This window comes from Streptomyces sp. NBC_00094, from assembly GCF_026343125.1.
Taxonomy (GTDB): domain Bacteria; phylum Actinomycetota; class Actinomycetes; order Streptomycetales; family Streptomycetaceae; genus Streptomyces.
The window spans coordinates 7,842,608-7,899,269 of the sequence record NZ_JAPEMB010000001.1; the positions used below are offsets into that span (position 1 = coordinate 7,842,608).

At 71.2% G+C, this 56,662-nt stretch carries 49 protein-coding genes, 3 pseudogenes and 1 riboswitch; of the genes and pseudogenes, 24 read left to right on the forward strand and 28 right to left on the reverse strand.

All coding sequences use genetic code 11. The features are described from left to right. Positions 1 to 211: 211 nt before the first annotated feature. Both yicI and OG580_RS34555 read right to left on the reverse strand, forming a co-directional pair. Positions 212 to 2,494, reverse strand: coding sequence for an alpha-xylosidase (yicI, locus tag OG580_RS34550; protein ID WP_267047595.1), 2,283 nt, complete (start codon positions 2,492 to 2,494; stop codon positions 212 to 214). Beyond that, positions 2,491 to 3,330: pseudogene (locus OG580_RS34555) on the reverse strand (family 1 glycosylhydrolase); the annotation flags it as partial. The gene yicI and the pseudogene OG580_RS34555, both read right to left, overlap by 4 nt. 320 nt (positions 3,331 to 3,650) lie before the next feature. On the opposite strand from OG580_RS34555, the pseudogene OG580_RS34560 reads away from it, so the two are divergent. Both OG580_RS34560 and OG580_RS34565 read left to right on the forward strand, forming a co-directional pair. Next, positions 3,651 to 3,823 (forward strand): annotated as a pseudogene (locus OG580_RS34560) (beta-galactosidase); the annotation flags it as partial. A 358-nt stretch (positions 3,824 to 4,181) separates the two neighbouring features. Further along, a complete protein-coding gene (locus OG580_RS34565) occupies positions 4,182 to 7,151 on the forward strand; it encodes a BTAD domain-containing putative transcriptional regulator (RefSeq protein WP_267047596.1) in 2,970 nt (989 codons plus the stop codon). On the opposite strand, the gene OG580_RS34570 is transcribed toward OG580_RS34565, so the two are convergent. From OG580_RS34570 to OG580_RS34615, 10 genes are all read right to left on the reverse strand, one after another. After that, positions 7,084 to 8,283, reverse strand: coding sequence for an MFS transporter (locus OG580_RS34570; protein ID WP_267047597.1), 1,200 nt, complete (start codon positions 8,281 to 8,283; stop codon positions 7,084 to 7,086). The genes OG580_RS34565 and OG580_RS34570 overlap by 68 nt on opposite strands. Positions 8,284 to 8,297: 14 nt before the next feature. Then, positions 8,298 to 9,134, reverse strand: coding sequence for a class I SAM-dependent methyltransferase (locus OG580_RS34575; RefSeq protein ID WP_267047598.1), 837 nt, complete (start codon positions 9,132 to 9,134; stop codon positions 8,298 to 8,300). Then, complete coding sequence (locus OG580_RS34580) at positions 9,131 to 10,180, reverse strand: hypothetical protein (protein WP_267047599.1); 1,050 nt, start codon at positions 10,178 to 10,180, stop codon at positions 9,131 to 9,133. Before OG580_RS34580 ends, OG580_RS34575 begins: the two co-directional genes overlap by 4 nt. Then, complete coding sequence (locus OG580_RS34585; RefSeq protein WP_267047600.1) at positions 10,177 to 10,482, reverse strand: hypothetical protein; 306 nt, start codon at positions 10,480 to 10,482, stop codon at positions 10,177 to 10,179. Before OG580_RS34585 ends, OG580_RS34580 begins: the two co-directional genes overlap by 4 nt. After that, complete coding sequence (locus OG580_RS34590; protein ID WP_267047601.1) at positions 10,479 to 11,495, reverse strand: hypothetical protein; 1,017 nt, start codon at positions 11,493 to 11,495, stop codon at positions 10,479 to 10,481. The genes OG580_RS34585 and OG580_RS34590 overlap by 4 nt, the downstream gene beginning before the upstream one ends. Then, positions 11,480 to 12,163 carry a hypothetical protein gene (locus OG580_RS34595; RefSeq protein ID WP_267047602.1) on the reverse strand — a complete coding sequence of 228 codons (684 nt, stop codon included), beginning with the start codon at positions 12,161 to 12,163 and terminating at the stop codon, positions 11,480 to 11,482. Before OG580_RS34595 ends, OG580_RS34590 begins: the two co-directional genes overlap by 16 nt. Before the next feature lie 186 nt (positions 12,164 to 12,349). After that, positions 12,350 to 12,490, reverse strand: coding sequence for a hypothetical protein (locus OG580_RS34600; RefSeq protein WP_267047603.1), 141 nt, complete (start codon positions 12,488 to 12,490; stop codon positions 12,350 to 12,352). A gap of 1,595 nt (positions 12,491 to 14,085) precedes the next feature. Beyond that, a complete protein-coding gene (locus tag OG580_RS34605; RefSeq protein WP_267047604.1) occupies positions 14,086 to 14,733 on the reverse strand; it encodes a DUF4097 family beta strand repeat-containing protein in 648 nt (215 codons plus the stop codon). Between the two features lie 290 nt (positions 14,734 to 15,023). After that, positions 15,024 to 16,361: an ABC transporter permease gene (locus OG580_RS34610; RefSeq protein ID WP_267047605.1), complete on the reverse strand. Its 1,338-nt coding sequence runs from the start codon at positions 16,359 to 16,361 to the stop codon at positions 15,024 to 15,026. Further along, positions 16,361 to 17,086, reverse strand: a complete 726-nt coding sequence (locus OG580_RS34615) for an ABC transporter ATP-binding protein (RefSeq protein ID WP_267047606.1) — start codon at positions 17,084 to 17,086, stop codon at positions 16,361 to 16,363. Before OG580_RS34615 ends, OG580_RS34610 begins: the two co-directional genes overlap by 1 nt. A gap of 162 nt (positions 17,087 to 17,248) precedes the next feature. On the opposite strand from OG580_RS34615, the gene OG580_RS34620 reads away from it, so the two are divergent. Continuing rightward, positions 17,249 to 18,427 carry a sensor histidine kinase gene (locus OG580_RS34620; protein WP_267047607.1) on the forward strand — a complete coding sequence of 393 codons (1,179 nt, stop codon included), beginning with the start codon at positions 17,249 to 17,251 and terminating at the stop codon, positions 18,425 to 18,427. Between the two features lie 36 nt (positions 18,428 to 18,463). After that, on the forward strand, positions 18,464 to 19,129 hold the full coding sequence (locus OG580_RS34625; RefSeq protein WP_267047608.1) for a response regulator transcription factor: 666 nt from the start codon (positions 18,464 to 18,466) through the stop codon (positions 19,127 to 19,129). Positions 19,130 to 19,500: 371 nt separating this feature from the next. Here OG580_RS34625 and OG580_RS34630 read toward each other — a convergent pair whose 3' ends face one another. Further along, positions 19,501 to 21,024, reverse strand: coding sequence for an aldehyde dehydrogenase family protein (locus tag OG580_RS34630; protein ID WP_267047609.1), 1,524 nt, complete (start codon positions 21,022 to 21,024; stop codon positions 19,501 to 19,503). Positions 21,025 to 21,067: 43 nt separating this feature from the next. Further along, positions 21,068 to 22,267: pseudogene (locus OG580_RS34635) on the reverse strand (GAF domain-containing protein); the annotation flags it as partial. Positions 22,268 to 22,589: 322 nt separating this feature from the next. Then, a riboswitch (ZMP/ZTP riboswitch) is annotated at positions 22,590 to 22,698 on the forward strand. Between the two features lie 28 nt (positions 22,699 to 22,726). Here OG580_RS34635 and OG580_RS34640 point away from each other — a divergent pair. Further along, positions 22,727 to 23,581, forward strand: coding sequence for a bifunctional 5,10-methylenetetrahydrofolate dehydrogenase/5,10-methenyltetrahydrofolate cyclohydrolase (locus tag OG580_RS34640; RefSeq protein WP_267047610.1), 855 nt, complete (start codon positions 22,727 to 22,729; stop codon positions 23,579 to 23,581). A 244-nt stretch (positions 23,582 to 23,825) separates the two neighbouring features. Then, positions 23,826 to 24,698, forward strand: a complete 873-nt coding sequence (locus tag OG580_RS34645) for a hypothetical protein (protein WP_267047611.1) — start codon at positions 23,826 to 23,828, stop codon at positions 24,696 to 24,698. Here the strand turns inward: OG580_RS34645 and OG580_RS34650 are convergent. Further along, entirely contained in the window at positions 24,679 to 26,100 is a 1,422-nt protein-coding gene (locus OG580_RS34650) for an SWF or SNF family helicase (RefSeq protein ID WP_267047612.1), read from the reverse strand. The two genes, OG580_RS34645 and OG580_RS34650, sit on opposite strands and share 20 nt — an antisense overlap. Continuing rightward, on the reverse strand, positions 26,097 to 29,060 hold the full coding sequence (locus OG580_RS34655) for a DEAD/DEAH box helicase (protein ID WP_267048226.1): 2,964 nt from the start codon (positions 29,058 to 29,060) through the stop codon (positions 26,097 to 26,099). The genes OG580_RS34650 and OG580_RS34655 overlap by 4 nt, the downstream gene beginning before the upstream one ends. A 327-nt stretch (positions 29,061 to 29,387) precedes the next feature. Here OG580_RS34655 and OG580_RS34660 point away from each other — a divergent pair, with 327 nt between their 5' ends. After that, positions 29,388 to 30,485 carry an acyl-CoA desaturase gene (locus OG580_RS34660; RefSeq protein WP_267047613.1) on the forward strand — a complete coding sequence of 366 codons (1,098 nt, stop codon included), beginning with the start codon at positions 29,388 to 29,390 and terminating at the stop codon, positions 30,483 to 30,485. Positions 30,486 to 30,594: 109 nt separating this feature from the next. Continuing rightward, positions 30,595 to 31,140 (forward strand): MOSC domain-containing protein, encoded by a 546-nt coding sequence (locus OG580_RS34665; RefSeq protein ID WP_267047614.1) that lies wholly within the window; start codon positions 30,595 to 30,597, stop codon positions 31,138 to 31,140. A 23-nt stretch (positions 31,141 to 31,163) separates the two neighbouring features. On the opposite strand, the gene OG580_RS34670 is transcribed toward OG580_RS34665, so the two are convergent. The 4 genes from OG580_RS34670 to OG580_RS34685 all read right to left on the reverse strand — a co-directional run bounded on the left by OG580_RS34670 (position 31,164) and on the right by OG580_RS34685 (position 35,674). Further along, positions 31,164 to 32,141, reverse strand: coding sequence for a hypothetical protein (locus OG580_RS34670; RefSeq protein WP_267047615.1), 978 nt, complete (start codon positions 32,139 to 32,141; stop codon positions 31,164 to 31,166). A gap of 82 nt (positions 32,142 to 32,223) precedes the next feature. Then, positions 32,224 to 32,532, reverse strand: coding sequence for a hypothetical protein (locus OG580_RS34675; RefSeq protein WP_267047616.1), 309 nt, complete (start codon positions 32,530 to 32,532; stop codon positions 32,224 to 32,226). A 139-nt stretch (positions 32,533 to 32,671) separates the two neighbouring features. Continuing rightward, complete coding sequence (locus tag OG580_RS34680; protein WP_267047617.1) at positions 32,672 to 34,852, reverse strand: reprolysin-like metallopeptidase; 2,181 nt, start codon at positions 34,850 to 34,852, stop codon at positions 32,672 to 32,674. A 222-nt stretch (positions 34,853 to 35,074) separates the two neighbouring features. Continuing rightward, complete coding sequence (locus OG580_RS34685) at positions 35,075 to 35,674, reverse strand: class I SAM-dependent methyltransferase (RefSeq protein WP_267047618.1); 600 nt, start codon at positions 35,672 to 35,674, stop codon at positions 35,075 to 35,077. Positions 35,675 to 35,825: 151 nt separating this feature from the next. Between OG580_RS34685 and OG580_RS34690 the strand changes: the two genes are divergently transcribed. The 5 genes from OG580_RS34690 (at position 35,826) to OG580_RS34710 (ending at position 41,446) form a co-directional block, all read left to right on the forward strand. Beyond that, positions 35,826 to 36,653 carry an MHYT domain-containing protein gene (locus OG580_RS34690; RefSeq protein WP_267047619.1) on the forward strand — a complete coding sequence of 276 codons (828 nt, stop codon included), beginning with the start codon at positions 35,826 to 35,828 and terminating at the stop codon, positions 36,651 to 36,653. Between the two features lie 133 nt (positions 36,654 to 36,786). Continuing rightward, entirely contained in the window at positions 36,787 to 39,975 is a 3,189-nt protein-coding gene (locus OG580_RS34695; protein WP_267047620.1) for a nitrate- and nitrite sensing domain-containing protein, read from the forward strand. Then, positions 39,972 to 40,406, forward strand: coding sequence for a roadblock/LC7 domain-containing protein (locus OG580_RS34700; RefSeq protein ID WP_267047621.1), 435 nt, complete (start codon positions 39,972 to 39,974; stop codon positions 40,404 to 40,406). Before OG580_RS34695 ends, OG580_RS34700 begins: the two co-directional genes overlap by 4 nt. Positions 40,407 to 40,419: 13 nt before the next feature. Beyond that, positions 40,420 to 40,836 (forward strand): DUF742 domain-containing protein, encoded by a 417-nt coding sequence (locus OG580_RS34705; RefSeq protein ID WP_267047622.1) that lies wholly within the window; start codon positions 40,420 to 40,422, stop codon positions 40,834 to 40,836. After that, positions 40,817 to 41,446 (forward strand): ATP/GTP-binding protein, encoded by a 630-nt coding sequence (locus OG580_RS34710; protein WP_267047623.1) that lies wholly within the window; start codon positions 40,817 to 40,819, stop codon positions 41,444 to 41,446. The genes OG580_RS34705 and OG580_RS34710 overlap by 20 nt, the downstream gene beginning before the upstream one ends. A gap of 14 nt (positions 41,447 to 41,460) precedes the next feature. Here OG580_RS34710 and OG580_RS34715 read toward each other — a convergent pair whose 3' ends face one another. Beyond that, complete coding sequence (locus tag OG580_RS34715) at positions 41,461 to 41,895, reverse strand: PPOX class F420-dependent oxidoreductase (RefSeq protein ID WP_267048227.1); 435 nt, start codon at positions 41,893 to 41,895, stop codon at positions 41,461 to 41,463. Positions 41,896 to 42,043: 148 nt separating this feature from the next. On the opposite strand from OG580_RS34715, the gene OG580_RS34720 reads away from it, so the two are divergent. From OG580_RS34720 to OG580_RS34750, 7 genes are all read left to right on the forward strand, one after another. Then, on the forward strand, positions 42,044 to 42,457 hold the full coding sequence (locus OG580_RS34720; RefSeq protein ID WP_267047624.1) for a roadblock/LC7 domain-containing protein: 414 nt from the start codon (positions 42,044 to 42,046) through the stop codon (positions 42,455 to 42,457). Between the two features lie 120 nt (positions 42,458 to 42,577). After that, a complete protein-coding gene (locus tag OG580_RS34725; protein WP_267047625.1) occupies positions 42,578 to 43,618 on the forward strand; it encodes a DUF6397 family protein in 1,041 nt (346 codons plus the stop codon). A 92-nt stretch (positions 43,619 to 43,710) separates the two neighbouring features. Then, a complete protein-coding gene (locus tag OG580_RS34730) occupies positions 43,711 to 45,258 on the forward strand; it encodes an ATP-dependent DNA ligase (RefSeq protein ID WP_267047626.1) in 1,548 nt (515 codons plus the stop codon). A gap of 115 nt (positions 45,259 to 45,373) precedes the next feature. Then, a complete protein-coding gene (locus OG580_RS34735; protein ID WP_267048228.1) occupies positions 45,374 to 45,751 on the forward strand; it encodes a hypothetical protein in 378 nt (125 codons plus the stop codon). A gap of 182 nt (positions 45,752 to 45,933) precedes the next feature. Next, positions 45,934 to 46,719: a polysaccharide deacetylase family protein gene (locus OG580_RS34740; RefSeq protein WP_267047627.1), complete on the forward strand. Its 786-nt coding sequence runs from the start codon at positions 45,934 to 45,936 to the stop codon at positions 46,717 to 46,719. A 383-nt stretch (positions 46,720 to 47,102) separates the two neighbouring features. Continuing rightward, on the forward strand, positions 47,103 to 47,816 hold the full coding sequence (locus OG580_RS34745) for a hypothetical protein (protein WP_267047628.1): 714 nt from the start codon (positions 47,103 to 47,105) through the stop codon (positions 47,814 to 47,816). Next, on the forward strand, positions 47,813 to 48,184 hold the full coding sequence (locus OG580_RS34750) for a peptidase inhibitor family I36 protein (protein WP_267047629.1): 372 nt from the start codon (positions 47,813 to 47,815) through the stop codon (positions 48,182 to 48,184). The genes OG580_RS34745 and OG580_RS34750 overlap by 4 nt, the downstream gene beginning before the upstream one ends. A 15-nt stretch (positions 48,185 to 48,199) precedes the next feature. On the opposite strand, the gene OG580_RS34755 is transcribed toward OG580_RS34750, so the two are convergent. The 4 genes from OG580_RS34755 to OG580_RS34770 all read right to left on the reverse strand — a co-directional run bounded on the left by OG580_RS34755 (position 48,200) and on the right by OG580_RS34770 (position 51,298). Next, positions 48,200 to 48,919, reverse strand: a complete 720-nt coding sequence (locus OG580_RS34755; protein WP_267047630.1) for a rod shape-determining protein — start codon at positions 48,917 to 48,919, stop codon at positions 48,200 to 48,202. 169 nt (positions 48,920 to 49,088) lie between these two features. Beyond that, entirely contained in the window at positions 49,089 to 50,279 is a 1,191-nt protein-coding gene (locus tag OG580_RS34760) for a globin domain-containing protein (RefSeq protein ID WP_267047631.1), read from the reverse strand. A gap of 70 nt (positions 50,280 to 50,349) precedes the next feature. Next, positions 50,350 to 50,811, reverse strand: a complete 462-nt coding sequence (locus OG580_RS34765) for an Rrf2 family transcriptional regulator (RefSeq protein ID WP_267047632.1) — start codon at positions 50,809 to 50,811, stop codon at positions 50,350 to 50,352. Positions 50,812 to 50,899: 88 nt separating this feature from the next. After that, a complete protein-coding gene (locus tag OG580_RS34770; protein ID WP_267047633.1) occupies positions 50,900 to 51,298 on the reverse strand; it encodes an SHOCT domain-containing protein in 399 nt (132 codons plus the stop codon). A 156-nt stretch (positions 51,299 to 51,454) separates the two neighbouring features. Between OG580_RS34770 and OG580_RS34775 the strand changes: the two genes are divergently transcribed. Both OG580_RS34775 and OG580_RS34780 read left to right on the forward strand, forming a co-directional pair. Then, a complete protein-coding gene (locus OG580_RS34775; protein ID WP_267047634.1) occupies positions 51,455 to 51,895 on the forward strand; it encodes a DUF6325 family protein in 441 nt (146 codons plus the stop codon). Between the two features lie 3 nt (positions 51,896 to 51,898). Beyond that, positions 51,899 to 52,246, forward strand: a complete 348-nt coding sequence (locus OG580_RS34780) for an SHOCT domain-containing protein (protein ID WP_267047635.1) — start codon at positions 51,899 to 51,901, stop codon at positions 52,244 to 52,246. Between the two features lie 79 nt (positions 52,247 to 52,325). On the opposite strand, the gene OG580_RS34785 is transcribed toward OG580_RS34780, so the two are convergent. From OG580_RS34785 to OG580_RS34795, 3 genes are all read right to left on the reverse strand, one after another. Continuing rightward, positions 52,326 to 53,177, reverse strand: coding sequence for an MBL fold metallo-hydrolase (locus tag OG580_RS34785; RefSeq protein WP_267047636.1), 852 nt, complete (start codon positions 53,175 to 53,177; stop codon positions 52,326 to 52,328). A gap of 108 nt (positions 53,178 to 53,285) precedes the next feature. Beyond that, positions 53,286 to 53,735 (reverse strand): peroxiredoxin, encoded by a 450-nt coding sequence (locus tag OG580_RS34790; RefSeq protein ID WP_267047637.1) that lies wholly within the window; start codon positions 53,733 to 53,735, stop codon positions 53,286 to 53,288. Positions 53,736 to 53,840: 105 nt separating this feature from the next. Next, complete coding sequence (locus tag OG580_RS34795) at positions 53,841 to 54,425, reverse strand: PadR family transcriptional regulator (RefSeq protein WP_267047638.1); 585 nt, start codon at positions 54,423 to 54,425, stop codon at positions 53,841 to 53,843. A gap of 157 nt (positions 54,426 to 54,582) precedes the next feature. Between OG580_RS34795 and OG580_RS34800 the strand changes: the two genes are divergently transcribed. Next, positions 54,583 to 55,068, forward strand: coding sequence for an SRPBCC family protein (locus OG580_RS34800; protein WP_267047639.1), 486 nt, complete (start codon positions 54,583 to 54,585; stop codon positions 55,066 to 55,068). 147 nt (positions 55,069 to 55,215) lie between these two features. After that, entirely contained in the window at positions 55,216 to 56,574 is a 1,359-nt protein-coding gene (locus OG580_RS34805; RefSeq protein ID WP_267047640.1) for an Ig-like domain-containing protein, read from the forward strand. The last annotated feature ends 88 nt before the right edge of the window (positions 56,575 to 56,662 follow it).

A 56,662-nucleotide genomic window follows, 5' to 3' on the forward strand; every position in this document is an offset into this window, starting at 1 on the left:
GTGGACATGCTTTTCCGGTCGCTTGCTTGATGGGGCGGGTCGCTCAGCGCTTTTGCGAGCCGTGACCGGCGAGCGCTCGCGGTGAAAGCCGTCCGCCGGCCGGTGGCCGAGAGCCCGGACGGCGCGGCCGGGTAGCCGAAACGACCGTCCTCGGGTCGGCCGGGAACCGCGCCGAGGGCGGGGCCGCGGGGCCCCGCCCTGACTGTCGGGTTCAGGCGGGGTACGGCAGGTCGGCCTCCGAGGTGCCGGCCGGCCGGGCGTGCACGGTTGCGTGAGGGCTGCCGATCCGCAGCTGCCAGGCGTACGGGCTGTCGGTGGTCACCCGGAGGCGGTCGCCCGTGCGGTGCAGGTGGAAGTGGGCGATCTCGCCAGGGCCGTCGGTGCGCGGGATCACGACGGTGCGCTCCGCGCCGTCCGCGAAGGCGTGGACCCGCAGTTCGACGCCGTCCGCCCAGGCCGAGACCGGGTGCTGGTCGTCGGCGGCCAGCGCGATGACCGAGTCCGGGCGGGCCAGCAGCGGCAGGGTGTGGAAGTCGTACTGCTCACGGGCCCAGCGCGGACCGGTGACCTGGGCGCCCGTCAGCACATTGGTCCATGTGCCTTCCGGCACGTAGTACTCGACTGTGCCGTCGTCGGTGAAGACCGGGGCGACGAGCAGGTCGTCGCCGAGCATGTACTGCCGGTCGACCGTGGCGGCGGCCGGGTCGTCGGGGAACTCGAGCACCATGGCGCGCATCACGGGGACGCCGGTGGCGTGCGCCTGCTGGGCGGCGCGCTGGAGGTAGGGGGCGAGGCGGTGCTTGAGCAGGGTGAACTCTCGGGTGACCTCGACGGCCTCCTCGCCGTAGTCCCAGGGCACGCGGTACGACTTGCTGCCGTGCAGGCGGCTGTGCGAGGAGAGCAGCCCGAACTGCACCCAGCGCTTGAAGACGGTGGGAGTGGGGGTGCCCTCGAAACCGCCGATGTCGTGGCTCCAGAAGCCGAAGCCGGACAGGCCGAGGGAGAGGCCGCCGCGCAGCGACTCGGCCATGGCGTTGAAGTGGGACTCGCAGTCGCCGCCCCAGTGGACCGGGTACTGCTGGCCTCCGGCGGTGGCGGAGCGGGCGAAGAGCAGCGCCTCGCCCTCGCCGCGCTCGGCGCGCAGGAGGTCGAAGACGGCCTGGTTGTAGAGGTGGGTGTAGTAGTTGTGCATCCGTTCCGGGTCGGAGCCGTCGTGCCAGACGACGTCGGTGGGGATGCGCTCGCCGAAGTCGGTCTTGAAGCAGTCCACGCCCTGGTCGAGCAGTGTCCTCAGTTTGCCGGTGTACCAGTCGCGGGCGGCGGGGTTCGTGAAGTCCACCAGGGCCATGCCGGGCTGCCAGAGGTCCCACTGCCAGACGCTGCCGTCCGGGCGCCGCACCAGGTAGCCGTTTCGCATGCCCTCCTCGAACAGCGCCGACTTCTGCGCGATGTACGGGTTGATCCAGGCGGAGACCCGCAGCCCCCGCTCCTTGAGGCGGGCCAGCATGCCGGCCGGATCGGGGAAGGTGTCGGAGTCCCAGACGAAGTCGCTCCACTGGTAGCCGCGCATCCAGAAGCAGTCGAAGTGGAAGACGCTCAGCGGGATGCCGCGTTCGGCCATGCCGTCGACGAAGCGGTTGACGGTGGCTTCGTCGTAGTCGGTGGTGAAGGAGGTGGTCAGCCACAGGCCGAGCGCCCAGGCCGGGGGCAGGGCGGGGCGGCCCGTGAGGGCGGTGTAGCGCTCGAGGATCTCTTTCGGGGTCGGGCCGTGGACGACGAAGAACTCCAGGGACTGGTCCTCGACGCTGAACTGGACCTGGCCGACCGACTCGGAGCCGACCTCGTAACTGACCTTCCCGGGGTGGTTGACGAAGACGCCGTAGCCGCGGTTCGTCAGGTGGAAGGGGACGTTCTTGTACGCCTGCTCGCTGCTGGTGCCGCCGTCCGCCTGCCAGATGTCCACGACCTGGCCGTTCCGGGTGAACGGCGTGAACCGTTCGCCAAGACCGTAGACGAACTCGCCGACTCCCAGGGAGAGTTGTCCGAGCATGAAGTGCCGGCCGTCGGCGTCGGTGGCGAAGCCGGTCCCGCGCTCGCCCACGGAGGTCAGCACCCGACCCTCGGCGGTGAACTCCAGGCGCCACGGCTCGGCGGTGTCCACCCGCAGTGAGAGCTCACCCGCACTGAGCTCGACCACCGTGCCGTCCCGGTGCACCTTCCCGGCATCCGGTTCCCCGCCGGGCAGCGCGAACTCCGGCCCCCGGTGCACCGAACCGGCGTGGTGGGTGGCACGTACCCCGATCACGCCCTCGGCAGGTGACCAGCACTCGATCGTCAGCAGCGGACTGTTGAGCATGCCGCCGCGACTGCGCACATGCTTCACCGGCGCGTAGAGGGTCATCCGGTGCTCGTCGGCCCGGACGTCGGCGACCTCGGTGGCGTAGCGGGCGGTGACGCCCGGACGCATCAGCCAGTAGCCGTCGGTGAACTTCATGGGGTGGATTCCTCCGTCCGCGCGTGGTGCGCGGTGATCAGGCCCCGGTACCAGTCGTAGCTGTCCTTGGGCGTTCGGGTCAGGCTGGTGTAGTCGACGTGGACAAGGCCGAAGCGCCGGCCATAGCCGCGCGCCCACTCGAAGTCGTCGAGCAGGGACCACGCGTAGTAGCCGCGTACGTCCATCCCGGCCGTGAGGGCGTCGGCGGTCAGGTGGTCGGCCAGGTAGGCGATCCGGTCCGAGTCGTGGACCCTGCCGTCGGGGGCGACGGTGTCGTCCTCGGCGGAGCCGTTCTCGGTGATCCAGACCGGTGGGAGCCGCGGGTAGCGGGCGTGGAGGTCCAGGAGGAGCTCCGTGAGCGCGGCCGGGACGACGGGCCATCCCATGGTGGTGTGCCTGGTCCCGTACGGGTCCGGCTCGGCGACGCCGATGTCGACGGCGGTGCGGAGTTCGGGGTCGTCCGTACGGTGGAGTGCGGCGGCGATGGTCACCGGCCGGTAGTGGTTGGTGCCGAGGAAGTCCAACGGCTCGCCGATCACCTCCAGGTCACCGGATCGCCGCCAGGGGCCGTCGGCGAGGCCGCTCCAGGTCTCCGCCTCGTGCCCGGGGTAGCACCCGGCGAGGAGCGGCCCGGTCCGGACCTCGTTGTGGAGAACCTCGGCGCGGCGCAGCGCGGCGAGATCCTCGGGTCGGTCGGAGGCGGCGTGGAGCCGGTCGAGGTTGAGCGTGATCCCGACCTCCCGGGCGCCCGCGGCGCGCAGCTCCCGTACCGCGAGACCGTGGGCGACCAGCAGATGGTGGGCGGCCGACAGGGCTCCGCGGCCCTCCTGGGCGCCTGCGATCTGGTACGCGGCGGTCGCGGCACCGAAGCGGAAGCCGGCGGGCAGGGCGGGGAACGGGCGCAGGGTGGGCCCGGATGCGTCGGACACGGCCACCTCAACGAGAGGGAGAGACGGTTTCGATGGGTGAAGCGCTTCGACGCTCCCACCGCCCAAGTTGCGATGTCAATGCCTGGTAGGAAAGAACGCCCCCATGTCCACGGCCTCTTGTTTCGCCGTGAGTACCTCATTACCTCGCATCTCCAGGCGAAGCGCTTCGACGATCCGTGATCCGCCGAGGGGGCGGCCGGAACCCCTACGTCTCTGAAGGGCCCCGCATGACCGATCTGCCCGCGCGCGTCCTGTTCGGCGCGCCGCCTACTACCACGAGTACCAGCCGCCCGAGCGGCTCAAGACCGACCTCGATCTCATGGCGGAGGCGAAGTTCCCCGTCATCCGCGTCGGCGAGTCGGTCTGGTCCACCCGGGAACCTTCGAGCGGCCGGTTCGAACAACCAGCAGTGGAAGCTCGTCGAGGTGGCCGGGTCTGCTGACGCTGCAGCGCTGACGACGTGGCACCGCACCCGGCCCCGGTGCGGCCAAGCTGCAGGCGACTGGTCCGCGTATGGCCCGGATCTTGGTCGGCACGGAGTGGGCCCTGACCGATGGCCCATGGCGGCGGCGAGCCGGCACAAACGAGGGGCGGGTCGACAGGTCTCCACGGAGCACGCCTCGATCCAACGCGCCACGAGAGAGAGGTTGTCGTCACCGAGCCGCCAACTCCGCCGTGGCTACCGGACCACAACCACGGTTGCAGGAAGCAGGCAGCTGCACGATCATGAAACTTCACTGGGCGAGGCGGGGGTAGCAGTGAAGTTCGGCGTATTGGGGCCGCTGACCGTATGGGACGACGTCGGCGAGATACGTCCTATCGTCCAGCCGAAGTCGAAGCTGCTGTTGGCGGCACTCCTGCTCGAACCGAACGGCATCGTGTCGGTGGACGCAGTGAAGGAGATCATGTGGGGCGAGAAGCAGCCACCCACGGCCACCGCCTCCTTGCATAACCACGTCGGACGGCTCAGACGCGCTCTCGGCGGGGGCGATGGTGATCGCATCCGCTCTACCCGGTACGGGTTCGAGATCCAGGTCGGGGACGGGGAGCTGGACGGCGAGTCGTTCGCACGGCATCTGTCCCGCGCTCAGCGTGCCCTGGGCGAGGGAGACTGGAGGACAGCGAACGAAGAGGCGGCGTCGGCGCTGCGGCTGTGGCGCGGCTCGCCGCTTGCCGACCTGCCTTCCTTCGACGGTCATCTACGGGTCGTCTCCTATCAGGAACAGCGGCTGGAAGCCCTGGAATGCCGCTTCGACGCCCTCCTGCGGCTCGGTCGACTCGATGGTCTGGCCACGGAACTCGGAGCCCTGGCGAAGGAGCATCCGCTGCGGGAGGCCTTCCACCGGCAACTGATGCTCGTCCTCGACCGCACCGGCCGCAAGGCGGAGGCGATCCTCGTCTTCCACGGCCTGCGCGAAACCCTCGTCGAGGAACTGGGTGTGGAGCCCGGCCCCGCAATCCAGGAGGTGAACCAGGAGATCCTCTCGGCGGAGGCACGCAGGGAACAGCCCAACCCGGACGCCGAACCTCCGGCGAGGCTGCCAACGGTGCCACGCCCCGCCCAACTGCCAAAGCCGCCCACTGAGTTCGTGGGTCGTACGGACGAGATCGCAGCCATCCGCGCCGCGCTGACGGGGCAGCGCGCCCACACCGCCGTCGCCATCGTGAGCGGTATGGCGGGTGTCGGTAAGACCGGCCTCGCTCTGCGTGCCGCGGACGGCCTGCGTGCCGCCTTCCCCGACGGACAGCTGTTCCTCAATCTGCACGGGGCAACCCCTGGAGTACCGCCCCTGGACCCGTCCCAGGCACTCACCGCGCTCCTCTGCGGGCTCGGCCTGGAAGCCCGTTCCGTGCCCGTTGATGTGCAGGCTGCCTTTGCACGGCTGCGCTCGGTCCTGGCGGGCACGCGCACTCTTCTGGTGCTGGACGACGCCGCTTCGGCGAGCCAGGTCCGGCCCTTGCTGCCGGCGGCGCCGGGCTGTGCCGTGCTGATCACCAGCCGACTGCCACTCGCCACGCTCGACCCCACCCTGCGCACGCCGCTCGCCTTGCTGTCCTCCGCGGAAAGCGCCCAGTTGTTGGCGAGGGCATCCGGCCGCACCTGGACCACCGCTGACGACGACGTCATGGGCGAACTCGTAGCGCTGTGCGGCCGACTGCCACTCGCACTGCGGGTGACGGCGGCTCGACTCGCCACGCGCCGTGTCCTGACGGCCCGGAATCTCGTGGAGCGCCTTGCCGCTCAGGAACAGCGCCTCGACCACTTCGAACTCGACGATCTGAGCGTACGTCGCTCGCTCGGCGTGGCCCACGCCACTCTGCGCGCTTCCGATGCCCCACGTGATCAGAACGCGGGACTGGCCCTCGTCAGGATCGGAGCGCTGGACCTGCCCACCTATCCGACCTCCCTTGTCGCCCGACTTATGGGCACCAGTGAGCGGGATGCGGAAGAGGCCCTCGACCGACTGGTGGAAGTCGCGCTCCTCGAAGACGTCAGCGACGGCAGATACTCGGCCCACGCTCTTGTCCGCGACTTCGCCCGCGAGCTCGCCCGCCGGGACGACGAGCAGGAAGAATGTGCCGCGGCGGTCATGCGAGCGCTGTCCTGGTACATCGCCAAAGCCGGACGTGCGGCGACGGCTCTCCGGCACTTGATCCAGAGCACGGTCGTCCGCGCCTGGGAGGACCGGGGGGCTGCTCCGTTCCTCAGCCCCGCCGACGCATTAGCCTGGGCGGACCAGGAAAGAGAGAACCTGCTGTTCCTCGCTGCGCAGGGTGGCGATGGCCCCATGGACCGCGCTCAGGCCCTGGAGCTGATGGAGGCGTTGTTCCCCTATCTGCATGACCGTGGACGGATCGAGGAGATGAAGAGTCTCGTCCACGGCGCCATCAGCCTCTCTCGGTCACATGGAGATGTGACGGCGCATTGCCAGGCGCTGCTGAACCTGGGAAGGACCTACTACACGGCCGGCCATCTCCACGATGCACTGCTTCTGATCGACGAGGCCATCGTGGTGGGCGAGGGGCACCACGAACCCGCCGCGATGGTGACGATGCTGGGCAACCGGGCTGCTCTGCTGAAGGAACTGGGGCGTGCCGCGGAGGCGCGTACGGCGCTCGACCAGTGCCTTGCCCTGCGGACGGAGCAGCTCTCGCCCATGCGGGAAGCCATCCTTCTCGGGCATCAAGGCTACGTGGCTGAACTCCACGACCTCCGGCTGGCCGTCCGCTATCACCGCCAGAGCCTGGAGGTCGCCGAGCGGATCGACTACCCCCTCATCCAGCAGGTCGCCCTGTGCAACCTGGCGCACGCTCATCTCGCGCTGCACGAGGCGGACATCGCGCTGGTCCACTTCGCTCGGGGACTCGCCGTCGTCTCCGATACGTCGCACTGGAACGCGGAGCGGGAGATCCGGCTCGGAGAGGCTCGTGCCCTGCGCGCTCTGGGGCGACTGGATGCCGCTCACGGGGCATGCGAGACGCTGCGCACCCTCGCCGAGGAACGCGGCGACCTGTACGCGACGGGGCTCGCCGATCACGAACACGGGCACATCCTCCGGGCCTTGGGGGACGAGCCGAGCGCTCAGGAGCGGTGGAAGAGCGCGCTGTGGACCCTTGCCAGGACCGACGCGCCCGTACTCGAAGAGCTTCGCCTTCTGGTCAAGTCGAACTCCCTTCCCGCACCGAGACCTCCGGCGTCTGCGCCGGAGCCGGTCTGCTCCGCGTGAGCACATGGCCCAGTCCGATCAGGACCGGCACGGCTCCGGCCGCGAACATGAGGGCTCGAGCGTGATCCATCCCGGCCGCGGCGCCGGAGGCATATCCCAATAGGATGGCCAGCTTGGCCAGGAAGGCGAAGGCCGCCCACGCCCGGCCCTGGGTCTCGGACGAGGCGCGTTCTGCGATCACCACCGCGACCGATGCGTTGAACGCGCCGTTCGCGGCACCACCGATCAGGAAGGCCAACGCGACCGAACCTCCGGTGAGAGGCAGCAGCGTGGGCGCTGCGATGACCGCGCCCATCACGCAGGCGGACGCGCCGAGCAGGCGTCCGCCGGCGTCGCTTGCTCGGTCGACCGGTACGCGCAGACTTCCCAGCAGCAGCCCCAGGGACCAACTGGCGATCGCCACGGAGTACCAGGTGTTGCCGAGTCCAAGTCCGTGCTGCAAGTAGAAGATGCCGACGACGCCTTCAAGAGAGGTCCCCAGAATCACCACGAAGATCAGGAAAACGCCCTGACGCCCGAAGACCTCCGGTCGAAGGAGCACACCGAAGCCGGTCCACCGCTCGGGCCGAGCACGTGCGGATCCGCGGAACCGAGGCCGGCGGACGGATCCGCGGAGGGCGACCAGGCTGCACAGCACCAGTACCAGGAACGACGCGGAGTTGACCAGCAGAAGCGTCGACCTGTTGAGCCAGGAATAGCTCAGGCCCGCGAGCATGAGCCCGATGACTCCGGCCATGCCGTCCAAGGAGGTGCGCCGTCTGACCGACCGGCCGCGCCGCTCCACCGGTGACAACTCTCGGAGCAGTACGGAGCCCATGGGACCGACGATGCTCTGTGCCGCGCTGGAAGCTGCGATCAGGGAGACGATGGGCCAGACCGTATCGACCTGCGATAGGGCGGCGAAGCACAGGGCCTGGACGACTAGTGCTGCCGACCACCAGAGAGGGTTCCCGTAGCGATCGGTGAGGTATCCGCCTATCAGGCCCAGGACGAGGGATGGCAGCAGTTGGGCGAGAAGAATCGCTGCCATCAAGGCGGTTGACCCCATGCTTGCCGCGTACAGGGCGAAGGCGAGGGCGGCGGACTTGTCGCCCAGCGAGGAGACGAAGGTTCCGGTCAGAAGGACGTTCACGCGCCGGGAAGGATTCACCGTGTGTCCAGCGTGACGTGCATGAGGCGCACGGGCCAGCCCTTCGCACCACCATCGGCGACGTACATGGTGTCGGCCCGCGTGCAGCGGTGTCCCGCTGCTTCGAGGACGGCCTTGACAGCGGATTCCGTCCACACACGTTCGATGTGGTTTCCCAGGACCCCTGGCCATTCCTCTCCGGTGATGCCTCCCTCCAGGAAGACGTTGTGCAGCAGTTTGTGTTCGGACCTGATGTAGTGGATGCCTCGCCAGACGATCCGGTTCCTCCCGGAAGGAGCTCGGAAGGTATATGGCTGCACAACATGATCGAACGCGGGAAACTTGTCGATGACCTCGTCCGAGAAGACGGAGAGGAGGACGGATTTGGGCCCCTCGAAGGACTTCGACAGATTGCGCATCAGTGTGATCAAGGAATCGCTGTCTCGGAAAGAGTTGACTGTGACGTTGCCCATGACGAAGGCGGTCCGTCGGTCGAGCGATTCCAATGAGAATGGGTGGAGAACATCCATGAGGCGGGTCTCGATCCCGGTTGCGGGAGAGTCCCTGAGTAGCTCCTCGAAGATGGACAGGGGACCCTGGACAGAGTCGAGACCGATGTAAGTGTCGTATGCTCCGGCGAGGGCGAAGGCGAGGCGTCCGGTTCCGCAGCCGACGTCGACTATCCGCTCGATCTTCAGGCTCTCGCAGGCGCGTACCAGAGCTGCGACGTCCCAGGTCTGAACCGATGACATGGGGTGGTCCCAATACGCAAACGCGTCGTCGAAGAAGGATACTTGGCGGGGTGCCGGTTCCAGTGCGGCGATGCCGCGGAACATGCCGAAGAATCGGTTCATCCCTGCACCCCGGCCCGAATGTAACGCGCGATGTCCGGTTGAATACCGTGCGACCGGGCATGGAAGAGGACCTTCATCAAGGCGTCGCCGAGCCATTCCGTGAATGCTTCGGACTCGGGGCCGGTATGCGCCCCCACCATGGCAGTGCCGGCGACGTGGGCGAAGAAGTGGGCGCGCGCAATGTACTCGGACACCTTTTCGGGCGTGGTATCCCCTGAGCCCATGGCATGGAGGGTCAGGTGGAAGAGCGAAAGGTGCGTGTAGACATGCAGCGTGGACAGCACGCGGACGGAATCCATCTGCCTCGGCCCTTCGGGCGTGGGATTCCACGGAATGTTGAGGAAGGGGCCGCTGGTCGGTGTGTACTGCGGTGGCAGAAGCCGCCGGACGAGTAGGAGATCGCCGAACTTCTGGTGCAGCGTCTCATGCAGAAGAGACTCGGCCAGATAGACCGGATCCCTCAGTATTCGCTCGTTGACGACGATGGTGAGAGGCGTCGGTGTGAGGTATGCGGAGTCAAAGGTACCGGCCAGGATCAGAACATTGCCGGAGAAGGGAAGGGTTTCGGTGGCGACCCGCCCCAGCGCCGACGAGAGAAATTCTTTTGCCTCGTCGATCCTCTCCTGCTGGAAGAGTGAAGGATCGAATTCTGGCGTTTCGGCCCCGTATCCTTCGGCCCGAAGGTCATGCACCGCTTCCTCGGTGATCCAGCGGATATCCTGATCGCTGGCAGGAGTGTCGATTCCGAGAACCCGCAGCGAAACAGAGAAATCCGCATCCGCTGTGAGGGGCGACGAAGGGGCCAAGGTGGCGGTGAGGGCCTGATCGCGGGTTGCCGAGGGTGCGCCGCGCAGCACCTTCTCAAGTTCCGCTCTGAGTCGCGCCTTGCGTGCGGAAGTCGGAACTCTCGAATAAGTGAGATTCTGCTTTCCTGGCGGAGTCAGCAACTCGGTGAGTCCGTCGAAAAGCGCGTCGGAATCGCTGCGGATCGATGGCCCGTCGCCGTAGGGCCCGTTCGCCAGATGCTCGACGATGTGGTGGATCACTGCGCGCTCCCAGAGCGGATGAGATTTCCCGACTTGAGGTCTCCGAGGATCTCGTTGAAAATTCCGGTATCCTTCGGTGCACCGTGTTGCTCCCGCGCTTCCTGGTACGCTGCGCGGGCCGCTTCGATGTTGCCGCGATGCCGCACCAGCAGCGCCAGAACCGCAGCCGTCCCGGCGCCGAGCAGGACGGCGGAGACGGGCTCGACTGTGAAGGCCAGCACATGCCTTCCCGTGGAAAGCCTGGCGATGCGGTGGACGTTCACGTGGACGTCCTCGTCGGAGACGATGGTCGGGCCGGTCATGACTCCCCCTGGATGATGTGCTCTTCGGTCAATGGGTAGGCATGGCCGCTCGGCATGCTTTTGAGGGCTTCGGTCAACTGGCAGACCAGGGCGTTGCCGTCGACGGCCAGCGCCCGCGAGAACCTCTGATCGGCGAGGGCCGCCATCATGAAGGATGCACGCGCCGCGCATTCACGGGCTCGCTCGATGCTCTGCGGCGTACCCATGGCGGCGTTCAGCAGGGCGATGTGCGTGTACACGTGACCGGCCGACAGCAAACGCCAGGCATCGAACTCGCGCCGTCGCCGGGGCGGATACCAAGGCAGCGACAGCCTGAACCGTTCGGCGGTGTCGAGGGCTGGAGCGAGGAGCCAGCGAATCTGTCGAAGCGCGGCAGACTTCTCGTGTAGGGACTCGTGCAGGATCGCTTCCGCCACCCGGCCGGTGTCCTTGAGGAGGAGCTCGTCGTTCACGACGATCGTCTCGGGAAGCTGCATGAGGTACATGCTCTCGATGGGCGACCGGTGCACGAGTACCAGGTGGACCAGGGGCAGTGTCGTGCTCGAAATCAGAGGGAGGTGGTCCCGCACCGTGATGAGCCCCGACCGCAGGGCGGCCAGCGCGGCATCGGGCAGCGTGGGGGATGCGGCCCGGCCCAGGGCGTTCTGGGTCATCGCCGACTGGAAGAGATGGTCGAAGGCGTCGAAGCCGTGACGGGGGGAATAGTCCAGCGCCCACAGTCCAGGATCGAGCCGTTGGCCGGAGTCGTACGCGGGTGGCGTGCGGACGTGATCCGGGGTATCCGGAGGGGTACACCCCACGCCGGCCGCGGCGTGATTGACCTTGGCTCTCCAGACGACCCGCTCGATGGCTCCCGCCACGCTTGAGTCCGGGCCCGGCCGTCCGGTGACGGGAATCCTGGCCGACTCGGCCACGCCCTGACACCAGGTGTCGACGTCGGACAGGAGACCATCACTCGCGACCGGTCCCGAGGAGAGCAGCGAGTCAAGGTCTTCGATCAGCCGGATACCCATGATGTCTCCTGAAGGCCCAGTGTGAGGAGGACGGCCTCTTCGCCGGGACCGAGGGGGGTTCTGCCATGCGGAGTCTCGGCCGCATGGAACCAGGCAGCCTGGCCGGGCGCGAGGTCGTAGCCGGTGACGACGGAGCTCGACTGGACGAAGTACGTGGCCGAGAACCTCTTGGCGTGCTCCGGCCTGACTCGCTTCAGGCAGAGCAGGAGGTTCAGCGGGAACCGGTTGGCGTTGTCGACGTGCAGGGGGATGAAGTCGCCCTCCTCGTAATAGAGAAAGGAGCAGAGGTACTTCGCGTGGATGCTTCGTCCGTAGAGCTCCTCGACGGACTCCCTGACGCGTGCGGCATCCAGCCGGCCGACTACCTCTGGCGGGCACGCGGAGATGGTTCGGCCGTAGCGAACCTGTGCCTCCGCGCGAGCCGAGGACGCGAAGTCGACCATCTCGGCCAGGAATTCGGCATCGGCGAACCCGGGCCGAAGGACGATCGGCTCGAACAGCCTTGAGGTGGCCGTTGAGTCGGCGGCGCAGTCGATGAGAATGCGGCTCGGCGTTTCGGGGCGCGGCAGCAGGCCGCGCGGGGTGAGGGGCATGAGGATCCGAGACCACTCGTTCGTCCTCTGCTCGGCCTCTCTCAGGACGGCTCCTGAAGCATCTGCGTTCTGCATGTGATCACACCCTCCGGCTTCGAACTCCACACTTGTCGGGCACGCCCCCGCCGTCTCCGGTGAGGGCGTGCCCGAGTACCCCGTGTCCTGCATTGGCCAGTGGCCGAACCCGTCGGCGCGGTGCGAGGTCACGCTCTGACCGCTTGACCCCGCCGGTTCAACTCGCGATACGGGTTTCCGGACTGGTTACGCCGGGTCCGGGTACTGGGCCTGTGCGCGCAGGTCGGGAGCGGAGATGGTCACCATCGTGGACTCGGCGTCGCCCTCGAGGAAGGCGAGCTCCATCAGCTGGTCGATGTCCACCATGTTGGAGTCGTTGTTACCCATGATCTCTCCTTATGAACGATGGCTGTGGTCCGTCGGCTCTTCCGTCGGACGGTGGCCTTGAGGAGAGTCTGGAGCGCGGGATCAACGCTTCTCCAACCTGTGACTAACAGCGTCACTGCTTATGCGGCCGGCCTCCAACAGGCCACTAACGTCGATCCTTCCTGACGGACCGTCGGTTCTTCCGGTGGACCGTTTCGCGTTCGTGGGCTGATCACGGTCATGGCGACAGGCTGGCTGCCGCGTCTGGTGGGCGCCGGGGTTCCACGGCTCCGGGCGGGATGGGCGCTCGTCGGGAAAGCTCGAAGGCGCTGCTGATCACGTCGATGCAGGGCCAGTTGGCGGGCCAGGCGGAACGTGTGGCGATGGCTGGTGCTGACCAGCTGGGCGGCAGCGTCCCGGTCGGTAAACGAGCCCGTGACGTCCTGGTCGCAGGCTCAGATGGACATCACGGGCGGCACCACTCGCAGTCGGTCAGCCCCTGGTTGAGGCCGAGCAGCACGCTCGCGGCGACGATCCAGCCCCAGGACGGCGCCCACGCGAGCGCGAAGGACACGGGGGCGCTGGCCAGGCCGGAGGCGTCGGTGCTGATGAGGGGACGGTGGCGCCTCGGGCCGAGGTCGGGCTGGGCTTGACCTCCTCGCGTCGGGCTGACCGGCCCGGTCAGTGCGCGGCAGCTGCCCGGGTGAGGACAGCCGCCGCCGTCTCGATGTCGCCTGGGGCGGTCCAGCGACCCGGCGTCAGCCGCAGGGCACCGAGCGCCCGCTCCGCGGACAGGCCCATCGCGGTCAGGACGGGTGAAAGGGTGGGGGTGCCGCTGTGGCAGGCCGAGCCGGTGGAAGCAGCGATCCCGTGGGTGGCGGCGAGGAGCCCCGGCGGCCTATGGCACGACGTGGGCGCGGGCGCGGAAGTACGCCTCCGGGGTGAGCCGGAGTTTTGGTCCGTGACTGGTCCGGAAGCGCTGGTCAGGAGTGGGACACCGGTGGGATGAACTGGGAGGTCCGGCGTAAAGCTACCCCCGATATGCGGGGTGAGTGAGAGGCGCCTGACGGGCAAAAGCCCAGGTCAGGCGCCTCTTTTCGTGCCCCTGGAAGAAGCCGAGCTTCTTCGGCGAGTAGCTGACCAGCAGGTTCTTCGAGTGCTGGTGGTACGCGCCTCGCATGGCCTCTGACCAGCGGAAACGGCCACGACTCGACCCGGCTGCGGGCGGCTGGTCCGCGTATGGCCCGGATCTTGGTCGGCACGGAGTGGGTCCCTGACCGATGGCCCGTGGCGGCGGCGAGCCGGCACACAACGAGGGGCGGGCCGACAGGTCTCCACGGAGAATGCCTCGATCCAACGGGCTACGAGAGAGAAAATCGCCAGGGCTAGGATGCGGTCTGTCGGCGCCTGAGACCGATCAGGCCGTCGGGGGAGCGGAAGAATGCCATCCACTTATTCAATCAGGTGCTCGAATCTCGGCGCAGTCCCGCACGGCGACCGTACTTCAGTAGGTGGCCCGGCTGAGGTGGGCAGCAGGGCACCCAGCGAGACGATCATGTCCTGTAACGTCGCACGCCCCACTGGCGCCGACCCAGGGAGCATTTGCGGTACAGCCATCAAGGCGCCTCCCCCTTGCCGATGACGATGTCTCCGTTACGGGTGTGAATCCTCACGGCATGGTCACTTGTGTCGTCTTTCGTGACATCCATTGTGATGTCGCCCTTCTTGGCGGCCGTGTCGACTGCGTACGTCGCCTCCGGCAGGCCGAGCCGAACGTCGCCGTCCTGGCTTCGCACATCGACGAGGTCAGGTGCGGAGACGAAGTTCAGCTCGTTGTCGCCGTTCCGTGAGGCGACGGTGACCGACCTTGCGGAGATCCTGTCGCCTTCGATGGTTCCATCGCGGCCTTCCAGATCCAGATGGGGCCCGCTGAGGTCCGACAGCCGCATGTCGCCGGCTTTGGCCGAGAAGTCTGCGGTGAAGCCCGTGGCTTCAACAAGACCCTTGTCGTTCTCGGCAGTGATCGCGACGTCGCGCGGTACCTTCACGGTGTACTTCGCGCCGCAGTTGACGGAGAGGCCCGTGCAGTCCAGCGAGAGCGTGAGAACGCCCCCTTCAAGCTTCCATCCGGATTCTATTTCGCCGCCAACTTTCGTACCGCTGACCTGCCGCGTCACCCGAACGCCCTTGACATCGGCGGCTACGAGTTCCAGGTCGGCGGAGTCGGACTTCACGGTCAGGCTGTCCCCACTGAAATCAAACATTTTCGATTCCACGACTGTGTTCGCCGGGGCACCGTCCGGACTGCATCCCGTGGCTGCGACAGTGAGGATCGCGACACCCCCGAGGACGAGCACAGCGTGAGGCCTAATTCCCATTGATTCATTCCTTCATAGTTCTGGACATGCAGGTGACGCATGCCGTTCATGGTGGTGGTTGGTTCAAAGGGCGCGATCGCATCGGTGGCGAGTTCGTTCCGTGGCGTCAGCAGGCAACCTGAATACCGGGCGGGGGATTCTGCTGTCGCGGCGACCGGTACGGACGTCGCCCTGCTTCACGAGCGCAGAGCCCGGGCTGCGACCGTGCGTGACACACGGGCGGCTTGGAGAGCCAGAGCGAGGCAGGTGGTCACAAGCGTCACGCCGGCGAGCACGCCGAGAGTCGCCCAGGGGAGGCCGTCCAGAACCCGGACGACGCTGATCTTGGCGCCCACGGCGATAGTGGCACTCGTCACCGCGATGGAGATCGCACCGAAGATGATCGCCGTCCCCGCGTAGATCACTCCCTCATAGATCGTTGATCGGGTGACCACGCCCGGTCGCGCACCGGCGACCGCCACGATGGCGGAATCACGTGTGCGTTCCCGCCCGACCAGAGCGATCACAGCAAGGCCGCCGACCCAGGACACGACGAAGACCCAGCCCAGCACGACCAGGACATCGTCCAGCCCGGCGGCGCTTCCGGGCATGACGTTCCCCATGACCATGAAGAGTCCGACGAACGACAAGGAGAGGGCGAAGGGCAGCACCGTGGCGACGCTTCTCGCCGCGCGGGTGCGGCACGATTGCACGGCAAGGTGCCAGGCGACACCGCGCGAGGGCAGGAGTGCGGTCCAGAACCTCATCAGAGGTGTGAGCACCCACGGCCCCATCAGCAGCAACAGGCAGATGAGAAAGAGGTCGCCGGCGAAAGCGAAGGCCGTCCGCTGTGCGATCCCGCCTTCGAGTTCGAGTCCCAGCCCGGGAATCCACATCCCGACCACACCGGCGAGGAGGCAGAGGGCGAGAACGCTGCGCGTGACGCCGGGCCGCGCCGGTGGATCAGAGAGGTCTCGGAACGCGCGCATCTCCGGTGTCTTGGCGGCGCGGCGCGTGACTCCCCAGCCGCCGAGCAGACACGGAACCACTCCGGACAGCACGCTCGCCCCGACGTGCCAGAGCTGGAATCCGGCCGTGGCTCCGTGCAGGTCGAGTCCCGTGGTCGTCCACTGTGAGAGCGTGGTGCTCGCGACAAGAGGGGCCAGCGGTACTGCCAGCGCGCCGGCTGCAGTGCCGAGCACGATCAGTTCCGTGCGCAGAATGGATCTGATGCGATTGCGCGGGATCCCGAGGATCGCCCACAGGGCGTGATCGCGTCGCTGGGTCGTCAAGGTCAGTCCGACGGTGGATGCGACGATGCCCACGGCGGCAAGCACGGTGAAGAAGACGATGTTGCCGCCGAGTGCGATCGACGCGGAGACCATCCGCGCATCACCCGCCGCCCGCGCTGCCGAGACGGCGGTGAACATGGCGATGACCGAGCCCGCTGCGCATGCCGCACCGACCACTGCGCACAGGAACGTCCACAACCACATGGACGCCTGCATCCGAATGTCCGACAGGACAAGTCGCATCACGACGCCTGCTCACCCGCTTCGTCCTCCGACTGCGCCGCGAGGACGGCATCGCTCACCGCGTGGGAGTCGCCACCAGGAATGACGGCGTGCACTCGCCCGGACCCCAGCACCACGGCCTGGTCAGCACGTGCGGCCGCATGAGGATCGTGTGTGACCATGAGGACCGTGGTTCCCTGCGCGGGAAGTGCCTGCAGCCAATCGAGCACGACGTGACCCGACTTGAGGTCGAGCGCGCCGGTCGGCTCGTCGGCGAAGACGATCCGCGGCTGATTCGCGACGACCCGGGCCACCGCGACGCGCTGGCGTTCCCCTCCGGAGAGCCGGTCGGGGCGCCGCCGCGCGTGCTGGGCGATACCGAGCCTCGACATGGCGTCGCCGACCCTCGACCTGGGTACCCGATGGCCGGCGAGTCGCGCCGGCAGGGCGATGTTGTCCTCGACCGTCAGCGAGCTGACGAGGTTGTACTCCTGGAAGATGAATCCGACGTTCTCACTGCGGAATGCGGCCTGCTTGCGAGGGGGGAGCGACAGGACATCCGTTCCCAGGACCTCGATGGAACCCGCGGTCGCTTGCTCCAGACCAGCCATGCAGAGCAGGAGCGTCGACTTGCCCGACCCGGAGGGGCCGACGATGGCGGTCAGCCGGCCTTCGGGAATGTCCAGGTCGATATCGTGCAGGACGCGCGTCGTCTCGCGTCGGCGGCCCGGGGCGGGGAAGTCCATATGTAGGCCGCGCAAACGGATGCACGGCACGGAAGCGGCAGCTGAGATAGGCATGCATCGAGCTAAGCAGGGCGCGGCGGGAGCCACACGGGTGTCTGCACTGCTTGAAGGTAGACCTAGGTCTACCTTTTGCGCGATCCGCAGTATGCGACAATGGCGGGCATGGCGCAGATTCGTATTGCCCGGAGGGTGCTGACGGAATGCATCGCGGCAATGGCTTTTCCGATTCTGCTGCTTTCCATTCTCGTCGCGCCGGTCTCGGCCCCGGTGGTGGCGGAGACGGACCGTTCGAGAGCCCGGTGGTGCGGCGTCGAGACGATGCCCCTGAAACCCTCGGACCACAGCTGGGCAAAGTGGGTGGTACTCCGGCTGCGTTCACGGTCGATGTGGCGCACCGACCTCCCGGTTTTCGTGACCGCCGTACTCCTGTCCGCACTGTCACTGCTGGTGGCCTTCTTCGGATTCATCGGCGCTGCCGCGTTGGTGTTCTCCCCCGTCTTCTGGCTCTTCGGTATCGCTGCGCAGGTCGGTCCATTCACCCCTGAATCCGTTGGGGAAACGCTCCTGGCGATGCCCGCAGGCATCGTTCTCGGCGTGGTCACCACTACCGTACTGACCGGCACATCATTTCTTCGCGACTTTCTCCTGCGCGCCTTCTCCAGAAACCGGGACCCGGATCTGCTCGCGAAACTGGAGGAGCTCCGGACCAGTCGGGCTTCGCTGACAGCGGCCTTCGAATTCGAGCGACAACGCATCGAACGCGATCTGCACGACGGCGCCCAACAGGAACTCGTCGCCGTCGTCATGCGTCTCGGGATGCTGGAAGCCACGGCCACGGCCACGGCCGCAGCCGCCGACCAGGAACGAATCGTGCGGCTGGCACGGCAGGCCCAGGCTCACGCGGAGCGCGCACTCGAACGGCTGAGGGACACGGTGCGCGACATCCATCCCCGTGAACTGAGCGACCTCGGTCTCATCGCCGCCGTCCGAGAGCTGGCCGCACGATCACCTTTGCGGGTCGAACTGACCAGCACCGGCGATGACGCCCAGCTTTCGTCACCGACTGCGACCGCCGTATACTTCACGGTGTCCGAAGCCCTGACGAACATCTCGAAACACGCAGGTGTGGGAAACGCTCGGATCGACCTACGATGCGCCACGACAGACGTACACGTGCGTGTGCACGACGATGGTGTCGGCGGTGCGAGAATCGACACGGGCTCCGGGCTCGCCGGACTGCGCGAGCGAATGCGAAGCGTCGGCGGGAATCTCGAAATTCTCAGCCCACCGGGTGGCGGGACGCTGGTTGTAGCGTCCGCTCCCAGCCAACCCCCATGGTGATAAATTGAAGCAGGACGTTCCCCGGGGAGGGGGGTCATGAGAATTGTTCTGGCAGATGACAGCGTGCTGATAAGGGCCGGCATCCGGGAAATCTTGACCTCCCACGCTCATGATGTCATCCGCGAATGCGAGGACGCCGACGAACTGGTTGCCGTAGTCGACGAGCTGGTGCATGCCGGAGCCGCCCCGAACATGGTGATCACGGATGTCCGCATGCCCCCCAAAAACACCGACGACGGACTGCGTGCCGCGATCGATCTGCGCTCCCGTCACCGGGACCTGCCGGTGTTGGTTCTCTCCGCCTACGTCACGGGCCCCTATGTGAGGGAGCTTCTGAACGGCCCGGGTGCCGACGGAGCCGTCGGATACCTGCTCAAGGAGAAAGTGGGCAGAGTCGCCGACTTCCTGCGAGCTGTCGAGACGGTCTCCGCAGGTGGCGTCGTGATCGACCCCGAGGTTGTTCGCCACGTCACCCGCGCGGACTCGCCACAGGGGCCGCTTGCCCGGCTCACCGCTCGGGAAAGGGAAGTGCTCGCCCACATGGCCGAAGGGCACTCCAACGCAGAAATCGCGGCGGAGCTGTTTCTTTCCGGCGCTGCCGTGAGTAAGCATGTGGCGAACGTTTTCGTGAAGCTCGGCATGCCTCCCGACGAGGACAATCGGCGCGTCAAGGCCATTCTGGCCTGGTTCGAATACAATTGAGGATTGGCCCCGGGTACCGTCCAGCAGCGCCCACAGCTCCGTGAGCCTTGCGTCGGTGCCGCAGGTTTTGGGAGGGCTCTCAACACGTGTCGGCCCCAGAATCCTGTTCCCTACGAGCTCGTAACACGATCTTGTTGAAGCGTCCCGGTCGGCCGTGACCGGATCGAGCAGTCCATGGAGGAGTGGGGCCGCGTCAGCCGGGGCGAGGCGTCTGGGGGGTGGTCCGTGACTGGTCCGGAAGAGCTGGTCAGGAGTGGGATACCGGTGGGATGAACGGGGAGTTTCGGCGCAAACGAGACCCTTTTCTCGGCAAGGCAAACGAGAGGCGCCTGACGGGCAAAGGCCCAGGTCAGGCGCCTCTTTTCGTGCCGCTAGAAGAAGCCGAGCTTCTTCGGCGAGTACGACACGAGAAGATTCTTCGTCTGCTGGTAGTGGTCCAGCATCATGCGGTGCGTCTCGCGGCCGATGCCCGACTGCTTGTAGCCGCCGAAAGCGGCGTGGGCCGGGTACGCGTGGTAGCAGTTCGTCCAGACGCGGCCCGCCTGGATCGCGCGGCCCGCGCGGTAGGCGGTGTTCGTGTCGCGGGTCCAGACGCCGGCGCCGAGGCCGTACAGCGTGTCGTTGGCCGTGCGGATCGCGTCGTCGAAGTCGGTGAAGGAGGTCACCGCGACCACCGGGCCGAAGATCTCCTCCTGGAAGATCCGCATGCGGTTGTCACCCTCGAAGATCGTCGGCTGGACGTAGTAGCCGCCCGCCAAGTCCCCGTCGTACGTGACCTGCCGGCCACCCGTCAGGATCTTCGCGCCCTCCTGCTGGCCGATCTCCAGGTACGAGAGGATCTTGCGGAGCTGCTCGGCGGAGGCCTGGGCGCCGATCATCGTGGTCGGATCCAGGGGGTGGCCCGGGACGATCTGTTCCGTGCGGGCGATCGCCGCCTCCAGGAACTCGCTGTAGTGGCCGCGCTGGACGAGGGCGCGCGACGGGCACGTGCACACCTCGCCCTGGTTGAGGGCGAACATCGTGAAGCCTTCCAGGGCCTTGTCCCGGAAGTCGTCGTCCGCCGCCCACACGTCGTCGAAGAAGATGTTCGGCGACTTGCCGCCGAGTTCGAGCGTGACCGGCTTCAGGTTCTCCGACGCGTACCCCATGATCAGGCGGCCCGTCGACGTCTCCCCGGTGAACGCGATCTTCGCCACGCGCGGCGAGGAGGCGAGCGGCTTGCCCGCCTCCTCGCCGAAGCCGTTGACGATGTTCAGCACGCCCGGCGGCAGCAGGTCCGCGACCAGGCTCAGCCAGAAGTGCACGGAGGCCGGGGTCTGTTCGGCGGGCTTCAGGATCACCGCGTTGCCCGCCGCCAGCGCCGGGGCGAGCTTCCAGACCGCCATCAGGATCGGGAAGTTCCACGGGATGATCTGCGCGACGACGCCCAACGGCTCGTGGAAGTGGTATGCGACGGTGTCGTCGTCGATCTCGCTCAGCGAACCCTCCTGGGCCCGCAGCGCCCCCGCGAAGTAGCGGAAGTGGTCGATCGCGAGCGGGATGTCGGCGGCCAGCGTCTCTCGTACGGGCTTGCCGTTGTCCCAGCTCTCCGCGACCGCGAGCGCCTCCAGGTTGCTCTCCATCCGGTCCGCGATCCTCAGGAGGACGCTCGCGCGCTCCGCCGGTGCCGTCCGGCCCCACCCCGGAGCCGCCGCGTGCGCCGCGTCGAGCGCGCGTTCCACGTCCTCGGCGGTACCGCGGGCGACCTCGGTGAACGTGCGGCCGTCGACCGGGCTCGGGTTCTCGAAGTACCGGCCGCGCGCCGGGGCGACGTACTCGCCACCGATCCAGTGGTCGTAGCGGTCCGCGTACGACATGAGCGCGCCCTCGGTGCCGGGTGCGGCGTATCGGGTCATCGGCATGGCCTCCCTCGGTGCGCCGGCCGTCCCTGGCCGGCGCTCACCGTCGAGTCTGCGGACCCGAACGTTGCAATCCCGTTGCATCGCAGGCCAGTTCCGCCTCCAGGGAGTCGAGCCGGGCGCGTACGGGAGGGAGTTGGGACGCCGGGACGGCCGTGCACAGTGCCCGCCAGATCGCGATGTCCTCCTCGCCCCACGTGCTGTACGCCCAGTCCGCGAGCAGCCCCGGATCGCCCCGCTCCACCAGCGCCGCCCGCAGCCGGTCCGCCAGCCGCTCCCGCAGCCGTACGACCCCGGGGGCGAGCGAGGCCGGCAGCAGCGGGCCCGCGTACTCGGCGGCCGCCGCCGAGACGGCCCCCGAGGCGAGCCGCCGGTCGACCGTCGTGAAGTCCGCGTCCACCACGCCCTCCAGCCGGTACGGGCGCGACCGCAGCACGTCGGGGCCGAGCAGCGCGCGGAGCCGGGACAGCTCCGCCCGCAGCGTCACCGGGGTGACCGACTCGTCCTCGTACAGCAGTGTCAGGAGCTCGTCGCCGCCCACCCCCTCCGGGCGGTGCGCGAGGACCACCAGGATCTCGCTGTGACGGCGGGACAGACGGACCCTCCGCCCGGCCATCGAGACCACCGCCTCGTCGCGACCGAGCGCGGAGAGTCGGAGCCGGCCCGCCTGCGCGGGCGGCCCGAGCAGCGCCAGCTGGGACTCGGCCGCGCGCGCCACGGCCTGGACGAAGCCGAGGCTGTGCGGGTGCGCGAGCCGCTCCCCGCCCGTGATGTCGACCGCCCCGAGCACGCGCCCGCTGTACGGGTCGTGCACGGGAGCGGCGGCGCACGTCCACGCCCGCACCGGCCGCCGGAAGTGCTCGGTGGCCACGACCTGCACCGGCCGGTCGACGGCGATCGCCGTGCCGGGCGCGTTCGTCCCGGCCGCCGACTCCGACCAGCGGGCCCCGGCCACGAAGTTCATCGCGCGGGCCTGGCGCAGGGTTGTCGGATGGCCCTCCACCCAGAGCATCCGCCCGGCGGCGTCACACACCGCGAGCAGATGCTCCCCGTCCGTCGCGTACGCCCCCATCAGCTCCCGGATCACCGGCATCGCCGCCGCCAGCGGATGACCGTCCCGGTGCGCGGCCAGCTCGTCCTCGTCCAGCTCGACCCGGGCCTCGCCCTCCTGGCTCACCCTTGCCCGTACGGAACGGCGCCAGGAGGCGGCGACCAGAGGCCGCATCGGATCCGGGCGGCCGGGATCGCGGTTGGGGTGGGGTTGGGGGCCGGGCCCGCCGTCGCGGCCGGGGCTATGGCTGTGGTCGCGGTCAGGGCTTGGGCTTGGGCTGGGGTCGCGGTCGCGGTCAGGGGCGGCACCTGCCCTCGCCCCCTCCGTCGACTCCGCACGGCCCCGACCCACTGTCCCTGCCACCCACGCATCGCTCAACTCGGCCTCCCCGTCGAGGTCGTCCTGCACGTCGGGCTCATCGTCGTGCGCACCCGGGCCGCCGACAAGCGCCCCGGCAGCCCGGCATATGCACCCTGTCCGGGACCCGCCCCCGGCCCCTCACGTACAGTGGGGCTCGGGCCGTGACTGGCGCTTGAGGTGGATCACCACCGGGGAGCGGCCCCGGTGGACCGCACCCGATCGGGGCGGCCGTGCCGCTGCCGTGCGCCTGGGCGAACCATCCGTCAGAGACGACGCCCAGGAGCAGCAATGTCCACCAGCACCGCCACCCTCATGGACGGCACCGCCCTCGCCCGCCGTACGGTCGAGGAGACCGCCGCCCGCGCCGCCGAGGTCACCCGCCGCACCGGCGTCACGCCGTGCCTCGCGACCGTGCTGGTCGGCGCCGACCCGGCATCCGTGACCTACGTGAAGATGAAGCAGAACCGCTGCGCGAAGGCCGGAATCCGCTCCAGGCACGTCGAACTGCCCGCCGCCACGACGACCGAGGAGCTCGTCGCCGCGATCACCGCGCTGTCGGAGGACCCCGAGGTCCACGGCATCCTGCTCCAGCACCCGGTCGGCCCGCACATCGACGAGCGCGCCGCCTTCGAGGCCATCGCCCCCGAGAAGGACGTCGACGGCGTCACCATGGCCTCGTTCGCCGCCATGGGCTTCGGGCTGCCCGGCTTCGTCTCCTGCACGCCCGGCGGCATCATGCGCCTCCTCGACGCGTACGAGGTCGAGCTGAGCGGCAAGCGGGCCGTCGTCGTCGGCCGCAGCGCGATCCTCGGCAAGCCGGCCGGTCTCCTCCTCCTCGGCCGCGACGCCACCGTCACGTACTGCCACTCCCGTACCCAGGAGCTCTCCTCCGTCATCCGCGAGGCCGACATCCTGGTGGCCGCCGTCGGCAAGCCCGCCTTCATCAAGGGCGAGGACATCAAGCCGGGCGCCGTCGTCATCGACGCCGGTTACAACCCGGGCAACATCGGCGACGTCGACTTCGCGTCCGCCGCCGAGCGCGCCTCCCTCATCACCCCGGTCCCCGGCGGTGTCGGCCCCATGACGATCGCCGTGCTGCTCGCCCAGACGGTCGAGGGCGCTGAGCGCCAGCTGGGTCTGTAGGAGCGGGGCCGTAGGGAAAGGGGAGGGCATTGTCCGGGCATGCTCGGACAATGTGTCATCGGTGATGGTCACGATTCCGTACAGGCCTTGGCCAACGGTCCCGGATCACTCGCCACACGGCCGTCGACAGGGAACCCTGGTCCCTGTGCCGCACCAACCGACCGTCAGCCCGCCGCCGGACTCCGGGCCTGGCGCGTCCGGCCCGGACGATGCCCCGTTCTCGTCAGGCCCGACGAACGCCTCCGTGTTCGTGTCCGCGCCCCACTCCGCCGAGCGGGCCGCCGGCGTGGCGTGGCCGCGTGTCGTGCGCCTCGGGGCGCCCCGGCCCGGGCCTGCCGCGCGCCGCGCGCGGTGGTTCGGCGTCCCGCTCGTCCCGCTGCTCCTCGCCGCCCTGGTCGTGGGCGGCTTCACGGCCGTCGGCGGCTGGGGCGACCACGAAGGAGCCGCCTACGGGGAGCCGGGGGGCGGCCCGGAGGCCGTACCGGCCCCGGCCGTCACCGAGCAGGACGCCGCGGGGACGCGTACCCCGAAGGCCGACGCGCCGCCGACCGGCGCGCCGGTGACGGGCACTCCCGCGGGCGACACGCCGACGAATACGCCGACGAGCACGCCCGAGGGCGGCGCGACGGCCGCGGCGACGGAGAAGGGCTCCGACCCGCAGCAGGGGGAGAGCGCCTCGCCGGACTCCTCCCGTACCCCGAGCACCGCCCCTGCCACGACCAGGCCGGCGGCCTCCACGGCACCGACGGGCACGCGGCCGCCCGCCCGGCCCGTCTCCTTCGAGGCGCTGCGCGTCGGCGACTGCTTCGACATCGACCGCGACACGCCGGGCACCGCCCTCCGCCGCTCCTGCAACACGCCGCACGACGCCGAGCTCGTCGCCCGGCCACGCCTGACCGGTTCCTACGCCGACGACCAGCGGGTGCGCGAGGCGGCGACGGAACTCTGCCGCGTGCCGCTGCGCGACAAGGCCGCCCTGCAGCCGCTCGGCACGCGGTGGACGACCTTCGTCCAGTACCCCTACCGCACCAGCTACCTGCTGGGCTCGGACACCGCCGCCTGCAGCCTGGCCGCCCGTTCCGCGAGCGGCGACAAGCTCACCGCCCGCCTCCGGTAGCGCCCCCGGCCCGGGTGGTCCCGAAGCTCCCGCCGGCCCCGCCGGCCGGCGCGGTGTCGGTCGCCAGCGCCGCCGCCAGGGCAGACGCCGGGTCGCGGTCCGCCGGGCCCGCGGGGGACCAGCGGGCGCCGGCCTTGCGGTACGGCCACCAGCGGCCGTCCGTCCCGAGGCGCAGCTGCGCCTCGGCGCCCACCACGGTCCAGCGCGCACCGGCCGTCCGTCGCAGCACGGGCCGCTCGTCGTCCTCCCAGGCCTCCGCGAGCCGCGCCGCCGCGCGGGCGAGGGTCTCGGCGTCCGGCGTCCACTCCTCCTCCAGTACGGCGAGGGCGGCGCTGCCCCCGAACCGCCACGCGCGCGTGGCCACGTCCAGCTCCGCCCGCGTCCTGCCCGAACCGACGGCGAGCCGCGCCGCGATCCAGGACTCGGGGGAGCCCGCCGCGAGCCGCGCCGCGTCCTGAGCGACCGTCAGCGACGGCTCCACGGACTCCGGCCCGCCGAAGCCACCGGCCGACGACACGCCCCGGTCGGGAACGGCCGGTGCGCCGCCTGCCCCGAGGACCGCGACCAGCATCCGGTGGGCGCGTGCCGCCGCGTCCCTCGCGAGGTACTCCAGCGCCGTCGGGTCGACCCCGGGCTCCGGCTCCGTCTCCGTGTCCAGGGACGGCGGTTCGCCCGGCGCGGACGGGGCCGGCGCGGGAGCGGGGAGGGGCGGCAGGATGTCGCGCGCGGCGTACGCCTCCGCCGCCGACACGCCCGGCAGACCGCCCGGACCCTCCGGCCCGGCCTCCGCCCGTCCGCCGGGTGCCGAAGGCACCGCGGCCCGCCGCGCGCTGCGCTCCTGGAGCTGGTCGAGGAGGGTCCGTTCGCCGCGCCCCCGCATCAGCAACAGCACGAAGGGGTCCTCGTCGAGCAGCCGTGCCACCTGGTAGCAGAGCGCCGAGGTGTGCGGACAGTGGTCCCACGCCTCGCACCCGCACTCCGGATCGAGATCGCCGATCCCGGGCAGCAGATCGAGACCGGCCACCGCCGCGTCCTCCACCAGGTGCGGCGGCATCTCGCGTTCGAGGAGCGCCGCGATGTGCCCCGCGCTGTCCACGGCCAGGTCGAGCAGCCGCTCCCACTCCTCCTCCGAGAACTCCCGCACCAGCACGTCGCTGCGGTGCGCCGTACCGTCGCGGTCCTTGACGATCGCGGTGATCCGGCCTGGCCGCACCGACACGGCACCCACCGCGCCCGCGCGCGCGTGCCGCCGCCCGGCCTTGAGCTGCTGGCCGTCGAGCGCCGTGTCCTCCAGCGCCTTGAGCCACGCCCGGCCCCACCAGGTCCTGGTGAACGCCGCGCCCTTCGCGGGCGGCAGCGCCTCGAAGGTCCGCTCGTCGCCCCCGTGTCCGTACCCGCTCATCGTTCGTCCCCTCGCAGCCGTACGAGCTCCGCCAGTTCCGCGTCGGTCAGTTCGGTCAGCTCCGGCGGGGTGTCCCCGCCCGTCCCGAGAACGGCGTCGGCCAGTTCCCGTTTGCGGTCCAGCATGGCCGCGATCCGGTCCTCGATCGTGCCCTCGGCGATCAGCCGGTGCACCTGCACCGGACGGTCCTGACCGATCCGGTACGCGCGGTCGGTCGCCTGCGCCTCGACGGCCGGGTTCCACCAGCGGTCGTAGTGCACGACATGCTCGGCACGGGTCAGGTTGAGCCCCGTTCCGGCCGCCTTGAGCGAGAGGAGGAACACGGGCACGTCACCGGCCTGGAAACGCGCCACCATAGCCTCGCGCTCGGCGACGGGCGTACCGCCGTGCAGGAACTGGGTCCGCACGCCCCGCGCCGCGAGATGCGCCTCCAGGATCCGGGCCATCCCCACGTACTGGGTGAAGACCAGGGTGCTCGCGCCCTCGGCGAGGATCGTGTCGAGGAGTTCGTCGAGCAGCTCCAGCTTGCCCGAACGCCCCTCGATCCTCGGACGGTCCTCCTTGAGGTACTGGGCGGGGTGGTTGCAGATCTGCTTGAGACCGGTCAGCAGCTTCACGACGAGGCCGCGGCGCGCCATCCCGTCGGCCTCGGCGATCGCCTCCAGCGTCTCGCGGACCACCGCCTCGTAGAGACCGGCCTGTTCCGGCGTCAGGGAGACGGTCCGGTCGGTCTCCGTCTTCGGCGGCAGCTCGGGCGCGATGCCCGGGTCCGACTTGCGGCGACGCAGGAGGAACGGGCGGACCAGCGCGCCGAGCCGCTCGGCGGCGGCCGGGTCCCCGCCGCCCTCGACGGCGGCGGCGAAGCGGGTACGGAACGCCCCGAGGCTGCCGAGCAGGCCCGGTGTCGTCCAGTCGAGGATCGCCCACAGCTCGGAGAGGTCGTTCTCCACCGGTGTGCCGGACAGTGCCACGCGCGCGCGTGCCCCGATCGTCCGCAGCGCACGCGCGGTCGCCGAGTACGGGTTCTTGACGTGCTGTGCCTCGTCCGCGACGAGCAGTCCCCAACTCCGGGCGGCGAGCCGCTCGGTGTCGAGCCGCATGGTGCCGTACGTGGTGAGGACGAAGCCGCCGTCGGCGAGGCCGCCCAGGTCGCGCGTGGCGCCGTGGAAGCGCCGCACGGGCGTGCCGGGCGCGAACTTCTCGATCTCCCGCTGCCAGTTGCCCATGAGCGAGGTCGGGCAGACGACGAGTGTGGGCCCGGCGGAGGCCGGGTCGGTCTGCCGGTGCAGATGGAGCGCGATGACCGTGATCGTCTTGCCGAGGCCCATGTCGTCGGCGAGACAGCCGCCGAGGCCGAGCGAGGTCATCCGGTGCAGCCAGTCGAGCCCGCGCAGCTGGTAGTCGCGCAGGGTCGCGGTGAGCGCGGCGGGCTGCGCGACCTCCGGACGGCCGCCCTCGGGGTCGGCGAGCCGCTCCCGCAACCGCTCCAGCCAGCCGGACGCGGCCACCTCGACGGGACGGCCGTCGATCTCGGTCCTGCCGGTGAGGACCGCGGACAGGGCGTCCACGGGTGTGACCTTGCGGTCCTGCTGGGCCTGGGCGCGGAGCACCTCGGCCGGGTCGACGAGGACCCAGCGGTCGCGAAGCCGGACGAGGGGCCGGCCGGCCTCGGCGAGCCGGTCGAGCTCGGCCCGGGTCAGCTCGTGCCCGCCGACCGCGAAGCGCCAGTTGAAGGCGAGCAGGGCGTCGGCGGAGAGGAAGGAGGGCAGCGAGCCGCCGGGGCCGCGGCCTTCGCCCGGTGTGTCGCCGTCGAGCGGGGACGCGGCGCCGTCGTCGACGGGCGTGTCGCCGATTCCGTACCGCGCGCCGTTCTGTTCGCCCTCCGTGACGGAGGGGCCGATCACGGCGTGGGCGGTCAACCGGTCGGAGAGCTCGCGCGGCCAGTGGACCTGGACGCCCGTCGCCGCGAGGGCCCGGGCCGCGGGGCCCAGGAGCTCCGCGACCTCCTCGTCGGCCAGCTCCACGGTGTCGGGCACGGCAGCCGTGAGGAGCGGGGCCAGGGGCGGCCAGGCGCGGGAGGCGCGCCGGAGCGCGAGGAGCGTGTCCATCCGGGCGCGCGGGCCGAACGCGCCCGCCGTCGTACCGGCACCCGCCCACACGTCCGCCGCGTCCGCGACGAGCGTGGGGTCGGCGACGCCGTGGAGCTGGAGCACCGCGCGGAAGGCGGGGGCCTCGCTCGCCTCGGCGGTGAAGCCGGGGAGTTCGAGCCGGATCGAGAGCCGGACGCCCGCGTCGTGACCCGCCGCCACATCGGCGGCCCAGCCCCGCTGTTCGGGAATCGACTGCGGCGCGTCGGCCGCGAAGGCGGGCCCGCCGGCCGCGAGGGAGGCCGCCGGGCTCCGGGGCAGGGTGTCCGCGACCGCGTCCGCGAACGCGCGGAGCAGCGCCTCGGGCTCGGGCAGGAGCAGAGGTTCGTCGTCGGAGAGCGGTACGGCGTGGGCGCTCGGCGGCATCGAGGCGGCGAGGGTGCGCAGCCGCGCCAGCTCCTCCGGACCGAGCGGACCGGCCCGCCACGCGTCGTGGTCGCCGGGCGTCAGACCGGGCAGCACGAGGCCGCGCGCGACGAGGTCCAGGGCGAGGAGGGAGGCGGCGCCCCAGAAGGAGGCGGCCGGCGAGGCGGGCTCCGCGAACCGGGCGCGGGTGAGCAGCGGCAGGGCGTCCCGTACGGAGAGCGTGTGCGCGGGGACGGTCACGGGCCGGAGGCTGTCGCCGTCCACGACGGTGAGCTCGACGACGGTGAGCTCGACGTCCGTGGGGACGCCGTCCGGCAGGGGATCGCCCTCGGGTGACCAGAAGGCGACGCGGCCCGCGCGCGGCGGATCGGCGGGGAGGAAGACGGCGGAGTGGAGGGTGAGTTCCTGGGCGGGTTCGCGGGTCGAATCATCGGGTTCGTGCGACAGCGACAACGCATTCCTCAAATTTGACTACCTGGGGACCGAGCCGCCGAGGTTACCTCACGCGATCGCCCGGATGTGCGCAGGAATGGCGTGATTCACGCCACATGGGGGAGCGGGGTGTGGGGGGTGGGGTTCCCCCTACCCCCGCACCCCGGGACGCCCCCCGGCCGGGACGGGTGGTGACGCCATGGCCCCGGGCGATCACGGATCCGTACGTTTTCGGTAGGCGACACGGCCTGGCCCGACGGCCCCGCCCTACCGCCCCGCCGCCCTACCGCCCTACCGTCCCGCCCCACCGCCCCGCGCCACCGACAGAATCCGGAGCCCGCCATGCCCCAGGCCACCCTCCTGCCCCCGGCAGTCGCCCCCGCCGTGGCGTCCGCCCGCACCCGGGGCGGCAGCGAGTTCTCCCCCCTCCTGAGGACGGTCAGGGAACAGGGCCTGCTCGAACACCGCCCCGGCTGGTACGCCCGCGGCATCGCCGTCAACCTCCTCGGCATCGCCGCCGTCGTCGCCGGACTGGCCCTCATCGGACCCTCCTGGTGGGCGCTCCTGCTCGCCGTCCCCCTCGCGCTGCTCTCCGCCCGCGCCGCCTTCGTCGGCCACGACGCCGGGCACGCCCAGATCACCGGCAACCGCAGGGCGAGCCGCGTCATCCAGCTCGTCCACGCGAACCTCCTCCTCGGCATGAGCCGGGAGTGGTGGAACGACAAGCACAACCGCCACCACGCGAACCCCAACCACCTCGACAAGGACCCGGACGTCGCGGCCGACATCCTCGTCTTCGCCGAGCACCAGACCACCGGCCGCAAGGGGCTGCGCGGGTTCCTCACCCGCCACCAGGCCTGGCTGTTCTTCCCGCTGACGACCCTGGAGGGCATCGCCCTCAAGGTGTACGGAGTCCAGGCGCTGCTCGCGAAGGACGGCCCCTGCCGTACCCGGAAGGAGCGGCTCGTCGAAGGCGCGCTGCTGCTGGCTCACTTCGCCGGCTACACGGCCCTGCTCCTCACCTTCCTCAACCCCCTCCAGGCCCTGGTCTTCGCCCTCGTCCACCAGATGCTGCTCGGCGTCCACCTGGGGATGGCCTTCGCCCCCAACCACAAGGGGATGGAACGGCCCGACGAGCACGCCGACGGCGACAGCTGGGGCCACCTGCGCCGCCAGGTGCTCACCTCGCGCAACATCCGTGGCGGCGCCCTGACCGACTGGTTCCTCGGCGGTCTCAACTACCAGGTCGAGCACCACCTCTTCCCGAGCATGCCGCGCCCCCACCTGCGGCTGGCCCAGCCGGCTGTACGCGCCCACTGTGCCGCGCTGGGCGTGCCGTACACCGAGACCGGCTTCGTGGAGTCGTACCGCCAGGCCCTCGGGCACCTGCACGAGGTGGGCGAGCCCCTGCGGACGGAGCGCGCGGAGGGCGCCGAGTAGGGTCGGAGACGGTCACACGCGGTGTGATCATCGGTCCGGGGTGGTTCGGGCGAGGCCGGTCCGCCGCCCGGAGCGACCGAGCAGCAGCGGAGAAGGGGAGCTCCTCAGCATGAGCAGCGGCACCGTCCAGACGGTCAGCAGCAACGGCACGTACTCGTTCACCAAGCCCAACCGGGAGGGCATCACCCTCCTAGCGGGCCTCGGGGTGGAGGGCGACGTCCACGCGGGAGTGACGGTCAAGCACCGTTCGCGCGTCGCCCAGGACCCGACCCAGCCGAACCTGCGTCAGGTCCACCTCATCCACGCCGAGCTCTTCGAGGACGTGGCCGGCGCCGGCTTCGAGGTGGCCCCCGGCGACCTCGGCGAGAACGTCACGACCCGGGGGATCGACCTCCTCGGCCTGCCCACCGGCACCCTGCTCCACCTGGGCGCCGAGGCCGTCGTGGAGGTCACCGGACTGCGCAACCCGTGCGCGCAGATCGACAACTTCCGGCACGGACTGCTCAAGCAGGTCCTCGGCCGCGACGAGAACGGCGAGATCGTGCGCAAGGCGGGCATCATGGGGATCGTGCTGACCGGCGGTGAGGTACGGCCCGGTGACACGATCCGGGCCGAGCTGCCCGAGGGGCCGCACCGCCCCTTGGAACGGGTCTGACCCCGCTCCTCCGTCACGCGTGCTCAGGAGGGGCGCACGGCCATCGCGTCCAGCGCGTCGAGGAGCGAGGGCAGCCGCGGTCCCCTGGCGACCGGCAGCACCTCGCGCGGCAGCTCGTCGAGCAGGACGAAGGCCATGTCGTCGGTCCGCGCCACGAGCGACCAGCCCGGCCCGTCCGCGCGCAGCATCCGCGCACCGCCCTCGGCCCCGCCGGCGGACCGCACCCGGCCCACCGGCGGCGGCTCCTCCAGATAGCCCCGGAGCTCGCTCAGCGCCTTCCGTACTCCGTCGTACGGATCGGGTACGGCGGCGGGAGAGGCGCTCGCGCCCGCGTCGGGAGCCGGACCCGATTCCGGGGCGGACGCCGTACCCGATCCCGGGTCCGAAGCCGTACCCGGAATCGGGACCGAAGCCGCACCGGAGTCCGAGTGCGACGCCGCACCCGACCCCGAAGCCGCGCCCGGGGCGCCGTCACCCGGTGTCTCGTCGTTCACCTGGGCGCGCCAGGCCGCCCACTGGAGCGCCACCTCGTCCGCGCCGAGCCGGCGCTGGGCCGGCCCCCACTCGTCACCGGACGGCGGAACCAGCGGGGCGGGGTCGCCCTCCTCCGGCTCCGGGTCGTGCGGGGCGGGGACGCCCGGCGCGGCGGTGGCCAGGGCGAGGGGCCAGCCCGGCAGGCCGGCCACCACGGAGTTCTCGTCGGGGGAGAGGTCGTACGCCATGCCGCAGTCCCAGGAGGAGATGGCCACCGCGACGAGCGACACGTCGTCGACGACGACCGTCCACCGCGCGCCGAGCCCGTCCTGGCCGAACACGAGCCCGTACCCGTCCGCGTAGGGCTGGAGGCCCAGCGCCGCACAGGCCGCGGGATAGTCGTCACCGAGCACGCTCGGGAAGCGCGCGGGCGTCAGCAGCGCCGCGGTCAGCACAAAGAGCGCGTCGGCGTCGGCCTCGGCATCGCCTGCGGCACCGGCCTCGGCGTTCGGGTCCGTCCCACCCACGGCAGCCTCCCCATCTGGTCGTCGGCGCACCTTAACCAGTGAGTAACCCGCGCGTCGAGGGTGTTCGTGGCGGAGAAATCCCTCACTCGTCCCTGAGGCCGAGGAGCGATCGGGCCACGGCGCCCGGCGACTCGTCCCGCTCCCGGGCGAGGGCGATGAGGGCCCGGCAGGCGAGCTCGGTGACGCCGAAGGAGAGCGCGCCGGGGGAGACCCGGCTCGCCGCCTCCTCCGCCCGGACCTGGTCGTCCTCGGCGCACGCGGTCACGTACACCGCCGCCGCCTCGAAGAGGTTGTGCCCCTGCCGCGCGCGCGGGGGCGCGGGTGCGGCGGTCGCGGGCGCCCGCCGGGCGGAGGGGAGGAGCTTGCGCAGTCGTTCCGATACCCGTGCCATCGCCCGCCGCCTTCCCCGGGCACGACTGCCCGGCACCTCCACCGTAGACAGCGAAGTGCCGGGACAGAAGGGGGCGTTGGGATCGTTCCGGCCGGCGGACGACGTAGGGCCGGTCCGGCCCCGATCCGCCGGACGGCCCCTACGCGCGCGCGTAGACCGCCGTCAGGGTGTGTCCCTCCCCGTCGAAGCTGACCGCCGTCTCCCCCTGGGAACGCTCCTCGTCGCCGCCGTAGGGCTCCCCGTCGAGCATCCAGTCCACGAACACGTACCCCGGGTCGGGCACGGCCGTGGCGATGACCGTGTCGCCGTCCGAGTACGGTCCGTCCTGCGAGAGCGAGACGGTGCCGCGGCCGCCCTCGCACGCGACCTTCAGCGCGTGGCGCCGCTGCTCGAACACCGCGGTGAGCTCCATGTCCTCGGTGCCGACATCGATGCCGACGGTGTCGTCGTCACCGGCGCTCGACCCGTCGAGCCGCCAGCCCGAGAAGTCCCAGCCGACGGCGGGCACGGCCTCGTAGAGGAGGTCGGCGCCCTCCTGCTCGGCGCGCTTGGCGGGGCTCTGCTTCACGGTGCCGCTGCCGCTGGTCTTGGTGGTGACGGCCGACGTCGGGGTGGCGCCCTTCTTGAAGAGGGCCACCAGGGTGTGGTCGCCGGCCGGAACGCGGAAGCCTGTCGCCCCGCCCTTGGCGGCCTTGCCGTCGAGCTTCCAGCCGCTGAACACGTACCCCTTGGCGGCCACCGCCGAGTGGACGGTGGCGGTGCCCGGCGGGTACGGGCCGGGGATCGCGGGCTCGACGGTGCCGGCGCCCGCGGGCGACACCGAGGAGGTGACCGCGCACATCGCGTCCGAGGTCTTGGCCGCGCGGTACGCGGCGACGGCGACGCCCGTCCTGCTCAGCACGTCGGAGGAGTCCGCCTGGTTCGGCTTGCCGAGCGGGATGCCGATCGGCTCGCCGCGGTACTTCTGCTTCGGGTTGGAGAAGTGGTTGATCCGCGTGCAGGTCCCCTTGGTCGACTTGCGGCAGCTGGACTCGTACGCCATCAGGGACGACCAGTCGCCCTTGGCCGGGAAGTAGCCGGTGGCGCCGTTCTCGGGCTGCACGGGCTGGGTGACGCGGTCGTGGTCGGCGCTCAGGTTGTGGCCGATCTCGTGGCCCATGGAGTAGTTGCCGATGGCCCCGCGTCCGACGACGCTGTAGCCCCAGGCGGCCGTGGACGGGCCGGGCTCGGGCGGGGTGTAGCCGAGGCCGCCGGCGGCGCGCCCGGCCGCCATCACGGAGACCAGGTCGGCGCCGTACTGGTCGCGCAGCTGCGGGACGGTGTCGGCGACCCCGTCCGTGGGCAGGGCGATCGCGCTCAGCAGCTTGTTCGTGACACCGTCCAGCGAGGCCGGGACGGTCACGAGGGTGGTGCCGACCAGCCGCAGGCGCACCTTGGTGCCGCTGGCGGAGAAGGCGTCGTTGGCGAGGGCGACGCCCTTGGCGGCGAGGGCCTTGATCTGCGCGTCGCCGCCCGCCTCGGTGCGGGCGCCGGGGGTGTACCCGACGAGCGTGTCGATGAGGGCGTACCCCTTGCCACCCTTGCAGGCGGCGGCCGCCGCGGCCTTGAGCGCGGCCCGGGTGTCGTTCTCGGCCTCGACGGCGGTCGCCCTGTCGCCGAGTTCCGCGGCGAGCGCGGCGGCCGGGGGTTCGAGCGTGGGCCCCTCGTCCTCGTCGGTGAGGGGGGTGAGCTGAGCGATCGTCACCCGGCCGGGCCCCAGCGGCTCGATGGCGTACAGGTCGCCGCCCAGCATGAACTGGCCGCTCAGGATCTCGTTGCCGGGCGTCTTGTCGCAGCCGCCGTCCAGGGTCAGGACGATGTCCTGGTCGGCGGTGCCGGCGACCGTCCCGTGCCAGACGAGGGTGGAACCGACGGTCGAACGGGCTTCCTCGACGGCCTGTACGGTCACGTCGCCGAAGAGGGGAAACGTTACTTCTCGGCCGTAGCCGCTGCCGCACACGGGGGCGAGCGCGGCGGGCATGACGCGGGCGACGCGGCCCCTGACGTGCTGCGCCCCGAAGTCCTCGGCGGCGTCCCCCTCGGTCGCCCGCGCACCCGCGCCCGGGTCCGTACGAGGGCGGGTGTGCGCCGTGATCCGTTCGCCGCTGTCCGGGCTCAGCGCCCCCGCAGCCACGGCCTCCCGCACGTCTCGTTCGTACGCGGCCGTCCCGGACGACCCGGCCTCACCACCGTCCCGCGCCGGGGCGAAGCCGGTCACGGTGGTGACCCCCAGCGCCATCGCGCCGAGGGCCACACCGCCCGTCCATCTGTAGCGGGCCATCTCTTCCTCCTGTTTCCCGGGGCACTTGTTCCGCGTGCACCTGGTTCACCTGCAGAAACTGGAGGGAGAGTTCCGCGTGTAGGCGACATGATCACCCGATCATCAGGAGAATCACCCTGGACGACGGGGTGTCCGGCCCGTCTGTCCTCCGCCTGGCGGCGCCGCCCGCCGCCTCGGCGTCCCGGTGCGGGGCGTCGGTGCGGGGGACGTCGCTGCGGTGGCTCAGCCCTCGCGGACGGCCAGTGCCAGGTAGCGGGTGTCCTCGTCCACGTAACTGACGAGCCGCCAGCCGGCCTCGGCGAGCAGCGGGCGCAGCACGGGCTCGGCGCGCAGGTCGTCCGGTGTGATCTGCCGGCCGTGGCGGGCCGCGAGGGCGGCACGCCCGATGGGGTGGAACAGCGCGAGGCGGCCGCCCGGACGGACGGCCCTGGCGAGTTCCGTCAGGCCGGCGACGGGCTCGGCGAGATGCGAGATGAGTCCCGCCCCGAACACGGCGTCGAGCGCGCCGTCGCGGACCGGCAGCCGGCCGACGTCGGCGAGCAGGAGGGTGCCGTGACCGCCGCGTCCCGCCCGTACGGCCTCGGTCAGCATCTCGGGGGTCAGATCCGCGCCGAGCACGGTGCCGGACGGGCCGACGGCCTCCCTGAGCGGAGTCAGGGCCCGGCCGGTCCCGCAGCCGGCGTCGAGCACCGCGTCGCCGGGGCGCAGCCCGATCTCGGTCACGGCGGCGGCGTACGCCGGTCCGTCGTCGGGGAACCGGCTGTCCCAGTCGGCGGCGCGAACACCGAAGAACTCTCGGACATGCGTGGGGTCATCGCTCATGCGCACATGATTCCGCACTCGGAGGTGTGAACGTTCTGTGTGCTCGTTCGAACGCGGTGTGATCGTTCGGGACCATCTCTCTGTCATATTCCATCAGCTTTCGAAATGCGCCCCTGGTGCGCCCCCCGGTGCGCACTAGCGTCCCTGAGCCATGGGACACCTGGACCACGCCACCTTCGGCTGGCTGACACCCGCGCTGTCGTACGCGATGGCCTGCATCGGCGCTGCCCTCGGGCTGCGCTGCACCGTACGGGCGCTCGACGCGACCGGCCGGTCACGGCGGAACTGGCTGCTCACCGCCGCCTCCGCGATCGGCACCGGCATCTGGACGATGCACTTCGTCGCGATGCTCGGCTTCGGCGTGACCGGAACCGACATCCGCTACAACGTTCCCCTGACCATCCTCAGCCTGGTGGTCGCCATGGCCGTCGTCGGCGTCGGTGTCTTCGCCGTCGGCTACGGGCGTGACCGGATCCGTTCGCTCCTGATCGGCGGACTGACCACGGGCGTCGGCGTGGCGAGCATGCACTACATGGGCATGGCCGCCCTCCGGCTGCACGGCGAAGTCCGGTACGACCCCCTGATGGTCGCCCTCTCGGTCGTGATCGCGGTCGTCGCCGCGACCGCGGCACTGTGGGCGGCCCTCAACATCCACGCACCGGCGGCGGTGGCGGTCGCCTCGCTCGTGATGGGCGCGGCGGTCAGCAGCATGCACTACACGGGCATGTTCGCGGTGCGGGTCGAGGTCGTCCCGTCCGCCGCCGGTCTCCCCGGCGCCACGGTCATGCAGTTCATCTTCCCCCTCGCCGTCGGACTCGGCTCCTACCTCTTCATCACCGCCGCCTTCGTCGCCCTCTCCCCGACGGCGGGCGAACGGGCTGCGTACGCCTCGGCCGAGCGGCTCACCGAGCCGGACGAGCGTGCGGTCGACGTCGCACCTCCCGGGTTCCGTACCGCCGAAGCCGCCCGCCGCCACTGACCCGACCGCCCCCCCCCGCACGCAGGACCCACCAGCGCGAAGAACCCACCGCACGCAGGACCCACCCGCACGGGACCCACCCGCACGCAGGACCCACCGCACCAGAGACCGATGCAGCCGGAACGAGGAGGCCATGCGAACTCCCCGCAAGACCAAGGACGCCGAGGCGACGGCGCCGCCGCCGGCGGCCGCGCGCGGACGCCGGGCACACGCCGGGCCGCCCGCCGACGAACCGGGGCCGCACACCCCCGAGGCCTTCCCGACCACCGGGCGCACGGCCGGACAGCGCACCCCCGCCCCTGGCACGCACGCCGCCGGCACGCACGCCGTGGGAACCCCCGGCGCCCGAACCCCCGTCGCGCCGCGGGGCGGCCGCGCCACGCGACACGGTCTGCGTCCCCGTACGGTCCGCGCCAAGATCGTCTCGCTCCTGATGGTCCCCGTCGTCTCGCTCCTCGCCCTGTGGGGCTTCGCCACCGTCACCACCGCCCAGGACGTCGCGCGGCTCCGGCAGCTCCAGCGCGTCGACGCCGAGATCCGGGAACCCGTGACGGCCGCGATCGACGCGCTCCAGGCCGAGCGGCGCGCCGCCGTACGCCAGGTCGCGGCGCCCGGCACCGCCCGTACCGCCGAACTCAAGGACCGGATACGGCGCACGGACGCGGCCCTCGACCGCCTCCGGCTCGACGGCGAGCACACCGTCGGCGACACCGGCGACCTGCCCGGCGACGTCCCCGAACGGGTGGGCGCCTTCGTCGGCACTGTCGAAGGCCTCGCCCGGCTCCGCACCGCCGCCGTCGACGGGCGCGCCGACGGGGACCAGGTGTACGAGGAGTACACCGCCGCCGTCTCCGCGGGCTTCGCCGTCGGCGGCTCCCTCACCGGCATCCAGGACCCCCAGCAGGGGTCCGACGCGCGCGTGCTCCTCGAATTCGGCCGCGCCGGCGAGATGCTGTCCCGCGAGGACGCCCTCCTCGGCTCCGCCCACCTCACCGGACGGCTCACCCCGGAGCGGCTCCGCGCCTTCGCCGGGGCCGTCGAGACCCGGCGTACCCTCATCGCCTCGGCAACCGTCGACCTGCCCGCCGACGCCCGTGCGGCCTGGGACCGGCTCGCGGCGGGCCGCGACCACACCCTCCTCGTCCGCGCCGAGGACCGCGTCCTCGCCGCCGCGGCCGGCCGGCCCGCCGCCCAGGCGGTCACCTCCGCCGAGTGGGACGACACGTCGGCCGCCGTACGGAGCGGACTCACCGCGATCGAGACCGACGCGCGCGGCGCCGCGGCCGACCGCGCCGATCCCTTCGCGGGCGGCGTCCTCAGCATGGGCGGCGCCGCGGTGCTGCTCGGCCTCGCCGCCGTCGCCGCCTCCCTCGTCATCTCCGTCCGCATCGGCCGCGGCCTCGTCGTCGAACTCGTCAGCCTGCGCAACACCGCCCTCGGGATCGCGCGCCGCAAACTCCCCGCCGCCATGCGCCGGCTCCGCGCCGGCGAGGAGATCGACGTCCAGGCCGAAGCGCCGCCGGGGCCCGACTCCCAGGACGAGATCGGCCAGGTCGGCGAGGCCCTCACCACCGTGCACCGCGCGGCCCTCTCCGCCGCCGTCGAACGCGCCGAACTCGCCAGCGGCATCTCCGGCGTCTTCGTCAACCTCGCCCGCCGCAGCCAGGTCCTCGTCCACCGCCAGCTCAACCTCCTGGACAGCATGGAGCGGCGCGCCGACGACCCCAACGAACTCGGCGACCTCTTCCGGCTCGACCACCTCACCACCCGGATGCGTCGCCACGCCGAGAGCCTGATCATTCTTTCCGGCGCCGCTCCCGGCCGTGCCTGGCGGATGCCCGTCCCTCTCACCAACGTCGTCCGCGCCGCCGTCTCCGAGATCGAGGACTACGCGCGCGTGGAGGTGCGCCGGTTGCCCGAGACGGCCGTCGTCGGTGGCGCCGTCGCCGACCTCACCCACCTCCTCGCCGAACTCATCGAGAACGCCGCGCAGTTCTCTCCGCCCCACACGAAGGTGCGCGTCAGCGGCGAACCCGTCGGCAACGGATACGCCCTGGAGATCGAGGACCGCGGGCTCGGCATGGGCAAGGAGACGCTCGCCGAGGCCAACGCCCGCATCGCCCAGTCCGAGGCCCTCGACCTTTTCGACAGCGACCGGCTCGGCCTCTTCGTGGTCAGCAGGCTCTCGTCCCGCCACGACATCAAGGTCCAGCTGCGGACCTCGCCGTACGGCGGCACGACGGCCGTCGTGCTGCTGCCGACCGACGTCCTCCAGGGCGCGCTGCCGCCCGGGCGTGGCACGCAGGCGTCCACCGGGCCGGGCGCGGACGGCGCGCAGTCCGGCACTCCGGCCGCGAACCCCGGGCCCCAGCGGGCTCCGGCCGACGTGTCCCGTGGTCGTGACCCTCGGAGCGGTGACTCCCGTGGCGGTGACCCCCGTACGGACGCGTCGCGTTCGGGCGACCCGCGTGTGGGTGGCGCCGTCGCGGGCGCCGCGCGCGCCGCTCGGGAACACGAGGAGGCCCAGCGCGCGGAGGCTCGCCGCTTCGGCCGCCCGCAGGGCCCCCGCACACCGACGCCGACCCTGCCCCTCGGCCCCACCGCGGCACCCCGGAGCACCACCCCCCAGCAGCAGGCCGGCCCGCAGCCCCTGAGCAGGCCCCAGCCGACGGACCGCCCCCGACCGCAGTCCCTGCCGCGCCCGACGGTGGTGCCCGCCCTCGCGGCGGGTCCGGAGCAGGGGCCTCCGCCGCCCGGGGTCACCGCGTTGCGCCCGCGCGGCGCCTCCGTACCGACCTCGACCTCGGCCACGCCGCCTCCGGCACAGGCGGTGCCGACGCCCCCACCGGCGGCGCCCGTGGCGCCGACTCCGCCGCGGCCACGGACACCGGCTCCCGCGCAGCCGCCCACGACTCCGGCGGCAGGTGCGGGCCCGTACGGCCCGTACGGGAACCCCGGCGGCCACGGCGATCACGGCGATCACAGCGATCACGGCGGCCATGGTGATCACGGCGATCCGGAAGGCGACCTGCCGCGCCGCGTACGGCAGGCGAGCCTCGTCCCACAGCTGCGCGAGGCTCCGGTGCCGGACCCCGTGTCCGTACCGGCGGCACCCGGCGCGGACGCCCGTACCCCGGAACAGGTCCGGGACCGGATGGCGGCCTACCGGGACGGCTGGCAGCGCGGGGGCGGACCCGCCCCCGGCAGCAGGCGCCCCCTCGGGGCCGGCTTCGACGGCGTTCCCCGCCACGCCGCGCACCACGAGCCCCACCACGACCTTGACGACCCCCTGGCCCCCCGCTTCGAAGGAGACGACGCATGATCGACCACGAGAGGATCTCCCCTCACCGGTCCGGTGAACTCGACTGGCTCCTCGACGACCTCGTCATGCGGGTCCGCGAGGTCCGCCACACCGTGGTGCTCTCCAACGACGGACTCGCCGTCGGCTCCTCCAGCGGACTCAGCCGGGAGGACGCCGAGCACCTCGCCGCCATCGCCTCGGGCTTCAACAGCCTCGCCAAGGGCGCGGGACGGCAGTTCCACACCGGAGGCGTCCGCCAGACGATGGTCGAGATGGACGACGGCTTCCTCTTCGTCGCCGCGGCGGGGGACGGCTCCTGTCTCGCCGTCCTCAGCTCGGTGAGTGCCGACATCGGACTCATCGCCTACGAGATGGCCCGCCTCGTCAAGCGCGTCGGCGAGCACCTGCACACTCCGCCGCGGCTCACGGTGACCCCGCCGGCCGCAGGCTGACTCGGAGAACCCCATGAACGAGGACAGCACCGGCGGCGGCCCGTCCGCGCCGGGCAGTCAGTGGTACGACGCCGACGCCGGGCCGCTCGTACGTCCGTACGCGATGACCGGCGGGCGGACCCGACCGGGGCCCAGCAACGTACGGTTCGACCTCATCGCCCTCGTCATCGTCGACGACGATCCGCCCGGCGCCGCCGAGGAGAGCCTCCTCGGCCCCGAACACCGCTCCCTGCTCGCCCTGTGCCGGGCCGAGACGCAGTCGGTGGCCGAGCTCGCCGCCGACGCCGACCTGCCCGTCGGCGTCGTCCGGGTCCTCCTCGGCGACCTCCTCGAATCGGGCTTCGTCCGCGTCAGCAGGCCCGTACCCCCCGCACAGCTCCCCGACGAAAGAATCCTGAGGGAAGTCATCGATGGCCTACGAGCGCTCTGAGAGCACCGGCACCGGCACCGGAGTGGGCGACGGCGCGGACACCACCGCCCTCGCCCTGAAGATCCTGGTCGCGGGAGGATTCGGTGTGGGCAAGACCACCCTGGTCGGCGCCGTCAGCGAGATCCGGCCCCTGCGCACCGAGGAACGACTCAGCCGCGCCGGCGAACTCGTCGACGACACCGGCGGAGTCGACCAGAAGACCACCACGACCGTCGCCATGGACTTCGGCCGCATCACGATCCGCTCCGGGCTCTCCCTCTACCTCTTCGGTACCCCCGGGCAGGACCGGTTCTGGTTCCTGTGGGACGAGCTCTCGCAGGGCGCCCTGGGGGCCGTCGTGCTCGCCGACACCCGGCGCCTCGAGGACTGCTTCCCCGCCGTCGACTACTTCGAGCACCGGAAGATCCCCTTCGTCGTGGCCGTCAACTGCTTCACGGGCGCCCGTACCTACGGCGCGCACGAGGTCTCCCGCGCGCTCGACCTGGACCGGGGCACGCCCGTGGTGCTGTGTGACGCGCGCGACCGCGACTCCGGCAAGGAGGTGCTCATCCGGCTCGTCGAGTACGCCGGGCGGATGCACACCGCCCGGCTCCTCGACAGCGTCGGCTGAGAGCGCGGCCCCGCTCAGTCGGAGACGCCGCCCTGGGCGATCACCTTGTCGATCCGTACCCGGACGAGGAGTTCGCCCGGGACCCCGTTGCGGTCGCCGAACTCCTCCGCCCGCTCCTCGCCCATGTAGCGGGCGCCGAGACGGGCGGCCCAGTGGCGCAACTCCAGTGGGTCCTCGCTGAGTCGGGCGCGGCCGGTCAGGGTGACGAAGGCGAACGGCGGGGTGTCGTCGTCGACGCACAGCGACACCCGCCCGTCCCGGGCGAGATTGCGGCCCTTCACGGTGTCCTTGCCCGTGTTGAACACGAAGTCGTCGCCGTCGAGCAGGAACCAGACGGGCGCGACGTGGGGAGAACCGTCGTCACGGACGGTCGCCAGCTTGCCGGTGCGCGTCCCCGCGGACACGAAGGTCCGCCACTGATCCTCGGTCATTCTCGTCATGGCTCCCATCTTGCCGGGCGCTTCGGACATCGTGCGGCACGCGCGGGCGAGGTGCGGTGCTTGCCCTGTTCACGACAGTGCGTAAGGCTTGCGACGACACGCGGACCCGACGACTTGCGGGTCGACCGCGACGCACCACCAAGGGGGAGGGCCACACATGGCACTGGACAAGGGACTGGACTGGCTTCTCGACGATCTGACCCAGCGGGTCGGGTTCATACGGCACGCGCTGGTGCTGTCGAACGACGGTCTGGTGACGGGGGCGAGCAGCGGTCTCGCGCGCGAGGACGCCGAACACCTCGCGGCCGTCTCCTCAGGGCTGCACAGCCTGGCCAGGGGCTCGGGCCGGCACTTCCGGGCCGGCAGGGCCCGGCAGACGATGGTCGAGTTCGACGAGGCGCTCCTCTTCGTGACGGCGGCGGGCGAGGGCAGCTGCCTGTGCGTCCTCAGCGCGGCCGAGGCGGACGTCGGCCAGGTGGCGTACGAGATGACGCTGCTGGTCAACCGCGTCGGCGAGCACCTCGGCGTGGCGGCACGCCAGCCGGGCCGCCCGGGCGGCAGCGCACTCTGACGGAGCGTTGTCCACAGGGCGCTGTCCACAGCCCGCACGGATGTCGTCACTCTGCGTTACGGTCCTTCTTGTCGGATGACGAGAACGAGGGACCACGGACGTACGGGGGAGGGCCACGTGATGGCGGTGGACGAAGGCGCGCGCACGGTGACACCGGGCCAGGCGGCGGAAGAGCTGGAGCTGAGGCGCGGTGAGTTCCGGCTCGCGACGCAGCTGGGCCTGGTGAGGACGGTGCCGGTGGGCGAGGGGGAGCGGCGGCGGGTCGAGCGGACGGAGATCGACCGCCTCAGGGCCGCGCCGGACTTCCCCGAGGGCCTGCGTGAACGGGTGCGGGCGGTGGGCACCCGGGAGGCAGCCGCGCTGCTCTCGGTGCCCCAGGACCGGTTCACACGGCTGGCCAGGACGGGGCATCTCAGTCCGGTGCGGTTCTACCTGAACCGCTACCGGGCCGTCGTCTGGATGTATCTGGCGGCGGAGGTCTCCGAGTTCGCCCTCACTCACCCCGCGCTGCTCGCCGGACGGCTGCCCCAGGACGTACGCGAACGGCTCGACGCGCACGAGGACGCGCGGCCCAGGAACTGGCGGATGCGTCGGCTGGGACTGCTGCTCCGCGCCACCGACGACCCCTGGGTGCGGGCGGCCGCGATCGCCTCGATGCTCGACCCCGTCCACCTGGCGGAGGTCGTCGGCGATCCGTACGAGCGCGCCCACCTCGACCGGTTGCGCCCACTGCCGCAGCCCGCTCACGCGGTGTCGCCGGCCGCGCGGGAGGTCACCGACCGGCTCGCGCGGGCCGACGAGCCCGACGAAGTCCTCTGGCACCGGATGAGCCTGGCCCTCGCCCTGGAGGAGGCACGCGCGGACCGTCCGGCCCCGCGCCCGGGCGAGCCCCGGGCCCGCGTGCCGCTGCCACCGGCACGGTCGAGGCCGCCGCTGATCGCGCCACTACCTTCGACCCTCGGCGCCCCGGACGCGCCGGACACTCCTGGTGTGCCGGGCGTACGGCTGCCGGCGGTGCGTCCCCTGGTGGTGCGCCCGGCGGCGGTCGTCCCTCCGCGAGACGTTCCCGGACGCCCCCGCCTGCTCGACCGGCTCCTACGTCGTAAGGCGGCCGGTGCCGCGCGGGTCAGGGGAGGGAGGCGTCGAGCGGCCTGGCCGTGATGGCTCGGCGCGCGCTGGGGTCGGCATGCGCTGGGGTCGGCGTGCGGCGCGGTCGGCGTGCGGCGGAGAGGGGGTGTGGGGAGGATGGGCCCATGCTGCTCTCCCGTGTCGCGGAGGTGTCCCGTGAGGTCGCCGCCACCTCCGCGCGCTCCCGCAAGACCGGCCTGCTGGCCGAGCTCTTCGCGGAGGCCGTGCCCGAGGAGAGCCCCCTCGTCATCGCCTATCTCTCGGGTCGGCTTCCGCAGGGGAGGATCGGCGTCGGGTGGAGCGTCCTCAAGAACGTCGTGCCGCCGGCCGTCCCGCCCGCAGAGGTGCCCGCCCTCACGCTCGCGCGTGTCGACGCCGCACTCGACGAGCTCGCCGCCGTCTCCGGAGCGGGCGCCCGGGCGGAACGGGACCGGCAGGTCCGCGCGCTGTTCGCCGCCGCCACCCGCGACGAACAGGAGCTCCTGCTCCGGCTCCTTTCCGGGGACGTCCGGCAAGGGGCCCTCGACGCCGTCGCCCTGGAAGGCGTCGCCAAGGCCGCCACCGTGCCCGCCGCCGACCTGCGCCGCGCCGTCATGCTCGAAGGCTCGCTGCCCCGGGTCGCGCAGGCGGTCCTGGCCCACGGGGTCACCGCCCTCGACCGGTTCACGCTACGCGTCGGCAGCCCGGTCCAGCCCATGCTCGCGCACACCGCCGCCTCCGTCACCGAGGCGATCGCCGCCCTGGGGCCCTGCGTCGTGGAGGAGAAGCTCGACGGCATCCGGATCCAGGTGCACCGCCGCGGCGACGACGTACGGGTCCACACCCGGTCCCTCGACGACATCACCGACCGCCTGCCCGAGGTCGTCGCGGCCACCCGCGCCGTGCCCTCCGACGCGTTCATCCTCGACGGAGAGCTGATCGCCCTCGACCCCGGCACCGGGCGGCCCGTCTCCTTCCAGTCGATCGCCGGCCGGGTCGGCTCCCGTACCGACGTGGCCGGAGCACGGGCCGCCCTGCCGCTGACGCCCGTCTTCTTCGACGTGCTCGCCGCCGACGGCGAGAGCCTGATCGACCGGCCCGGCCGGGACCGTCACACCGTGCTCGCCCGGCTGCTCCCCGAGTCCCGGCGGATCCGCCGCCTCGTCGTCACGGAGCCGGCCGATCCCGCGCGGGTCGAGGACGCCGAGCGGTTCTTCACGGAGACCCTGGAACGAGGGCACGAAGGTGTCCTCGTCAAAGCCCTGGACGCGCCCTACGTGGCCGGCCGCCGGGGCCGCACCTGGCTGAAGGTGAAGCCCGTCCACACCCTCGACCTCGTCGTCCTCGCAGTCGAACGGGGCCACGGGCGCAGGACCGGGCTCCTCTCCAACCTCCACCTCGGTGCGCGCGGCGACGACGGCGGCTTCGTCATGCTGGGCAAGACGTTCAAGGGGCTCACCGACGAGATGCTCCGCTGGCAGACCGAGCGGCTCGGTGAACTCGCCGTGGAGGACGACGGGTTCACCGTACGGGTGCGGCCCGAGCTGGTCGTCGAGATCGCCTACGGCGGACTCCAGCGTTCGCCCCGGTACCCGGCGGGCGTCACCCTCCGGTTCGCCCGCGTCGTACGCCACCGCCCCGACAAGCCGGCCTCGGAGGCCGACTCCATGGCGGCGGTCACGGGCCGCGGCTGAGGGCGGGGGAGCGGGACCTCGCGGGAGGCCGCCCCGCGAGGGATGCTGGAAACGTGGCACGAGGGTGCGTGGCACGAGGGTGCGGGGCGCGACGAGCGCCGCGGGCCGCGAGGAGATGAGCGACGTGTACGACTTGCACATCGACACCGATGTCACGGTGCAGCTCAGCGATTGCTGCCGGGAGGACGCCCAGGCCGTCTTCGACGTCCTCGACCGCGTCTACCAGCTGGAGGACATGGAGACCCCGAGCCCGCAGAAGGTGACGAGTCCCGCCACCACCGTCTGGGTCGCCACCTTCGACACGGCCGCCGGGCGGCACGAGGACGTGGTCCCCACCCGTCTGTCCGCACCGGTCGGTGCCACGCTCACCGGCGGCTACCACGCCGTCGACGAGGTCGAGCGGGTGCTCGCCTCCGGATTCGACATCCAGTCCCTGCAGTCGGTCTCCGGCGACCAGGAGACCGAGGCGCGGCTGCTGCTCGCCTCCCGCTGAGGGACGAGGTACGGACACCCCGGGCGGAGCGGACGGGCTCCGCCCGGGGCTCGGGCATGCCCGTAGGACCCCCCTGCGATCATCGGTATACACCGTGTGTAGAGTCCCTGACGTCGCATGATCCGTCCTGACCAGGCGGTGGCGACGGTACCGACGTCATCACAGGGAAAGCGGGTTCCAGCATGTTCCGATTCAGGCCGGGCAGCCGCAGGGGGACGGCCGTCGCCCTGCTCGCCGCCACATCGCTGATGCTGACGCTCGGCGGCTGCGGCGTCGACCGGGTCACCCCGCGGGACGCGCGGGGGAAGGCCAGGACGGATGACAAGGGGGGCACCGGAACGCGTCGCGTCGACTGCGCCAAGGTGAAGTGCATAGCCCTGACCTTCGACGCGGGGCCGGGCAAGGACACGCCCCGGCTCCTCGACATCCTCAAGGAGAAGCGGGTCCCCGCCACCTTCTTCCTGCTCGGCAGGAATCACGTCGACCGCTACCCCCGGGTGGTCAAGCGGATCGCCGACGAGGGACACGAGGTCGCCAACCACACCTGGAGCCACCGGATACTCACCGACCTCGACGAGGCCGGGATACGCGAGGAGCTGTCCCTCACCCAGACGGCCGTGGAGAGGATCACCGGCCACAGGCCGACCCTGATGCGCCCGCCGCAGGGCCGCACCGACGACACGGTCTCCGAGATCAGCAAGGAACTCGGTCTCGCCCAGATCCTGTGGAGCGTCACCGCCAAGGACTTCTCCACCACCGACTCCGCGTTGATACGCCAGCGGGTCCTGGAACAGGCGCAGGCCGACGGGATCATCCTGCTCCACGACATCTACGACGGGACGGTGCCGGCCGTCCCGTCCATCATCGACGAGCTCACGCGCCGGGGCTTCACCTTCGTGACGGTGCCCGAACTCCTCGCGCCCGGAAGGGCCGAGCCGGGGGCCGTCTACGGTCCCGAGAAGGACTGACGAGACCTGGTGAAACCGGGTGAGGTGCCTCACACCGCCCACACGGGGGTGCACGGAACATTCGGGATACGTTTACCGTTCCTATGTATGTGACTGTGAAGGGGTCTGGTCCCCAAGGTCCCCCCCTAGAGGTGACCGCTCTTCGCCGTCACGGCTCACGGCCCCGGTTGGAATCCCCCGTCCAACCGGGGCTTTGCCGTTCCCGGAACCACCGGAGCCCTCACGCGGAGGCGAAACGGCGCACGAGAGGCGCGTGACCCGGCGCGTTCGACCCGTTCGAGTGAGCCTCGGCATGGCCTCCCCCTCCCCGGGCAGTGATCTTCCCGGGCCCTCCGCACGCTGACCGGAGCCCCGCCGACCTGGGACGTTCGAAGGGGGACTCCATGTTCCGCAGGACACCGCGTGCCCGCCGCGCGCTCGTCACCGCCGCCGCCTCACTGCTCCTCTCCGGCTGCGCCGTGATCGGACCGAACGGGCCGGGAGAGCCCGGTGTCCCGGCCGATCGAGCCGCCCAGGACACCCTCCTGAAGGCTGCCGAGCACCGGCTCGCCGTGGACTGTCTCGCGGATCGGGGCCTCACCCTCACGGCCCGCGCCCGCTCCCCGGCCGAGGACCGGACCCTCCAGGCCGCGCTCTTCGGAGCGGGGCCCAGCGAGCTCTCCGTCACGCTCGCCACAGGCGCCACCGTCACCGCCCACGAGGACGGCTGCCTCGCCACCGCGCGGGGCCGGCTCTACGGCGACCCACGCCGCTGGTTCAGGGCCCAGGTCACCGTCGACAACCTCCGCGCGGAGGCCCAGGCCCGGGTCCGCGACGACCCCGCCCACCAGGAGGCGCTCGCCCGGTGGACCCGGTGCGCCACCCCGCCCGGCCGACCCCGTCCCGACCGTCCCGATCCGGCCGTCGGAGCCCGCTGTGCCCGTGAGAGCGGACTCGGCGACGTCCGCGCACGGCTGGAGGCCGTCGAGCTGCTCGCCGTGCGGGCCCTGCACCGCGACGAGCTCACCGCATACCGGCAGCTGCGCGACCGCGCACTGCTGCGGGCAGTCGAGCTGTCCGCGCCCACCCATCCGCAGAAAGGCCACGACCACTCGTGAAGCGCATTCTCTCCCTCTCCGCGGCGGCCCTGCTCGCCGTCACCGCAGGCCTCGCCCTCTCCACCTCCGCAGGGGCCGCCGAATGCCCCAGCGGAGAGTTCTGCGTCTGGCAGGACTCGGACTTCGGCGGCCAGCGTGCCAACTGGGGCGGGGACGACGGCTGGTGGGAGAGCTGGATCTCCGACACCGACTCCTCCTGGGCCAACCACGGCATCTCGGGACCCGGCATCAAGGACCATGTCCGGGTCTACGAGAGCGCCTGGCAGGGCGGCAGCATGACCGTCTGTCTCGCACCGGGCCAGGAGGTCGGCTACAACGGCGCCGCCAACGACCGAGGGGACTCCCACATCTGGTCGACCGGCTGCTGACCCGTCTCCGCCCCGTCAGCCACGGCCGAGGGGACCGCCCGGGTGGCGCAGGGCGGAGGCCAGCATCAGTCCGGCGCCGCGGACGACGCTCGTCGACGGGTCGTTCGCCAGCCGCAGACGGGCTCGGAGGAGGTGGGCCAGTCGGCCGGTGACGTCGAGCCGCAGTGCGCCGCCGCCGGTCACCAGGACGCCCCGACGCAGCGCGCCGCGGACGGCCCCGGTGCGGTCGTGGCGCCACAGGTCGCTGACCATGTCGGCGGCCGTCCCGGCGATCGCCTCCGGCACCCGTCCCGCCTCCGGTATGTCGTCGACGCCCACCTCGGCCAGTCGCGCGTCCTCGACGAGACCGTCGACGACCAGCGTGACCTCGGTCAACTGGGCGCCGAGGTCGACCACGAGGAGGGGGCCGCCGCCGGGCGGGGCGGCATAGGCCGCGGCGGCGCGGGCGCTGTCCACGGCGATGACCCGTGCCGGGCCGAGCCCGTCCACCATCCGGCGCGCGGCCTCCCGTTCCGCCGGGGCGGCGAGCACCGGGTGGGTCAGCATGACGACGGTGTCGTGCCCGCCGTCACCCGGAGCCGAGGCGGTCAGCCGACGCAGCAACCGGAGCTGGGAGTCCGCGTCGGTCACACGGCCACGCCGTACGGGACCGCTCGGAACGTCCGCGAAGACGCCCGCCCCCGGGGCCCAGGCCCGGGTCCGCGAGCTGCCGATGTCGAGGGCGATCCCGCGCACCGGCCGTCGCCCCGTGCCCCGATCGCCGCCGGCTGATCCGAACGATCCCATCGCTTCCGTCCTTCGCTCCGTACCCGCTGATTGCGAGGCCGATACGGGCCTTCACTATGCAGTATCAGCAGCGTAATCGCCATGCTGCTTGGGTATCGAAGGGAACGGAGGGGAGCTGTCAGACCTCGGCGCCGAGCCACAGGTCGGGGCCGAACACCTCGTAGTGGATGTCGGACGCGGCGGTGCCGCGGGTGAGGAGGTCGCCGCGGACCGTGCGCAGGAAGGGCAGCGGCCCGCAGAGGTACGCCGTCGTTCCCTCCGGCAGGTCGAGCGCCGTGACGTCGGCGCGGCCCTGGCGGGCCGCGGAGTCCTCGCCCGGCTCCTCGTACCAGAGGTGCAACGCCCCCTCCGGCAGCGCCTCGACGAGGCGGCGCAGCTCGGCGGCGTGCGCGTGGGATGCGGGGGAGCGGTCCGCGTGCGCGACCACGACCTGGCGGGTCGAACCGGTGGCCGCGAGGTGGTCGAGCATGGCCAGCATCGGGGTGCTGCCGATACCGGCGGAGGCGAGCAGCAACGGGCCGTCACCCTCGGGCAGGACCAGGTCGCCGAAGGGCGCCGACACCTCCACGGTGTCGCCCGCGCCCGCGTGGGCGTGCAGCCAGGAGGAGACTTCGCCCGCCGGGTCGCCGTCGACCCGCTTGACCGTGATCCGCCAGTGCGGGTGTCCGGGCGCGGCGGAGAGGCTGTACTGGCGGATCTGTCGGGCACCGTCGGGCAGGGTGACCTGGACGCTCACGTACTGACCGGGCCGGAAGGCGACCGTGGGGGTCCCGTCGGTGGGGCGCAGGACGAAGGAGACGGTGTCGGGGGTCTCCTCGTTCCGCTCGGCGATCTCCATCCGCCGCCAGACCTCGCCCTCGGGGACGCCGGTCTCCTGGTAGAGGCGTGCCTCCACCGCGATGAGGGCGTTGGCCATCAGCCAGTACACCTCGTCCCAGGCCTGGGCGACCTCCGGGGTCACCGCCTCGCCGAGGACCTCGACGATCGCGGCGAAGAGGTGCTCGTGCACGACCTTGTACTGCTCGGCGGTGACGCCGAGCGAGGCGTGCTTGTGCGCGATGCGGGACAGCATCAGGTCGGGACGGCTGCCCGGGTTGTCGAGGAGCGCGACGGCGAAGGCGGCTATGGAGCCGGCCAGTGCCTTCCGCTGGTCGCCGTTGGCCTGGTTCCCCCGGTTGAACAGATCGCGCAGCAGCTCGGGGTGGGCGGCGAAGAGCCGCGCGTAGAAGCGCTCGGTGATCTCGTCGAGCGCGCCGCCGACGGCGGGCAGAGTGGCACGGACGACCGGAGTGGCCTGCTCGGACAGCATGGGAACTCTCAATCTGGTAGATGATCTGCGTATTTAAACCCACACGGCCCTCGGAGAGGGGCGCGCACGTTCAGGGGGACGGGGAGGCGGGCGACGAGGGGCGAGAAGTGAGGGAGAGGAGCAGGGGCCCCGTCGGCGAGGTCACGAGATCCGCCACGGTCAGCGGATCCAGCACCCGGTAGAACGCCTCCTGCGCCTCGCGCAGCGCACCCCGCAGTCGACAGGCCGTACGCAGCGGACACGGGGGGTCGCCCTCGCAGCCGACGACCTCCTCCTCGCCCTCCAGGGTGCGGGTCAGCCAGCCCACCGAGGAACGCCGGCCCAGCTCCGTCAGGGCCAGACCGCCGCCGCGACCACGCCGCGCCTCGACCACGCCGAGGTGCTGGAGTCGTGTGACGACCTTCGCCATGTGGGCGTAGGGCACGTCCATCGACTCCGCCACCTCGCGGGTGGTGACGGACTCCTCCTGCGCGGTGACCGCCAGGCGCATCACGGCACGGAGCGCCAGGTCGGTGAACTTCGTCAGCCTCACGATCCGACCGTATCAAAGACGTATCTCGGGTACGCATTAAGGGGTGGCCTGTCACCGAGCGGTGACGGGCCACCCCTTCGCGTCTGCGTCAGGCCAGGACCTTGGCCTTCGCCTTCTCGAACTCCTCCGCCGTGATGGAGCCCTTCTCCTTCAGCTCCGCGAGCCGCGCCAGTTCGGCGGCTGCGCCGCCGCCCGCCGGCGTCGCACCGGCCGTCTTGCGGATGTAGTCCTGGAACGCGGCCTCGGAGGCCTTGGCCTGCTTGACGTCACGCTGCCCCATGCTCTTGCCCCGGGCGATGACGTACACGAGCACGCCGAGGTAGGGGAGCAGGATGCAGAAGATCAGCCAGCCGGCCTTCCCCCAGCCGCCCAGGTCGTGGTCACGGAAGATGTCAGTGATCACCTTGAACAGCAGGAAGAGCCACATGATCCAGAGGAAGAACCACAGCATGGTCCAGAAGAGGTCGAGAAGGGGGTAGTCGTCCATGCCTGCACACTCCGTTCCCGTGCGGACCTGGAGGTCCGGCGTCAGGGCGAGTCTCGTGCAGGTGCCCCGCTTCCGCATGTCGGAGCGGCCCGACGTGCGACCCGACGCCCGCCGTGTTCGGATGATGGCCGAGGACCACATGAGGAACGGAGCAACATGGGGCCGGTGGAATGTGTCGTGCTCGCCTTCCCGGGGGAGCGGCTGAAGGTGGCGGCGGTGACGGCCGTCGCGGAACTGCGCAGAGCGGGCCAGGTGAGGCTGATCGACTCGCTCGTCGTCGTCAAGTCCGAGTCGGGGGAGGTGTCCACCTCCGAACTCGTCGAGTACGAGGAGTACGACGAGGCCACCGCCGTGATCGGGCCCGAGGCGAACCTGCTCGGCCCCGAGGACGCGGCCGAGGCGGCCGAGACCCTCGAACCGGGCACCAGTGCGCTCATGCTGCTCGTCGAGCACGTCTGGGCCACGCGTGCGGCGGAGGCGATCCATGACGCGGGTGGCCGGATCTCCGGCACCGTACGCATCCCGCCCCACCACGTCCAACAGGCCCTGGAGGCCCACAGCGAGGCCGTGGCCGCCGCCGCTGCCGGAAGGAGCTGACCGATGTTCATGCGACGCCGCCCCCTCATGCGCCCGGTCGTCCGGCCCCGCGGAGCACCCCTGCTGCGCGGCGCCCTCGTCGGCGGCGCGGCCTACGCGGCGGGCCGCAGCTCCGCCCGCTCCGCGCGCCGCGAACAGGACCAGGAGGAGGCCATCGCCGACCTCCAGGCGCAGCAGCAGCAACCACAGCAACCGCCGCCGCCCGCCGCGGCCCCGCCCGCGGCTGCGCCGGGCTCCGGAGCGCCTTCCACGGTGACCGACCAGTTGACCCGGCTCGGCGAACTCGCCCAGCAAGGCCTGCTCACCCCCGAGGAGTTCGCGGCGGCCAAGGCGAAACTCCTCGGCGTCTGAGGCGGTTCAGGGTCGCCTCGCAGCCGACTACCAGCCGGCTAGGGAGCGGTGGGCCGTCCGGGGTAGTCGCGCGCGCCGCTCACGTCCCCGACGGCCGCGGCTGCTCCGGCGGAACCGAGCTCTCGGCAACCGCCATCCACTGGTCCAGGTCGGCCTGGGTGAACTCCGTCCACGGTGGGACTCCGGGGAGCCGGCGGAGGAGGTCGTAGGCCTCGGCGATCCGGGCTCCGCGGAGGACCGGGCAGTGGCAGCCTGCGATGACCTCGGCGTTCAGCTGCTCGAAGTCACTGACGACCGCCCCGAACTTCTGGGCGTCCAGCAGGGCGACCCACGGGGAGACCAGCCTTCCGCCGAAGAACTGGCCGTCGCGGAACTCGTCCGGCGACAGCGCCGCCATGTCGGGCATAGGGGTCGGCACGTTCGTGGCGAAGGTGTCCACGGCCCACAGGACGCCGGCCTTCGTGTCGAAGAGGGCACGGGTCGTGGGGTTGTCGAACAGAGGTGGTCGCTTGGCGACCAGCGTACGGTCGCCCACGTCGATCGTGTCGCCGTCGGTCATGAAGCGGCACCGGTTGATCGGGGTCTCCCACTCCTCGGCCATGCGGCCGATGGAGAACCATGTCGTCAACAGGGTCGCGTTCGGGCATTCGGCGAGGACCGCCAGCAGGTTGCCCGCGTGGTCGCGGTCGTCGTGGGTGAGGAAGATCCACCGCACGTCCAGGGGATCCACGATGGACCAGGCTGCCTCCAGCCACTGGGAGCGCACTGCGGGCGCCCCGGTGTCCACGAGGACCGGTTCGGCTCCCCGGATCACCATCGAGTTCATCGGGAAGTGGCCGACCGGTGGTGCCTCAAGGGCCCACGGGATGACGAACGTCTCCTCGGCGATCTTGTACGGCTGCAGAAGACTGAAACTCTCCATGGTTGTCATCGCTGCTCTCCCTAGGACGGAGTCGCCGCAGCGTCCATGAATCCAGTGCAGCCCCGTCCCGGGCCGTCGTCAAACGCAGGGACGACTCAGGGACGACTCAGGGACGACTCAAGGCCGGCGCAAGGCGGCCAGCGCCCGATCCGCGTGCACGCTCATGCGGATCTCGCTGCGCACGACCTCGCGTACACGCCGATCCTGACCGATCACGAAAGTGATGCGCTTCGTCGGCGCGAGCGAGAAGCCGCGCTTCACGCCGAAGCGCTCCCGCACGGCGCCGTCCGGGTCCGACAGCAGCGGATAGCCCAGGGAGTGCCGCTCGGCGAACTCCAGTTGCCGTTCCACTCCGTCGGTGCTGATGCCCACGGGCAGCGCGCCGACGGCGCGGAACTCGGCCGCGAGGTCACGGAAGTGACAGGCCTCGGCGGTGCAGCCCGGAGTGAGCGCCGCCGGGTAGAAGAAGAGGACGACCGGGCCCTCGGTCAGCAGCTCCGTGAGGGACCGCGGGGTGCCCGTTTCATCCGGAAGGGTGAAGTCCTCGACAAGGTCACCGACGTTCATTGAGGCCCGTCCCCGATCCGTCCCACGCTCCGCCGCCGGTCGTCCGGCGGCCGGGCGGTGACGTTACCGCAGAGTAGGCGACCCCGTCACCCCTTCGGGTGAGGCTCAGCGGGCGGGCTCCGGAACGCCGCCGCGCGCCGCGGCGCGCCGGTCCAGCACGGCGAGGGTCCGCTCCCCCCAGCGCAGATTCTCCTCCTCGAGGAACCGGCCGCGCATCAGCGTGAGATACGGGCCGACCCGCTCCGCCTCGCTGAGATACGTCTCCTCGTCCCGGCCGTTCAGCATCCACTCCCGCAGCCGGTCGTAGCGGGCCAGCTTCGTCCGGGCCGTGTCCATCCGCTGTGCGACGAAACCGCGTACCGCGCCCGTGTCGCCCTCGTCGCAGGCCTGCACCTGGACCATGAGCTCGTCACGGACGGCGGTCGGGCGCGGAGGCGTCGACGTGTAGGCGTACAGATCCTGCCGTCCCGACTCCGTGAGGCTGAACATCCGCTTGTTGGGGCGCCGTTCCTGCTCCACCACACGGGCCGCGATCAAGTCGTCGGCGGCGAGACGGTCCAGCTCGCGGTAGAGCTGCTGCGGGGTGGCGGCCCAGAAGTTGGCGACGGACACGTCGAAGATCTTGGCCAGGTCGTATCCGGAGGCCTCGCCCTCCAGGAGAGCTGCGAGGACGGCGTGCTTGAGGGACATCCGGACACGCTAGCAGCACGTTGAATAGTTCCCTTCACACCTATTCAACCGGACAGGTGTCCTTCGCTGGCACGTCGCTCCGGCGCCTGCCTAGGGTGGAGGGAGACGGCCGGGGGGACCAGGAGGGCCGCGGGGAGCAGATCCGAGGGGCAGCGCGATGGACAGCGACACGTTCGTCTACACCACCTACATCCGGACCACCCCCGACGAGCTCTGGAAGGCCCTCACCGACCCGGCGCTCACCCGCCGCTACTGGGGCGTGGCCTTCGAGTCGGAGTGGACTCCGGGCGCCCCCATGGTCTGGGACGAGGGCGGACGCAGGACCGCCGACCCCGAACAGGTCGTTCTCGCGGCCGAGCCGGGCCGTCTCCTCTCGTACACCTGGCACACCTTCACCCCGGTCTGGGCGGAGGCCGTCGGCCTCGACAGGGAGGCGTACGCGCGCCTGGCCCAGGAGCGCCGGTCCCGCGTGAGCTTCACCATCGAGCCCTCGGGCGACACCGTCAAACTCACCGTCGCGCACGGCGATCTGGAGCCCGACGGCATCATCAAGGGGCTGATCGGCGAGGGCTGGCCCGCGCTCGTCTCGAGTCTCAAGTCCCTGCTGGAGACGGGCGAGGAACTTCCCGAGCCGCCCCGCTGACCGGCTGCTGGCCCATTCGAGTCGTCTCCTCGCCCGCTCGGCGGCCACACTCGGTGTCTTGATCATCTTTTCCTCCTTTGATCGGTTTTGATGCTGCGGTCGGCGACGCCCGCCGACGCCGTGGTCCGGAAGGGGAGGGTGTCCGACGTGTCGTCACGCAGATACGTACGGGGGTGGGGAGCTGTCTCCCTGGCCGTCGGAGTCGTCCTCGTCGGCACGGCGGCCCAGTCGCCGACAAGCCCGGGAAAGCTCCCTGCCGGGGCGTCACCGTCCACCGCCGTCGTCTCCGTGGACAGCTGTCCCACCGGTGGCGGCCTGTGCTCCGAGCTCCGCCACACGGTGGCCCTGAGCGGCGGACGCCTCCTCACGGGGCACCCGGTCACTCTCGGCGCGAAGGCCGACGGGCCCCTTGAGCTGGTGCTGCGCACCCCCGGCCTGCTGGCCGACGTCACCGTGACCGACCGGCGCGGGCGTCGGATCGCCGGCGCGCCGAGCGCGGACGGCACCCGCTGGACCAGCGTCGCCGCGCTCCCCGCCGGAGGCCGCTACACCGCCCGCCTGGTCGTCGAGGGTCCCGTCGGCGGCGCAGGGCCCGCCACCCCTCGCCGCCGGCTCGCCCGGCTGGAGCTCCGCACGGCCGCCGTGCCCGCCGGAGAGCGGCTCACCGTCTCCTTCGGCCCCGAGGGCGGCGGCACGTACGGCGTCGGCCAGCCGATCACCGCCGAACTCAGCCGTCCCCTGCCCGCGACCGGACCCGCCGCCCGACGGCTCGTCGAGAGCGCCCTCCAGGTCCGTACCGAGGCCCGGGTCGAAGGCTCCTGGCACTGGGTCGACTCCGACACCCTCCACTACCGGCCACGCACGTACTGGCCCGCTCGCACCACCGTCCGCGTCCGTAGCGGCCTCGACGGGATGCGCATCGGCGGCGGCCTCATCGGAGGTCGGTCACGGCCCTTCACCCTCACCACCGGAGACCGGGTCGAGGCCGTCACCGACGTCTCCACGTTGCGGATGACCGTGTTCCGCGACGGGCGCGCGATCCGCACGATCCCGGTCACCACCGGGAAGCCCGGCTACCGCACCCGTGGCGGCGTCAAGGTCGTCCTCGGCAAGGAACGCCTCGTCCGGATGCGGGGCGACACGATCGGTATCGCCCGGCGCAGCCCCGACTACTACGACCTCAAGGTCCATTGGGCCACCAGGGTGACGTGGAGCGGCGAGTATCTGCACGCCGCACCCTGGTCCGTCGACGCGCAGGGGAGCGAGAACGTCAGCCACGGCTGCACCGGGATGAGCACCGAGGACGCCGCGTGGCTCTTCCGCACCGTCCGCGAGGGCGACCTCGTCCAGGTCGTCAACGCGTACCGGGAGCCGATGGCCCCCTTCGGCAACGGCTTCGGGGACTGGAACCTCAGCTGGGCCGAGTGGCGCCGCGGCAGCGCCCTCACCGCGGCGGTCACCGCCGGCCCCGCCGCCCCGGGCGGCGCTCTGAACCCCGAGCTCTGACCCGTACGCGCCGGGGCCACGCCCGCCACGCCGAGCGTTCCGGCGGGCGCCCCCGGTCCCGTACCTCTCGGTGATACTGACGTCCTGC

Coding starts and splice junctions, on each gene's coding strand:
- OG580_RS34800 (WP_267047639.1), top strand. CDS start 54,583: ATGGACAGCGACACGTTCGTCTACACCACCTACATCCGGACCACCCCC.
- OG580_RS34775 (WP_267047634.1), top strand. CDS start 51,455: ATGGGGCCGGTGGAATGTGTCGTGCTCGCCTTCCCGGGGGAGCGGCTG.
- OG580_RS34690 (WP_267047619.1), top strand. CDS start 35,826: ATGGGACACCTGGACCACGCCACCTTCGGCTGGCTGACACCCGCGCTG.
- OG580_RS34665 (WP_267047614.1), top strand. CDS start 30,595: ATGAGCAGCGGCACCGTCCAGACGGTCAGCAGCAACGGCACGTACTCG.
- OG580_RS34715 (WP_267048227.1), bottom strand. CDS start 41,895: ATGGGAGCCATGACGAGAATGACCGAGGATCAGTGGCGGACCTTCGTG.
- OG580_RS34585 (WP_267047600.1), bottom strand. CDS start 10,482: ATGACCGGCCCGACCATCGTCTCCGACGAGGACGTCCACGTGAACGTC.
- OG580_RS34595 (WP_267047602.1), bottom strand. CDS start 12,163: ATGCAGAACGCAGATGCTTCAGGAGCCGTCCTGAGAGAGGCCGAGCAG.
- OG580_RS34730 (WP_267047626.1), top strand. CDS start 43,711: ATGCTGCTCTCCCGTGTCGCGGAGGTGTCCCGTGAGGTCGCCGCCACC.
- OG580_RS34700 (WP_267047621.1), top strand. CDS start 39,972: ATGATCGACCACGAGAGGATCTCCCCTCACCGGTCCGGTGAACTCGAC.
- OG580_RS34615 (WP_267047606.1), bottom strand. CDS start 17,086: ATGGACTTCCCCGCCCCGGGCCGCCGACGCGAGACGACGCGCGTCCTG.
- OG580_RS34725 (WP_267047625.1), top strand. CDS start 42,578: ATGGCGGTGGACGAAGGCGCGCGCACGGTGACACCGGGCCAGGCGGCG.
- OG580_RS34790 (WP_267047637.1), bottom strand. CDS start 53,735: ATGAACGTCGGTGACCTTGTCGAGGACTTCACCCTTCCGGATGAAACG.
- OG580_RS34785 (WP_267047636.1), bottom strand. CDS start 53,177: ATGACAACCATGGAGAGTTTCAGTCTTCTGCAGCCGTACAAGATCGCC.
- OG580_RS34795 (WP_267047638.1), bottom strand. CDS start 54,425: ATGTCCCTCAAGCACGCCGTCCTCGCAGCTCTCCTGGAGGGCGAGGCC.
- OG580_RS34705 (WP_267047622.1), top strand. CDS start 40,420: ATGAACGAGGACAGCACCGGCGGCGGCCCGTCCGCGCCGGGCAGTCAG.
- OG580_RS34680 (WP_267047617.1), bottom strand. CDS start 34,852: ATGGCCCGCTACAGATGGACGGGCGGTGTGGCCCTCGGCGCGATGGCG.
- OG580_RS34605 (WP_267047604.1), bottom strand. CDS start 14,733: ATGTTTGATTTCAGTGGGGACAGCCTGACCGTGAAGTCCGACTCCGCC.
- OG580_RS34675 (WP_267047616.1), bottom strand. CDS start 32,532: ATGGCACGGGTATCGGAACGACTGCGCAAGCTCCTCCCCTCCGCCCGG.
- OG580_RS34720 (WP_267047624.1), top strand. CDS start 42,044: ATGGCACTGGACAAGGGACTGGACTGGCTTCTCGACGATCTGACCCAG.
- OG580_RS34695 (WP_267047620.1), top strand. CDS start 36,787: ATGCGAACTCCCCGCAAGACCAAGGACGCCGAGGCGACGGCGCCGCCG.
- OG580_RS34685 (WP_267047618.1), bottom strand. CDS start 35,674: ATGAGCGATGACCCCACGCATGTCCGAGAGTTCTTCGGTGTTCGCGCC.
- OG580_RS34575 (WP_267047598.1), bottom strand. CDS start 9,134: ATGAACCGATTCTTCGGCATGTTCCGCGGCATCGCCGCACTGGAACCG.
- OG580_RS34780 (WP_267047635.1), top strand. CDS start 51,899: ATGTTCATGCGACGCCGCCCCCTCATGCGCCCGGTCGTCCGGCCCCGC.
- OG580_RS34660 (WP_267047613.1), top strand. CDS start 29,388: ATGCCCCAGGCCACCCTCCTGCCCCCGGCAGTCGCCCCCGCCGTGGCG.
- yicI (WP_267047595.1), bottom strand. CDS start 2,494: ATGAAGTTCACCGACGGCTACTGGCTGATGCGTCCGGGCGTCACCGCC.
- OG580_RS34745 (WP_267047628.1), top strand. CDS start 47,103: ATGTTCCGCAGGACACCGCGTGCCCGCCGCGCGCTCGTCACCGCCGCC.
- OG580_RS34760 (WP_267047631.1), bottom strand. CDS start 50,279: ATGCTGTCCGAGCAGGCCACTCCGGTCGTCCGTGCCACTCTGCCCGCC.
- OG580_RS34620 (WP_267047607.1), top strand. CDS start 17,249: ATGGCGCAGATTCGTATTGCCCGGAGGGTGCTGACGGAATGCATCGCG.
- OG580_RS34590 (WP_267047601.1), bottom strand. CDS start 11,495: ATGGGTATCCGGCTGATCGAAGACCTTGACTCGCTGCTCTCCTCGGGA.
- OG580_RS34625 (WP_267047608.1), top strand. CDS start 18,464: ATGAGAATTGTTCTGGCAGATGACAGCGTGCTGATAAGGGCCGGCATC.
- OG580_RS34770 (WP_267047633.1), bottom strand. CDS start 51,298: ATGGACGACTACCCCCTTCTCGACCTCTTCTGGACCATGCTGTGGTTC.
- OG580_RS34735 (WP_267048228.1), top strand. CDS start 45,374: ATGAGCGACGTGTACGACTTGCACATCGACACCGATGTCACGGTGCAG.
- OG580_RS34650 (WP_267047612.1), bottom strand. CDS start 26,100: ATGAGCGGGTACGGACACGGGGGCGACGAGCGGACCTTCGAGGCGCTG.
- OG580_RS34630 (WP_267047609.1), bottom strand. CDS start 21,024: ATGACCCGATACGCCGCACCCGGCACCGAGGGCGCGCTCATGTCGTAC.
- OG580_RS34640 (WP_267047610.1), top strand. CDS start 22,727: ATGTCCACCAGCACCGCCACCCTCATGGACGGCACCGCCCTCGCCCGC.
- OG580_RS34610 (WP_267047605.1), bottom strand. CDS start 16,361: ATGCGACTTGTCCTGTCGGACATTCGGATGCAGGCGTCCATGTGGTTG.
- OG580_RS34740 (WP_267047627.1), top strand. CDS start 45,934: ATGTTCCGATTCAGGCCGGGCAGCCGCAGGGGGACGGCCGTCGCCCTG.
- OG580_RS34600 (WP_267047603.1), bottom strand. CDS start 12,490: ATGGGTAACAACGACTCCAACATGGTGGACATCGACCAGCTGATGGAG.
- OG580_RS34710 (WP_267047623.1), top strand. CDS start 40,817: ATGGCCTACGAGCGCTCTGAGAGCACCGGCACCGGCACCGGAGTGGGC.